The organism is Kitasatospora sp. NPDC059462 (assembly GCF_042749955.1).
Lineage (GTDB): Bacteria > Actinomycetota > Actinomycetes > Streptomycetales > Streptomycetaceae > Kitasatospora.
This window is the reverse complement of the sequence record NZ_JBHYUU010000041.1, coordinates 1-49324: the sequence shown is the minus strand read 5'-3', so window position 1 is coordinate 49324 and position 49324 is coordinate 1. Positions and strand designations below refer to the sequence as shown.

Sequence of the window (49324 nt, the reverse complement as noted above, 5' to 3'; positions counted from 1 at the left end):
GGGGGGGGGGGGGGGGCGGGGGGGGGGGCGGGGGGGGCGGGGGCCGGGGGGGGGGGCCGGGGGGGGGGTGTGATCACCGGATCACACCCGCCCGGGGCCCCGTCGCTCATGCCGTCCGCACCCGCGCCGGCGTCAGATCCGCTCCAGGACCTTCGCCAGCAGCGCGCCCATGCGCTCGGCGGAGGCCTTGCCGGCCTCCAGCACCTCGGCGTGGTTGAGCGGCTCGCCGGTCATGCCGGCGGCCAGGTTGGTGACCAGGGAGATGCCCAGCACCTCGGCGCCGGCCTCGCGGGCCGCGATGGCCTCCAGGGTGGTGGACATGCCGACCAGCTCGCCGCCGATCACCCGGGCCATGTTGACCTCGGCCGGGGTCTCGTAGTGCGGGCCGCGGAACTGGACGTAGACGGCCTCGTCCAGGCTCGGGTCGACCTCGCGGCACAGCTCGCGCAGCCGCTTGGAGTAGAGGTCGGTGAGGTCCACGAAGTTGGCGCCGACGATCGGGGAGTCGGCGGTCAGGTTGATGTGGTCGCTGATCAGGACCGGCTGGCCGGGCACCCAGCTGGGGCGCAGACCGCCGCAGCCGTTGGTCAGCACGATGATCCCGCAGCCGGCCGCGGCGGCGGTGCGCACGCCGTGGACGACGGTGGCGACGCCGTGGCCCTCGTAGTAGTGGTTGCGGCCGAGGAAGATCAGGGCGCGCTTCTCGCCGATCTTCACCGAACGGATCGTGCCGGCGTGGCCGGCCACGGCGGGGGCGGGGAAGCCCGGCAGGTCGGTGACCGGGAACTCCGCCACGGTCTCGCCCAGGGCGTCGGCGGCCGGCACCCAGCCGGAGCCCATCACCAGGGCGACGTCGTGGCGCTCGGCACCGGTCAGCTCGCGCAGGCGCTCGGCGGCGGCCTGGGCGGCGGCGTAGGGGTCGGCGGAGACGACCGACTGAGGAGATGCGTTCACGTGTCCGAGGATAGACGGGAAACGGCTACGCGCGTAGAAATTCCTGGTACGACGTGCCGGATCGTTACCCGGACGGGCCCGGACGCACCGCTCGGCGCCGTGCTGCGGTCACCGCGCGCGGCCGGGCCGGTCAGAGCCGCTTGGCGCTGCGCAGCCCCTTGGCGTACAGCCCGTTGTCGTCCAGCCGGGCGGTGCCGCCCTTGTCGCCGAAGGTCGGCCCGTCCGCCTCCTCGCGGCTGGAGACGTACCGGGGGTGGCCGTCGGTGTCCAGGCCCAGGTAGATGCCGGTGTGGTCGAGCCGGGCGCCGGTGCGGGCGTCGATCTCGAAGAAGACCAGGTCGCCGGGGAGCAGCGGGTCGGTCGAGGCGGGCCGCACGGTGGTGTCCGAGCCGGGCACGGTGGTCAGCGGCAGCACCGGCACGCCCGGTCCGGTCCGGGCCAGGCCGTTGGCGGTGCGGGGCAGGCCGGGGCCGGGCGCGTCCTTGGACAGCAGCGGGTAGCCGGAGCGGTAGCCGTACACCATCCGGACGAAGCCGGAGCAGTCGAAGGCGCCGTAGCGGGTCCGGTCCGGGCGCCGGGTCACCTTGTCGGCGAAGGTGTACGGCACGCCGAGGTAGTCGAGGAAGTCGGTCTGCTCCAGGCGCAGGTCGTTGCCGGACGATCCGTCGGGGTTGAGCGGGCCGAACGAGGCGTCGCCCTTGAAGCGGACGCCCTTGCCGTCCCTGCCCTCCGGCGCGCCCGCCAGGTACTGGGTGGCGACGGCGAGCACGTCGTCCTCGGTGGAGCCGAGGTACCGGGTGAACCAGGTGCGGAACCAGGCCTCGTCCTGGGCGCCGGCCTTCCACGGCTGCGGCATCAGCCGCACCCAGCTGTCGCCGGTCAGCACGGCGCTGGTGGTGCCCGGTTCGGCGAAGGTGCGGCTGGGGCCGGTCAGCACGGCGGTGCGGGCGCCGTCCGTCAGCGTGGCGAGGATGCCGCCGCGCGCGTCGCGCACCACGGTCCGGTCGGGGCCGGCCAGCCGCTCGTAGCGCGGTCCGGCCGCCGCTGCGGCGGCGGTGCCGGCGGGGGCCGGGGCGGGGGCGGTGAGCAGCGGTGCGGTGGCGCCGGCCGGGACGGGGTGCGGGTCGCGCTCGCGCAGCTGGACGGTGAGGTAGCCGCTGGTGGCCAGCAGGGTGGTGGCGAGGGCGCCGCTGAGCAGGGACTTCCGGGTGACGGGCATGGCGGTTCGGGCTCCGGGGGTGGGGTGCCGGGTTCGGGTGCCGGGGGATCAGGCGCCGGGCAGGGCGCCGAGCAGCAGGCCGGCGGTGAGCACCACGTAGTTGGCGAGGGTGACGGTCGTGGTCGCCGTCAGGGTGGCCGCCCGGGGCTGGCGGACCAGCTGGTAGGCGATCAGGCCGGGGACGATGAAGCCCAGGGTCTGGTTGGCGTACAGGGTGGGCAGCTCGCGCTGCAGGACCAGCATCACGGTGGCCTGGAGCAGGACGCCGATCAGCACCACGGTGGCGAACAGCCGCTTGCCGTAGAGGATCACCAGCTTCTGCACGACCCGGGTGGCGAGGTAGGTGAGCACGGTGACGCCGACCACGATGGCGACCCGCTGGAGGTCCTCGACCAGGGTCAGCGCCAGCCAGCCGGGGGTGATCATGCCGCCGGGGGAGAGGTTGGTGGTCAGGTAGCAGACCAGCGAGAAGACCAGCCCGAGCGCGATGCCGATGGCGGCGATCTCGGGGGTGAGCTCGGTGGGGATCACGGCTGGTCTCCGTCGTGGCGGGGGTGGGGGCGGTCGTACGGTGCGTACGCGCCGTACGGGTCGTACGAGCCGTACGGGTGGTGGGGGTCGTACGGCTGGTACGGGGCGTCGGGGGCGGCAGGCTCGAACCAGGCCTCGGGCAGCGGCTCGGGGACGTGGACCGGTCCGTGCACCGGCTCGTACGCCGGCTCGTACGCCGCCGCGTCCGCGGGCTCGTCGTCCGGGGCGAGCCGGGCCAGCTCCTCCAGGAGCAGCTCGCCCTGGCCGTGGATGTTGCCGATCGCGACCAGCGAGGAGTCGGGGCCGAGCGCGTCCAGCAGCTCGGCGGTGAGCCGCGCCGGGTCCCGCCGGTCGCCGCCGAGGTCGACGACCCGCCCGCCCCAGCCGGCCGGGACGGCGTCCCGGGCGCTCCTGGTGGGGTGGCCGATCAGGAAGAGCGTGTCCGGGTCGAGGTCCGGCACGATCTGGCCCATCTGGCCGTTGCGCTCGACGCGGTCCGGGCGGCAGTTGACCACCACGTGCAGCGGCCGGTGGATCGCGCCCAGGTCCTCCAGCCGGCGGACGTTCATCAGCGTCGACCCGGGGTCGTTGGCGGCGAAGACGTTGGCGAACCGCAGCCGCTTGCCGTCGGCCGTCCGGTACCGCTCGACCGAGAGCACGCCCGGGTCCGGCGGCGCCGCCCACATGCCGCGCAGCGCCGTCTGCCGGTCCACGCCGAGCAGTGCGGCGACGGCCAGCGCGACGGCCACGTTCTCCTTGAAGGTGAACCAGCTGAAGCCGCGCAGCTCCTCGTCGCTGACCGACTCCGGGTCGACCTCGATCAGCTCGCAGTTCCGCCGGGCGGCCTCCTCGCGCAGGATGTGCGCGCGCTCCCGCTCGGCGGTGACGCAGACGCCGCCGACCGGCATCGAGCGCGACAGCGAGCGGGCGACGTCGTCCAGCGTCGGGCCCATCTCGGCGAGGTGGTCCTCGCGGACGTTGCACAGCACGCCGATGGTGGAGCGGATCAGCTTGGTCTGGTTGACCTCCTGGAGCGCCGGCATGACGGCCATGCACTCGATCACCAGCGCGTGCGGGCGGTAGGTGGCGGCGCGGCGGACGATGCCGATCTGCTCGACCACGTTGGCGATGCCGAACTTCCGGTGGACCGGCTCCTCGGTGGCGTCCGGGTGGATGAACCGGGCGGCGGTGCCGGTGGTCTTGGCGACGGTCACCAGGCCGCCGCCGCGCAGCGCGCCCGCGCACAGCCGGGTGATCGAGCTCTTGCCGCGGATGCCGTTGACCAGGACCCGGGTGGGGATCTGGTCCAGGGCGGCGAAGTGCCGGCGCTGTTCGACGATGCCGGCCACCAGCAGGACGGCGCAGCACGCCAGCAGGACGAAGTAGAGGAAGAGCACGGGTCCCTCTCAGAAGGCGGTGGCGGCGGGGGCGCGGTGCCCGGCGCGTTCGCGGTCGGCCCGTTCGCGCTCGGCGCGCTCCAGGTCCTGGCGGATCAGCTCCAGGCTGCGGGCGACGGCGCCGACCTCGTCGTGGTGGACGGGGTGGAGCACGGTGCGGCGGTCCCCGGCGGCGAGCGCCTCGGCGCTCGCGGTGAGCCGGCGCAGCGGCAGGCCGACGGCGACGTACAGCCAGCCCAGGCAGAGCGCGGCGGCGGCCAGGCCGAGCATGCCGGCCAGGACGGCGCGCCGGTCGGCCCGGTTCTGGTCGAGGTGCAGCCAGGACACCGGGTGCGCGGTGACGACGGACCAGCCGAGCCGGGCGACGGCGCCGCGGCCGCCGAGCGGTGCGGCGGCGAGCAGCACCGGGTCGCCGCCGGTGCGCACGACCTCGGCGGCGTGCTTCGCCCCGTCGCCGCTCACGGTGGACAGGACGCCGCGGGCGCGGCCCTCGGGGAGCTCGCCGAAGGAGGCGTAGGCCCCGTTGGCGGCGAGCACCCGGTGGCGGTCGTCGAGCAGCCAGACCCGGCCGAGGCCGGGCCGGTCGAGCAGGGAGCCGAGGAAGTCGGTGCGGAACTCGCCGACCAGCACCGGACCGGCGGGCGGCGCGTCGTCCGCGGGGGCGTCCACGGGCACGTCCGCGGGGGCGGCGTCGTCGGCGGCGGGGACGGCGAGCGGGGTCCGGGCGGCGATCCGGGGCTCCCTGCCGGAGGTGTTGAGCAGCAGCACGCCGCCCGGGCCGAGCGCCCCGGGGCCGGTGCGGTGCGGCTCCTCGCCGGCCCGGGCGAGCACCTCGCCGCCGGGACCGAGCACGTACAGCGCGCGGTAGCGCTCGTGCCGGGCGAGGGCGGTGCGCAGCAGCGTCCGGGCGTCGCCGACGGAGGCGGTGGCGAGTTCGGGGGCGAGGGCCCGCAGGTCGGCGTAGCCCTCGTTGAGCGCCTGGCGCAGCCGGTCGGCGGCGTTGTCGGTGCGGTCCCGCTGGCCGGCCACCACCTGGGTGGGGACGCGGACCTCGCCGTCGTTGCCGCCGAGCAGCAGCAGCGGGCCGGACCAGCCGAGCACGACGGCCGCGGCCAGGCCGAGCGGCAGCGCGGCGCCGGGCCGGCGGCGCCGGGGCGCGGGTGCCGGGGCGGCCGGCGGGCGGGCGGGGTCGAGCAGCTGGCGCCGCAGCTCCTCCAGGGCGCGGCCGATCCGTCCGGCCTCGCCGCGCCGCGGGCCGCGCACCGGCCGGTCCAGCTCGCCCCGGGTGAGCCGGCGGGCCTCCAGGAAGAGCCGCAGCAGCGGGCGCTGGAGGGTGCGGCGCAGGAACCACGCCAGCAGCAGGGCGACGGCCACCAGGGCGCCGGCGGCGGCCAGGCCGAGGGCCGGGTGGCGCAGTCCGGCGGCCCTGCCGTCGACGGTGCCGGTGGAGACGACGGTGAGCCCGAGCGCGGTGGCCGGGTCGTGCGGGTCGGCGGCGGCGCCGGCGACGGCGGCGTAGCCGGCCACCCGGCGCACGCCCCGGGGGTCGGCGCCGCCGGCCAGGCTGCCGGAGACGACCGCGCCCGGAGTGGCGGCGGGGGCGGCGGGGCGTGCGGTGACCCGGTCCAGGGCGGTGGTGACCAGCTGCCGGGCGTCCTCGTCGGGGAGTCCGGCGCCGGTGGTGTCGAGGACGGTGCCGGCGGTGTCGAGGACCTGGATGGTCTGGCCGTCGCGGGTGGCGAGCTCCGGCAGCCGCAGGTTGTCGGAGGCGACCAGCAGCGCCCGGCCGTCGTGGACGGTGCTGACCATCGCGAAGGTCAGCAGCCGGGTGCCGGCGGCGGAGGGGACGAGCAGCGGTGCGGGCGCGGTGTCGGTGACCCGGCCGAGGTCGAGGCCGGCCAGCGGGACGGTCTCGCCGCGGGCGGCGAGCAGCCGGCCGGTGTCCGGGCGGACGATCACGGTGCCGCGCCACTTGCGGTAGGCCCGGCCGAGCGCGGTGAGCACCTCGGCGGGCTCGGCGGGCGCCCGGTCGTAGCGGGCCGCGGAGCGCAGCAGGTCGGCGGTGTTCTCCCGCAGGCCCGCCCGCAGCGACAGGGCGGTGTCCTCGGCGGCGTACTGGTGGGACTCGCGGACCGCCTGCGGGGTGTCGTCCACCCGCAGGCCGCCGACGGTCAGCGCGGTGATCGCGGAGACGGCCAGCAGCAGGACGAGCAGCAGCGCGATCGGCGGGCGGATGCCCCCGAGCAGCGGCATGTCGGCCCGGCGGCGATAGCGGTGCTGTCGCGGCGGGGTGGGGGCCGTGCTCACGGGGGTGCCTCGTCGGGGGAGTCGGGTCGGGTCCGGTGCGTCGGGCGGCAGTGCGCCACCCACCCCTGGAGCCCCACCGCGACCGGGGCTGGGCCCGGCCGAAACCTCAAAAGCGTACGAACGGGTTCCGCTTATCGTGTCTCGTAATGATGTCGGATGAAGGAAGCTTCGATCACGATCTTTTCGATCATGGGGCTCGGGTCTTGCGCGGTAGGTTCTTCCCCGTGGAGAAACGGGATGCGCGACGCGCGGCGCGACGGCCGGTCACGGTGCTGCTCGTCCTGGCGGCCCTCGCCGGCGGACTGACCCTCGCCGCCCGCGGCTGGGCACGGGACCCGGCGGCCCCCCGTCCCGCCACCGCGTCCGGCCCGCTCGCGGTGGACCTCGTCGAACGGGTCGACGCCTACACCGCCGCCTTCGCCCACGGCGCCTACACCGCCCCGGACGCCGCCCAGCGCGGCGCCGTCGCCGACGGGGTCCTGGCGGCCCTCGACGGCCGCCCCGACCGGGCGGGCCCGCTGCTGGCCGCCGTCGGCTACCGGCTCACCGAGTTCACCGAGGCCGTCAGCGGCCGCCGCACCGCCGAGATCGCCGACGCCTCCGGCGCCGACCCGCGCGGCTGGGGCCGGATCTACCTGGACCTCTCCGCCCGGACCCGCTGGTCCGCGCAGATCCCGCACCCGGTCTCCGACAGCCGCACCGAGATCCTCGGCGCCGAACTGTTCCGGGCGGCGCCCGGCGGCGTCCTCGTCCTCGCCGGTGCCCACCGGCGGGCCGGGACCGACGGATCGGCGGACGTCGCCCACCGCGACGACACCGTCTTCGCCGCCGTCGTCGAGGCCCTCACCGGGCGTGGACTGCCCGGCCTCCAGCTGCACGGCTTCGACGAGGACAGCCTGCCCGGCACGGACGCGGTGGTCTCCAGCGGCGCCGGGGCGCCCGGCGAGGCCGCCGAGAGCACCGCGGCGGCCCTGGAGGCGGCCGGACTGGTGGTGTGCCGGCCCTGGCGGCAGACCTGCGGACGGCTCGCGGGCGCCACCAACGTCGGGGGGCGCCACGCCGCCGGCCTCGGCGTCACCTGGCTGCACGTCGAACTCGCCAACCCGCTGCGCACCGAACCGGCCCGCCGCGCGGAGGTCGTCGCGGCCCTGGCCGGTACGGCCGGGGCCTGGTAGGTCACGAGGCCCGGCAGGTCAGCAGGGGCGGCGGCGCAGGTCCAGGACGTAGTCGTCGGGGGCGCCGGCGCTCTCCGCCGCGTCCGCGATCAGGCCCAGGTAGCGGGCCGCCGGCAGGCCGCCCTCGTAGTCGTTCAGCACGTACGTCCAGACCGGCACGTCGCCGTCCAGGGTCTGCGCCCGCAGCTTGATCTTCCGGTAGATGCCGAGCTGGACGCCCTCCCAGCGGTCAAGTCCCTCCTCGTCCATCGGCGCCACGTCGTAGAGCGAGACGAAGACCTGGTCCTTCTCGTCCTCCACCACCGTGGCCAGCGAGCCCTCCCAGCCGAGGTGCTCGCCGCCGAAGGTGAGCCGCCAGCCGGACAGCCACCCGGTGCCGCGCAGCGGCGAGTGCGGAGCGCGGCGGGTCATCTGCCGGGCATCGAGGTTCGTGGCATACGCGGCGTAAAGGGGCATGGGCGAAGCCTACGTTCACCGGCCGATCCGACAGAAGCCCCGACCCCGGCGTGGCAGTGCTCCCGGCGTGCGGGACAATGGTTGACGTGACTCGGATCGTGATCATCGGTGGCGGACCCGGCGGCTACGAGGCGGCGCTCGTCGCCGCCCAGCTCGGCGCGGAGGTGACCGTCGTCGACCGCGACGGCCTGGGCGGATCGGCGGTGCTCACGGACTGCGTTCCGTCGAAGACGCTGATCGCGACGGCGGAGGTGATGACGACCTTCGACAGCTCGTACGAGGAACTCGGCATCATCGTCGCCGACGACACCCCCCACATCGACACCCCGGCCCGCGTGGTCGGCGTCGACCTCGGCAAGGTCAACCGGCGTGTGAAGCGCCTGGCCATCGCGCAGTCCCACGACATCACCCAGTCCGTCACCCGGGCCGGCGTCACCGTGCTGCGCGGCCGCGGCCGGCTCGGCACCGGCGGCCAGGCCGTGGACGGCTCCCGCGAGGTGCTGGTGGACGCGCCCGACGGCAGCGTGCAGTCGCTGCGCGCCGACGCCGTGCTGATCGCCACCGGCGCCCACCCGCGCGAGCTGCCCGACGCCCAGCCCGACGGCGAGCGGATCCTGACCTGGACCCAGGTCTACGACCTGGAGGAGCTGCCGCGCGAGCTGATCGTGGTCGGCTCCGGCGTCACCGGTGCCGAGTTCGCCGGCGCCTACCAGGCGCTGGGCTCCAGGGTCACCCTGGTCTCCTCGCGCGACCGGGTGCTGCCGGGCGAGGACCCGGACGCCGCCGAGGTGCTGGAGGAGGTCTTCCGCCGCCGCGGCATGAACGTGATGAGCCGCTCGCGGGCCGAGAGCGTCAAGCGGATCGGCGACACGGTCGAGGTCATCCTCTCCGACGGCACGGTGATCGAGGGCACCCACTGCCTGATGGCGGTCGGCTCCATCCCGAACACCGCCGAGATGGGCCTGGAGGAGGCCGGGGTCAAGCTCAACGACTGGGGCCAGGTCCAGGTCGACCGGGTCTCCCGCACCAGCGCCCCCGGCGTCTACGCGGCCGGCGACTGCACCGGCGTCTTCATGCTCGCCTCGGTGGCGGCCATGCAGGGCCGGATCGCCATGTACCACGCGCTCGGCGACGCGGTGCAGCCGCTGAACCTCAAGACGGTGGCCTCCAACGTCTTCACCGACCCCGAGATCGCGACCGTCGGCTACACCGCCGCCGACGTGGAGTGCGGCAAGATGGACGCGGTCGAGGTCAAGCTCCCGCTGCGGGGCAACCCGCGGGCCAAGATGCAGGGCATCCGCGACGGCTTCGTGAAGCTGTTCTGCCGCCCCGGCACCGGCATCGTGGTCGGCGGCGTGGTCGTCGCCCCGCGCGCCAGCGAGCTCATCCACTCGATCTCGCTCGCGGTGGACGCCAATCTGACCGTCGAACAGGTGGCCAGCGCCTTCACCGTCTACCCGTCGGTCTCCGGCTCCACCGCCGAGGCCGCCCGCCAGCTCCACATCCGCAAGCGCGACGAGGGCGAAAACTGAGCCCAGCGCGCTCAGTTGGGGGCGGTCGCGGCCGGGCGGCCGCCCGCCGCCCACCCCCGCCCGTCACCCGGACGGCGGGCGCAGTCCCGGACCGCCGACGGCGCGCATTGTACGGTCACGCGCCGCTCCGCTGTGAGCAATTCCCGCTACTAGCAGCAAACGCCTGAAAGCAGACGGTCACGCAGGTTACCGTCGGTTCTGTGTTTGCAGCAGAACGTCGCCAGTTGATCCTCGAAATGGTGCGCGCCAACGGAGCGGTCTCGCTCCGCGAGTTGGCCCGCGTCGTCCAGACCTCCGAAGTGACCGTGCGCCGCGACGTACGGGCCCTGGAGGCAGAAGGGCTCCTCGACCGCCGGCACGGCGGCGCGGTGCTCCCCGGCGGCTTCAGCCGCGAACCCGGCTACCCGCAGAAGACCCACCTGTCCGCCGCCGAGAAGAGCGCCATCGCCGATCTCGCCGCCGGCCTGGTGGAGGAGGGCGACGCCGTGGTGGTCGGCGCCGGCACCACCACCCAGGAACTCGCCCGCCGCCTCGCCCGGGTGCCCGGGCTGACCGTGGTGACCAACTCGCTGCTGGTCGCCCAGGCGCTCGCGCACGCCAACCGGGTGGAGGTGGTGATGACCGGCGGCACCCTGCGGGGCTCCAACTACGCCCTCGTCGGCAGCGGCGCCGAGCAGTCCCTGCACGGGCTGCGGGTCACCAAGGCCTTCGTCTCGGGCAGCGGACTGACCGCCGAGCGCGGTCTGTCGACCACCAACATGCTCTCCGCGAGCGTGGACCGGGCCCTGGTGCAGTCGGCCGCCGAGGTGATCATCCTCGCCGACCACACCAAGCTCGGCGCGGACAGCATGTTCCAGACCGTCCCCACCGAGACCATCACCCGCCTCGTCACCGACGAGCACGCCACCGCCGACGACACCACCGCCCGGGAGCTCGACGCGCTCGCCGACTGCGGGGTGCAGATCGACCTCGCGCCGCTCGGCGCCCCGCCGTCCGGTGACGCCCCGGTGCACGGCACCGGCAGCGGTCCCGTCCACCAGACCCAGCCGGGTCCGATGGCCCGCCGCCCCGTCCCGCCGCCCCCCGGCGGCGCCCCGCTGCCCGGCCAGCGCCGCCCCGGCGTCCACGGCCACGGACCCGGCCACGGCGGGCCGGCGGGCCCGGGCGGACCGCTGCCCGCCAGGCTCGCCGAACTCGGCCTCCAGCGCGGACGCTGACCTCCGGTCACGCCCGTCCGGCCCCGCACCCGCGCAGGGCCCGCGCCGCACCCTCACAGGACCCGCGCCGCACCTGATCCACCGCCGGAAACACGACCGGTCCGCACACCCGAAGGTGTACGGACCGGCGGCGGAGGACGCGGGACGCGTCAGTCCTTGATCTCGCAGAGCGCCGCACCGCTGGAGACGCTCGCCCCCACCTCGGCCTTGAGGCCGACGACGGTGCCCGCCTTGTGCGCGTTCAGCGGCTGCTCCATCTTCATCGCCTCCAGGACGACGATCAGCTCGCCCTCCGCGACGACCTGGCCCTCCTCGACCGCGACCTTCACGATGGTGCCCTGCATCGGCGACGCCAGCGTGTCACCGCTGACCGCCGAACCGGCCTTCTTCGCCCCCACCCGGCGCTTGGCCTTCGCGGCCCCGGCACCGGCGGCCGGAGCGGCCGCGACGCCCAGCGAGGACGGCAGCGAGACCTCGATCCGCTTGCCGCCGACCTCGACGACCACGGTCTCCCGGCCCTCCGCCTCCTCGCCCTCGCCGGCCGTACCGGCGAACGCGGGGATGGTGTTCTCGAACTCGGTCTCGATCCACCGGGTGAAGACCTTGAACGGCCCGTCACCGCCGTGCACCTCCGGCGCGAACGCCGGGTCCGTGACGACCGCCCGGTGGAACGGGATGGCCGTCGCCATGCCCTCGACCCTGAACTCCGCCAGCGCGCGCCGCGCCCGCTCCAGCGCCTGCTTGCGGTCCCGGCCGGACACGACCAGCTTCGCCAGCAGCGAGTCCCAGGCCGGGCCGATCACCGAACCGGTCTCCACGCCCGAGTCCAGCCGCACACCCGGGCCGGACGGCGGCGCGAACAGCGTCACCGTGCCCGGGGCGGGCAGGAAGTTGCGGCCCGGGTCCTCACCGTTGATGCGGAACTCGAACGAGTGACCGCGCACCTCCGGGTCGCCGTAGCCGAGCTCCTCGCCGTCCGCGATCCGGAACATCTCGCGGACCAGGTCGATCCCGGTGACCTCCTCGGTGACCGGGTGCTCCACCTGCAGACGGGTGTTGACCTCCAGGAAGGAGATCGTGCCGTCCAGCGCCACCAGGAACTCGCAGGTCCCGGCGCCCTCGTAGCCGGCCTCCTTCAGGATGGCCTTCGACGCCCGGTACAGCTCGGCGTTCTGCTCCGGGGTCAGGAACGGCGCGGGGGCCTCCTCGACCAGCTTCTGGTGGCGGCGCTGCAGCGAGCAGTCACGGGTCGAGACGACCACCACGTTGCCGTGCTTGTCGGCCAGGCACTGGGTCTCCACGTGCCGCGGGTTGTCCAGGTAGCGCTCGACGAAGCACTCGCCGCGGCCGAAGGCGGCGACCGCCTCGCGCACCGCGGAGTCGTACAGCTCCGGGATCTCCTCCAGCGTGCGGGCGACCTTCAGGCCGCGGCCGCCGCCGCCGAACGCCGCCTTGATGGCGACCGGCAGGCCGTGCTCCCGGGCGAACGCGACGACCTCGTCGGCACCCGCGACCGGGTCCGGCGTACCGGCCACCAGCGGGGCACCGGCGCGCTGCGCCACGTGCCGGGCGGTCACCTTGTCGCCGAGGTCGCGGATGGCCTGCGGCGGCGGGCCGATCCAGGTGAGGCCCGCGTCGATCACGGCCTGGGCGAAGTCGGCGTTCTCCGACAGGAAGCCGTAGCCGGGGTGGACGGCGTCCGCACCCGAGTCGGCGGCGGCCTGGAGGACCTTGGCGATGTCCAGGTAGCTGGTGCCGGGGGTGTCGCCGCCCAGCGCGTAAGCCTCGTCGGCCGCGCGGACGTGCAGCGCATCCCGGTCCGGCTCGGCGTAGACGGCGACGCTGGCGATACCGGCGTCCGAGCAGGCCCGGGCGACGCGGACGGCGATTTCCCCGCGGTTGGCGATGAGCACCTTGCGCACTGTGGCTCCCTTCTTGAACCTCGTCGAGTTTATGGATTCCTGGGCAGTACCGGCGAGTAGCCCCAGGTTGTGAACTATCCCACACGGAGGGTGATGCGCTCGGACGGGTGCCGGGCGGCCCGGCGGGAGTCCTCGCAGGTCGTGGCAGGTACGTCGACGGCGGCCCGGCGCTCGCGCTCGGTGACGGGGCGGCGTGGCGCGGCGGTGGTGTTGGCCACATCCGGTCGGGAGCGCTCCGAGCGCCGGGCTCAGGCGCCGGCGGCGGGTGCGGCGGCCCGGGGCGGCGGCCCGGCGGGCTCCGGCGGGGCCGGCGCGCGCTCCAGGGCCGGGGCGGTGACGTCGGCGACCCGCTCGACGACGTCGGGGCCGTAGGCGGCCGGGTTGACCACCTTGAGCAGCAGCGCGAAGGTGCCGTCCGTGCCGTACCGGCGGGCCAGCCGCCGGTGGTGGGTCACCAGGTGGCGGACCCCGGCGTGGTTGGCGATGCCGGTCTGGCCGGAGATCAGGAAGACCGGGCGGCCGTCCCCGGGGGTGGCCAGCCGGGCCAGCAGCACGTACTCGCCGGCCTGCGGATCGGCGGCGTAGGAGCGGCCGCCGACAGTGATGGTGTTGTCCGGGCGGGCGTGGTCGCTGGAGATCGTCACCCCGGGCAGGCCCCAGGCCAGGTGGGCGGCCATCCGCTCGTTGGAGACCGGGCCGCCGAAGCAGAGTTCGGTGCGGGTGCCGAGCCCGCGCGGCGCGGCGTCGTGGGCGACCAGGTCGGCGTGCGCGCCGCACTCCTTCACCAGGGCGGCCAGTTCCATCAGCGCGTAGGCGTCGCGCCGGGTGACCGTCCGGGGGTGCGCCCCGGCGCCGATGCTGCGGTTGACCACGATCAGGCACTCGCTGCCGGCCGGCAGGCCGAGGAAGGCCCGGGCCCGTTCCAGCCGGTGCCTGCGGCGCAGGCTCTGGCCGAGCCAGCCGAGCGCGGCACTGATCGCGCCGGCCAGCAGGCCCAGCAGCACGTTGAGCAGACCGTCGGTCATCCCGCCCGCCACCTCCCCCGTCGCGCCGGGGCGGTGGTGTCGCCCCGGATGCTCCTCCAGGGTGCCTCACCGCCGGCCCGTGGGCGGGGTGGTCGGCGACAATCGTGCCGTTCGTCCCGGCGGGCTCCGGCGGGGCCGGCGCCCGCTCCAGGGCCAGGGCGGTCAGGCCCAGAGATCGGTGATCCGCAGGTCCAGCTCGGCGAGCAGGGTGCGCAGCAGCGGCAGCGAGAGGCCGATGACGTTGCCCGGGTCGCCGTCGATGCCCTCGACGAACGGCGCCGAGCGGCCGTCCAGGGTGAACGCGCCCGCCACGTGCAGCGGTTCGCCGGTGGCGATGTAGGCGGCGACCTCGGCGTCGTCCGGGGTGCCGAAGCGCACGGTGGTGGAGGCGGTGGCGGAGGCCTGCCGGCCGCCGGCGGTGTCGATCACGCAGTGGCCGGTGCGCAGCACGCCGGCCCGGCCGCGCATCGACTGCCAGCGGGCCAGTGCCTCGGCCTCGTCGGCGGGCTTGCCGAGGGCCAGGCCGTCCAGCTCCAGCACGGAGTCGCAGCCGATGACCAGCTCCCCGTCGGTGAGGCCGGCGGCGACGGCCTCGGCCTTGGCCTCGGCGAGGACGAGCGCGAGGGCGCCGGGGGTGGGGGCGGTGAGCGCGTCCTCGTCGACGCCGCTGACCACCACGCGCGGGTCGAGGCCCGCCTGGCGCAGCAGCCCGAGGCGGGCGGGGGAGGCGGAGGCGAGGACGAGGGTGCGGCGGTCGGTCATGCCCACCAGGGTAGAGGGGCGCCCGGGGCGGCCCGTCCAGCGATCGTCAGATCATCAGCAGAACGGCGATCAACAGGGCGAGGACGGCGAGCACATGGCCGGCCCGGTGCAGCTTGCGCTGCATCCGCCGGGCTTCCGGGGAGGGCTCGTCGCGTGGGTCTGACCAGAGCATCGTTCCAGGGTGCTCCGGCGGGCGGCCGGAGCGCCTGAGTATCCGTACTCAGCTTTCGGGGCAATCCGGGCCTTGCCGGGCGCTCGCCGCGAACCCCGCGGAGCGGCGGCACCGCGAAGTCGCCCGGTGCCGCCGCCCGGTCTCGACGCCCGGTGCCGCCGCCCGGGGCCGCCGTGGGGAGCCGCTCCGCCCTCGTGCGGAGCGGCTCGGGGGGACGTGCACCCTGCGAGGTCGCCCGTGGCACCGCGCACGTCCGTCCGGCGGGCGGCGGCCGGCGCTACCCGGCCCAGCCGGAGGTGCGCCAGGCGTTGACGCCCGGGCGCGGGGTGGCGCGCATCCGGCGCGCGCGGTCGTTCCAGGCGGAGTCCGGGCCGGCGCCGGCCCGGCGGGCGGCCTCGGCGGCGGCCTGCGCGGCGGCGGCCCGGGCCTGGACCACCGCCAGGACGGCGGCCAGCTCCTCGGGGGTCGGCTGCCCGTGCAGCACGTGGATCGGGGCCATGGTCAATCCTCTCGCGGTCCTCCGGGGCCGGCCACTACAGCGGAATGTTGCCGTGCTTCTTCGGCGGCAGCACCTCGCGCTTGCCGCGCAGCGCGCGCAGCCCGCGGACGATGTGCCGGCGGGTCTCGCTCGGCGCGATGACGGCGTCCACGTAGCCGCGCTCGGCGGCCAGGTACGGGTTGAGCAGGGTGTCCTCGTAGGAGGCGATCAGCTCGGCCCGCTTCTCGTCGGCGCTCCCGGCCGCCTCCGCCTCGGCGATCTCCCGCCGGTGCAGGATGTTGACCGCGCCCTGCGCGCCCATCACGGCGATCTGCGCCGTCGGCCAGGCCAGGTTGAGGTCGGCGCCCAGGTGCTTGGAGCCCATGACGTCGTACGCGCCGCCGAAGGCCTTGCGGGTGATCACGGTGATCAGCGGCACGGTCGCCTCGGCGTAGGCGTAGATCAGCTTGGCGCCGCGCCGGATGATGCCGTCCCACTCCTGCTCGGTGCCGGGCAGGAAGCCGGGCACGTCGACGAAGGTGATCACCGGGATGTTGAACGAGTCGCAGGTGCGGATGAAGCGCGCGGCCTTCTCGCTGGCGGCGATGTCCAGGCAGCCCGCCAGGTCCATCGGCTGGTTGCCGACGACGCCGACCGGGTGGCCCTCGACCCGGCCGAAGCCGGTGACGATGTTGCCCGCGTACAGCGGCTGGGTCTCCAGGAACTCGCCGTCGTCGAGGACGTGCTCGATCACCCGGTGGATGTCGTACGGCTGGTTCGCCGAGTCCGGTACCAGGGTGTCGAGTTCGAGGTCCTCGTCGGTGACGGAGAGGTCCGCCTCCTCCGGGAACGACGGCGGGTCGGAGAGGTTGTTGGAGGGCAGGTACGACAGCAGGCTCTTGACGTACTCGATCGCCTCCTTCTCGTCCGTGGCCAGGTAGTGCGCGTTGCCGGACTTGGTGTTGTGGGTGCGCGCGCCGCCCAGCTCCTCCATCGCGACGTCCTCGCCGGTGACGGTCTTGATCACGTCGGGGCCGGTGATGAACATGTGGGAGGTCCGGTCGGCCATCACCACGAAGTCGGTGATGGCGGGGGAGTAGACCGCGCCGCCCGCGCAGGGGCCCATGATCAGCGAGATCTGCGGGATCACCCCGGAGGCGTGCACGTTGCGGCGGAAGATCTCGCCGTACAGGCCGAGCGAGACCACGCCCTCCTGGATCCGGGCGCCGCCCGAGTCGTTGATGCCGATGACCGGGCAGCCGGTCTTCAGCGCGAAGTCCATGACCTTGACGATCTTCTCGCCGAACACCTCGCCGAGCGAGCCGCCGAAGACCGTGAAGTCCTGGGCGAACACGGCGACCTGACGGCCGTCGACGGTGCCGTAGCCGGTGACCACGCCGTCGCCGTAGGGCCGGTTCTTCTCCTGGCCGAAGTTGGTGGAGCGGTGCCGGGCGAACTCGTCGAACTCGACGAAGGAGTCCTCGTCCAGCAGCTCCGCGACCCGCTCGCGGGCCGTCAGCTTGCCCTTGGCGTGCTGCTTCTCCACCGACGTGGCGGAGCCGGAGTGCACCGCCTCGTCGATCCTGCGCCGGAGGTCGGCGAGCTTGCCGGCGGTGGTGTGCGGGTCGTACGGCGCGTCGGTCATTCCGGTGGCTCTCCCTGCATCCTGGGCCGCGACCTGTTTTCGGGGGCGCGCGGGCCGGGTGGGGGCCGGCGCGGACGAGGGGTGCAGGGCGGCACAACGAACTACCGTCGAGTAGCGTAGCCAGGGCGGACGGCCCGCGTAATGTCCGGGCGTTATGGCCAGCGACACAGTGTGGTCGACGCCGGGGTGGGGGACGATGGGACGGCCTACGGCCTCCCGCGCCCGTCGCCGTTCTAGGGTGAGCCGCATGACCTCCGACACCCCCCGCCGCAGCGGACTGCGCGGCCTCGGCCATGCCGGGCCGTCGCCGTGGACCGACCTGGACCGCCCGCCGCTGGACGCCGCCGCGCTCCGCCGGGACCTGCTGAAGCCCGGCGGGCTCTGGACCTCGATCGACGTCGTCGAGGAGACCGGATCCACCAACACCGACCTCGCCGCCCGTGCCCGCGAGGGCGCCCCGCAGGGCGCGGTGCTGGTCGCCGAGGCCCAGAACTCCGGGCGCGGCCGGCTCGAACGCCGGTGGAGCGCCCCCGCCCGCTCCGGTCTCTTCCTCTCCGTCCTGCTTCGCCCGGACGAGGTACCCGTCGAACGGTACGGCTGGTTGCCGATCCTGGTCGGCGTCGCCGCCGCGAGCACGCTGCGCCGGGTCGCCGAGGTCGAGGTCGGCCTGAAGTGGCCCAACGACCTCCAGGTGGAGATCGACGGCGCGGAGCGCAAGCTCGGCGGCATCCTCACCGAGCTGGGCGGCGGCGCGGTGGTCGCCGGCCTCGGCCTCAACGTCTCGCTGCGCGCCGCCGAACTGCCCGTCCCCACCGCCGCCTCGCTCGCGCTGGCCGGCGCCGCCGTCACCGACCGGTCCACCCTGCTGCGCGCCCTGCTGCGGGAGTTCGCCGAGCTGTACGGGGAGTGGACGGCCGCCGCCGGCGACCCGCACACCAGCGGTCTGCTGCGCGCGTACGCGGACCGCTGCACCACGCTGGGGCGGCCGGTGAAGGTGCTGCTGCCCGGCGACCGCGAACTGCGCGGCGAGGCGGTCGCGGTCGACGGTGACGGCCGATTGGTGATCCGCACCCCGGACGGCACCCGGCGGGCGGTCGGCGCGGGGGACGTCGTCCACGTGCGCCCGGAGCCGCGCGCGGGGGAGTAGCCGGCGCCGCGCGCCGGGTGGGAGCCGGTGCCGTGCGCCGGGCGGGCGCCCCGTGCGTCCCCTTACCTCCCCTTGACCCGGGCGGATGCCCCGGATCGCGCGATTCCGTGCGAACATTCCACCTGGCAGCAGTGTGAGGCGCGCCACTGCCCGCCGGGTGGCGGGCGCGCCGGGCACGCAGGACACGAGGCGAGTGCGGCGACCGCACGGGGACGGACCGGTGGCAGAGGACGGCAGCAACGGCGGCGGCACCGGCGCCGGAGGCAACGGCGGCCCGGCGGGCTCCGACGACCAGACCGTCGCCCTCGACCTCGAACGCCTGATCCTGGACGCACCGCGCCGCTACACCCCGTACCAGGCCGCCCGGGCCGCCGACGTCCCGATGGAACTGGCCACCCGTTTCTGGCGGGCGATGGGCTTCCCGGACATCGGGCAGTCCCGGGCGCTGACCGACGGCGACGTGATCGCCCTGCGCCGGCTGGCCGGCCTGGTGGAGTCCGGGCTGCTGAGCGAGTCGATGGCGATCCAGGTGGCCCGGTCCACCGGCCAGACCACGGCCCGGCTGGCGGGCTGGCAGATGGACACCTTCCTGGAGAACCTCACCCAGTCCGTCGAACCCGGCCTGACCCGCGCCGACGTCGCCTACCCGCTGGTCGAGCTGCTGCTGCCGGAGCTGGAGCAGTTCCTGGTGTACGTCTGGCGGCGGCAGCTGGCCGCCGTCACCGGCCGGGTGGTGCAGGCCGCCGAGGACAACGAGATCACCAGCGGCCGGCTCGCCGTCGGCTTCGCCGACCTGGTCGGCTTCACCCGGCTGTCGCGGCGGCTGGAGGAGGAGGAGCTCGGCGAACTCGTCGAGACCTTCGAGAACACCTGCTCCGACCTCATCGTCGGCCAGGGCGGCCGGGTGATCAAGACGCTCGGCGACGAGATCCTCTTCGTCTCCGAGGACCCGGTGACCGCCGCCGGGATCGCGCTCGGCCTCGTCGAGGCGCTGGCCGAGGACGACACCATCCCCGCGCTGCGGGTCGGCATGGCCTTCGGCACGGTCACCTCGCGGATGGGCGACGTGTTCGGCACCACGGTCAACCTGGCCAGCCGGCTCACCTCCATCGCGCCCAAGGACGCGGTGCTGATCGACGGGGAGTTCGCGGCCGCGCTGGACCAGAACGGCAGCGTCGCGCCGCCCGACGCGGACGGCCCCGGGCTGGCCGAGGCGCTGTCGGCGGCGGCCGGGCTGCCGCCGGCCGGCCCGCCGGGCCCGGGGGCGGACCCCGCCCACCGGTTCAACCTGCAGCCGATGTGGCGCCGGCCGGTGCGCGGGCTCGGCCTGGTCGAACCCTGGCTGCTCTCCCGGCGGACCCCCTGACCGACCCGGGCCGTGGTGCCCGGGGGCCGGTGCGCCCGGCCGGGGGCGGTGCGACACGCCGAGGGGCGGACGACGGTGCGGCCTCGGCGGGTGCGAAGCCGCAAACGGGGCGAAACCGAACGAAACCGCCATAGTCTTGGTGCAGGCGCCCGGTGCGGCCGGCCGCAGGGGCGGCGCTGCCGGACGGGCGGGAGCGGGCACGGGTGTCCGGGCGGACCACGGTCCGGGCGGACCACGGGCAGCACCGGGCACAGGGAGCGAGGCGAGCCGGTGAGCAGTGAGGCGATCATGACGGACCGCGGCCGGACCCAGCAGCCGCCCACCGTCCCCGAGCCCGGGGCGGCCCCCGAGGACGGTCCCGCCACCGACGCACGGCTGCGCGCCGTGGTCGAGCTCGCCCAGGACATGGCCGGCGCCCTCACCCCGCTGGAGGCCGTCCGGGCCGCCGCCGCCCGGGCCACCGGGGCGCTCGGTGCGACGATGGCCGCCGTCTCGGTCTGGGACCGCGAGTCCGGCCGGCTGCGGGTGCTGGTCAACCACGGCGAGCTCGCCCCCGGGGAGGAGGAGCTGCCCGAGGACGAGTCCTACCCGGTGGCCGACTTCCCGGAGATCGTCACGTACCTGGAGGAGCGCTGGACCACCGGCCGGCTGCCCCGCGCCTGGGTGCAGACCGCCGACAACAGCCAGCCGCACGCCGGGCACGCGCACCCGACCGCGGGCGCGTACTGCCAGGAGCGCGCCGCCGCGCTGCGCCGGCGCGGCCGGGCCTGCTGCGTGGTCGCGCCGATCGTGCTGCACGGGCAGGCCTGGGGCGAGCTCTACCTCGCCCGCTCCGCCGGGATGCCCGCCTTCACCGAGGCCGACGCCGACTACGCGACCCTGCTGGCCGCCCAGATCTCGGCCGGTCTCGCCCAGACCGAACGCCTCGCCGATCTGCGCAAGCTCGCCTTCTCCGACCCGCTCACCGGCCTCGCCAACCGGCGCGCGGTGGACGCCCGGCTGGAGGCCGCGCTGGCCGCGCACAACCGGGACAACACCGTCGTCTCCCTGGTGGTCTGCGACGTCAACGGCCTCAAGCGGGTCAACGACCAGCTCGGCCACGAGGTCGGCGACCGGCTGCTGGAGCGCTTCGCCCACCAGTTGTCGCTGGCCGCCGCCAAGCTCCCCGGCAGCCTCGCCGCCCGGCTCGGCGGCGACGAGTTCTGCCTGCTCGTCGAGGGACAGAAGGCGGACGAGGTGGTGGCCGTCGCCGAGGAGCTGTGCGCGCGGGCGCTGGCCCTGTCCGAGGGCGAGGGCGTGGCCTGCGGCGTCGCCTCCACCGGTGACTCGATCGGCCCCGTCACCACCGCCGACCGGCTGTTCCGGCTCGCCGACGCCGCCCAGTACCGGGCCAAGGCCGCCCGGGCCGCCCACCCGGTGGTGGCCGGGCGCAGCCACGGTCCCGGGTTCGCCCCCGACCCGACGGTCCTGCTCGCCGACGCCGCCGACCCGCAGCACCGCGGCGACGGCCGCTTCCGCCCCGGCGGCCGGGCCGGGGCCGGGGACCGGCGGCGGTTCCGCGGCGCCGCGCACAGCGCCGACCCGGGGCAGCTGCTCACGGCGGTGCTCGCCGCGCTCGACCGGCAGGGCGCGGTGCGGGCCGTGCACCCGGCCGACACCATCGGCAAGCTCGCGATCGTCGCCGAGACCTCGGCCCGGCTGCTGGACGCGGTCGGCTGGTGGATCTCCTACGTGCCGCCCGGCTCGCAGCTGATGCGCACCGCCCGGCACGCCGTCTACCGGATGACCAGCGGGCCGAGCAGCAGCCGGGCGGAGACCCAGCGGGCCCAGATCGAGGCCCCGGACGCGGTGTTCGACCTGCGCCACTACCCGATGACGCGGCGGGCGGTGCGCGGCGGTGCCTTCGCGCTGCGTGCGGGCGCGGCGGGCAACGATCCGGCGGAGGAGGCGATGCTGGTGGTCTCCGGCTACCGGGGGATGGTCGCGGCCGGCGGCCGGAACGCGGCGGGCGGCTGGCTGCTGGAGCTGTTCGCCGACGACGCCACGCTGCCGCTCGGCCAGGTGGCGGCCGCGCTGCGCGCCCTGGTCGCGGTGGCCCTGGCGGGCCCCGCCTCGCCGCCGGAGGGCTGAGCGGGCCCGGCCGCCGGGGGCCGGGAGTGTGGCGCTTCGGTGACCGGTGTGTTCCGAGCCGGTCGCGGTCCGGTCGTGGGGGTGGGCGCGGCGGGGTGCGCGGTGGGAGGGTGTCGGCGGTCGGCGGGCCGTCGGGGCGCCGCCGGATCGGATGTCGGGGGTTGATTCCTGTGCGCGCTCGGTTGACGGGTCTGGTTCTCTCGGGGGTGCTCGCGTTCGGCGGCACCGCGCTGGCCGCGGCTCCGGCGGCCTCGGCGGCCGGCGCCGCGCCGCGGACGGCGGCGGTGAGCACGGTCGGCGCGGCGGGCACGGCGGCTGCGGAGGCGGCGGGCGCGCAGGCGGCGGGCGCGGTGGCGGGCGGCGCGGTCCACGCGGCGCAGGCCGGCCGGCCCGGGGCGGCGGCGGACCGGCACGACACCACCCGGCTGGCCAAGGACAAGTCCAAGAAGAAGAAAAAGAAGAAGGGCATCGGCAAGTTCATCGGCCTGATCATCGGCGTCGTCGTGGTGCTGGTGGTGATCGCCGTGATCATCGCCGTGGTGCTGGTGCTGCGGCGCCGCAGCCGGTCCTGAGCCGGGGCGCGGCTCAGCCGCCGGTGGGGCCGAGCGCGCCGAGCAGGGCCGTCACCACCCGGTCCGCGTAGCCGGCGTCCAGCGGTCCGAGGCCGTGCAGCCAGCGGTAGTACAGCGGGCCGTAGAGGAGTTCGACGGCGAGGTCGAGGTCCGCGTCCGCCCGCAGCTGCCCGGCCTCCCGGGCGGCCCGCAGGCGGTCGCGGGTGACCTCCAGCAGCGGGTCGAGGAGCCGCTCGCGGTACTCGCGCAGCAGATCGGGGTCGGTGAGGACCTCGGCGGTCAGGGCGCGGCCGGTGCGGTTGAAGGCGGGGTCGGCGAGTTCGAGGGCGGTGAGCCGCAGGACGGTCCGCAGGTCCTCGCCGAGGTCGCCGGTGTCGGGGAGGGCGAGGCTGCCGGAGGCGTTCTCGTTGGCGGCGAGGAAGGCGTCGAAGACGACGGCGCCCTTCGACGGCCACCAGCGGTAGATGGTCTGCTTGCCGACGCCGGCGCGGGCGGCGATCTTCTCGATGGTGAGCTTGCCGAAGCCGATCTCGGCGACGAGCCCGGCGGCGGCGGTGAGGATCGCCGTGCGGCTCTGCTCGCTGCGGCGGCTGGGGTCGGGGGCGTTCTGCTGTCTGGCCATGGCGGCCATCCTACAAATGTGGCGAGACGATCCGTATCGTCTTGACAGCGACTCCCGGGCGGAGCATGCTGAGGGAACTTCAGCGAGACGAACCGTCTCGTCTCGCACCATCGAGAGGAATCACGCGATGACCCGCCGCTCCGCCCACATCGTCATGGCCTCCATCCCGGCCCACGGCCACGTCAACCCGAGCCTCGCCCTGATCACCGAACTCGTCGCCCGGGGCCACCGGGTCAGCTACGTCAACGACCCGTCCTTCGCCGGGACCGTCGCCGCCACGGGCGCCACGCTCGTCCCCTACCCGACGGCGCTGCCGCTCGGCGACGACCCCTCGGGGTGGCCGGAGGACCCGGTCGCCGTCCAGGACGTCTTCCTCGACGACGCCCTGGCCATGACCCCGGTGCTCCGCGAGCTCTTCGCCGAGGACCGTCCCGACCTCGTGCTCCACGACATCGGCGCCTTCGCCGCCCGGGCGGTGGCCGAGGGCCACGGCGTGCCGGTGGTCCAGCTCTCGCCCACCATGGTCGGCTGGGAGGGCATCGAGCAGGACCTCGCCGGGGTGTTCGAGGCGCTGCGCAACGGCCCCGGCGGCCCCGAACACTACCGGCGGTTCGCCGACTGGCTGGCCGAAACCGGCGCCGCCGTCCGGGACGTCGAGCGGTTCAAGAACCGCCCCGAGCGCGCGCTCGCGCTGATCCCGCGGGCGCTGCAGCCCCACGCGGACCGGGTCGACCCCGCCCGGATCACCTTCGTCGGCCAGTGCTTCGGCGACCGCGCGCACCAGGGCCGCTGGCAGCGGCCCGAGGGCGCCGGGAAGGTGCTGCTGGTCTCGCTCGGCTCGGCCTTCACCGACCGGCCGGCCTTCTACCGGGAGTGCCTGGCGGCCTTCGGCGATCTGCCCGGCTGGCACGTCGTGCTGCAGATCGGCCGGCACACCGACCTCGCCGCGCTGGGCGAGGTGCCGGCCAACGTCGAGGTGCACCGCTGGGTGCCGCAGTTCGACGTGCTGGCGCAGGCCGACGCCTTCGTCACCCACGCCGGCACCGGCGGCGCGAGCGAGGGCCTGTACCACGGCGTGCCGATGATCGCGGTGCCGCAGGCCGTCGACCAGTTCGCCAACGCGGACTCGCTGGTGGCGCTCGGCGTCGCCCGGCGGCTGGACACCGACGACGCGACGGGCGCCGCGCTGCGCGCCGCGCTGCTGGAGCTGACCGGCGATCCGGCGGTGGCCGCCCGCCTCGCCGAGGTGCGCGCCGAGGCCCGGGCCGAGGGCGGCACGGCGCGCGCGGCGGACCTCGTCGAGGCGGAGCTGCGGTGAGCCCCGCCCGGGCGGCCGCTCAGGCGATCCGGTCGGGGCGGGTGTAGACGTTGGCGCCCTCGCCGCGCAGGAAGCCGACCAGGGTCAGGCCCAGTTCCTTGGCGAGGTCCACGGCGAGCGAGGACGGCGCCGAGACCGCGGCCAGCAGCGGGACGCCGGCCAGTGCCGCCTTCTGGGTCAGCTCGAACGAGGCCCGGCCGCTGACCAGCAGCACGTGCCCGGTCAGCGGCAGCCGGCCCTCGCGCAGCGCCCAGCCGACCACCTTGTCCACCGCGTTGTGCCGCCCGACGTCCTCGCGGGCGCAGAGCAGCTCGCCGCTGCGGCCGTCGAACAGGCCGGCGGCGTGCAGGCCGCCGGTCGAGTCGAAGGTCCGCTGGGCGGCGCGCAGCCGGTCCGGCAGCCCGTACAGCAGCGCGGGCGGGACGGTCAGCGGGTCGTCGCCGACCGGGTGGTGCACCTGGGTGCGCACCGCGTCCACGGTGTCGCGCCCGCACAGGCCGCAGGCGCTGGTGGTGAGCAGGTTGCGGTGCGCGGAGAGCGGCAGGGGCCGGGCGCCGCGCGGCGTCGCGTCGACCACGTTGTAGGTGTTGGCGCCGTTCTCGTCGGTGCCGGCGCAGTAGCGCAGCGCCGCGAGGTCCTCGCCGGTGCGGACGATCCCCTCGCCGACCAGGAACCCGGCCACCAGGTCGAAGTCCTGGCCGGGGGTGCGCATGGTGACGGTGAGCGGTTCGCCGCCGAGCCGGATCTCCAGCGGCTCCTCGGCGGCCAGCGCGTCCGGCCGGGTGGTGCGCCCGTCCCCGCGCAGCCGGAGCACCCGCCGCCGTGCCGTCGCCCGCGTCATCGCCTGGTCCGCCTCTCCGCCCGCCGCGCCCGGCCCCGCGCCGTCCGCCTCTCCCCACAGCGTGCGTCACCGGGCGGGATATTCGAAAATCCTGCTGACCGGCCGGTGCGGTGGTCGACTGTCAACCGCACCAAGATGGTTGTCATATCTTCATTCACCTGCTGAGATGATGCATATGGATATGCACAGTGCTGCGGCCCCCCACGCGCCGCTCGTCCAGGTCGGCAAGGCCGACGTCAGCGCCGAGGACGTGCTGGCCGTCGCCCGGGGGAACGCCCGGGTCGAGATCGGGCCCGACGCGCTCGCCGAGATGGCGGCCTCACGGGCCCGGATCGACGCCCTGGCCGCCGAACCGCGCCCCGTCTACGGCGTCTCCACCGGCTTCGGCGCCCTCGCCGTGCGGCACATCAGCCCCGAGCTGCGCGCCCAGCTGCAGCGCTCGCTGGTGCGCTCGCACGCCGCCGGGATGGGCCCGGTGGTCGAACGCGAGGTCGTCCGCGCGCTGATGTTCCTGCGCATGAAGACCCTCGCCAGCGGCCGCACCGGCGTGCGCCCGCTGGTCGCCGGGACGATGGCCGCGATCCTCAACGCCGGCATCACCCCGGTGGTCCGCGAGTTCGGCTCGCTCGGCTGCTCCGGCGACCTCGCGCCGCTCTCGCACTGCGCGCTCGTCCTCATGGGCGAGGGCGTGGCGACCGGCCCCGACGGCGTCGAGAAGCCCGCCGGCGAACTGCTCGCCGCCGCCGGCATCGAGCCCGTCGAACTGCTGGAGAAGGAGGGCCTCGCCCTCATCAACGGCACCGACGGCATGCTCGGCATGCTCGTCATGGCCATCGCCGACCTGCGGCGCCTGTTCACCACCGCCGACATCACCGCCGCGATGACCCTGGAGGCGCTGCTCGGCACCGACAAGGTGCTCGCGCCCGAGCTGCATGCCCCGATCCGCCCGCACCCCGGCCAGGCGCTGTCCGCCGCCAACATGCTGGCCGTGCTCCGGGGCTCCGGCCTCACCGGCCACCACCAGGACGACGCCCCGCGCGTCCAGGACGCCTACTCGGTCCGCTGCGCCCCGCAGGTGGCCGGCGCGGGCCGCGACACCCTCGCGCACGCCGAGCTGGTCGCCTCCCGCGAGCTGGCCGCCTCGGTCGACAACCCGGTGGTGCTGCCGGACGGCCGGGTCGAGTCCAACGGCAACTTCCACGGCGCCCCGGTCGCCTACGTGCTGGACTTCCTCGCCATCGCCGCCGCCGACCTCGGCTCGATCTCCGAGCGCCGCACCGACCGGCTGCTCGACAAGGCCCGCTCGCACGGCCTGCCGGCCTTCCTGGCCGACGACCCGGGCGTGGACTCCGGTCTGATGATCGCCCAGTACACCCAGGCGGCCCTGGTCAGCGAGAACAAGCGGCTCGCCGTGCCGGCCTCGGTCGACTCCATCCCCTCCTCGGCCATGCAGGAGGACCACGTCTCGATGGGCTGGTCGGCGGCCCGCAAGCTGCGCCAGGCGGTGGACAACCTCGGGCGCATCCTCGCCGTCGAACTCACCGCCGCCGCGCGGGCCCTGGAGATCCGCCGGCAGGCCGGCGCCAGTGGCGAACCGGCCCCGGCCACCGCCGCCGCGATGGCCGCCGCCCGCGCCGCCGGGGTGGGCGGCGCCGGGCGCGACCGCTTCCTGTCGCCGGACCTGGAGGCCGCCGCCGCGCTGGTCGCCTCCGGCGAGCTGGTGCGGGCGGTCGAGCAGGTCACCGGGCCGCTGGCCTGACGACCGGACGGACCGCGCGCAGCGGGTGGGACGGGTGACGAGGGATCAGCGCCTAGTCCCACTCGCTCTTCGGGGCGTCCGCGTGGCGCCGCTGCTCGACGCGCTCGGCCAGTGCGGCGGAGACGTTGACGCCGACGATGCCGCCCCAGCAGACCAGCAGGCCCCAGAACCCGCCGGAACCACCGGCGATGCCGGACAGCGGGATGCCCAGCGCCAGGGAGACGATCGGCAGCCGGATCGCCGAACGGCCGGAACGGTGCGGACCGTGCCCGTACCCCGACCGGCCGTAGGGCCGGCCGGCCCCGGTCGGGTGGCCGTACCCGTCGGCCGGACCGAGCCGCTCGGCGACCCGGCGCTCCACCCGGGCGTCGAGCCTGGCGTCGAGCCGGGAGAGGAAGGAGTCGACGAGCTCCGACTCGTACTCCTTGCCGAGCTCCTTGCGGGCCTGCAGCGTGGCGTCCAGATCGCGCCGCAGGTCGTCCTGACGAGTGTCCATGGACACCAGCCTGCGCCCGCCGGGCCGGGCCGGTCCACCCGTTCGCCGGGATTCAGGGCGGACTCAGGGGGATTTCAGGGTCACCCCGAGACCGGCCGCGGCCCGTGCTGGTCCGCATTCCGGGCGTCTCGCCCGGCGTTCCGTCGTACGAGACGTCTTTGCCAGCGGCCGCCCGCTGCTGCACAGTCATCCGAACAGCTCGCATCCGGAGGTACCGCCATGACCGCCACCGACGAAGCCGGCCCGGTCGGTCCCTCCGCCCGGCTGCTCCAGCTCTTCGAGGGCCACCGGCTCACCCCCACCCAGCGGCGGATCGCCCACTCGCTGGTGCGGCACGCCACCGAGGCGCCGTTCCTCTCCAGCGTCGAGGTCGCCGAACTCGCGGGCGTCAGCCAGCCCTCGGTGACCCGTTTCGCGGTGGCCCTCGGCTACGACGGCTATCCGGCGCTGCGCAAGCAGCTGCGCGAACTCGGCGCCGGCGAGGCCGCCGCCCCGGAGACGCCGGCCGACGCCGTCCGCAACGAGCACCAGCAGGCCGTGCTCGCCGAGATCGAGCACCTGCGCCACCTCGCCGAACTGCTCGCCGACCCCGAGCCCATCACCCGCGCCGCCCGGCTGCTCGCCGCCTCCCGCCCGCTGCCCGTCCTCGGCCTGCGGGCCGCCTCCGCGCAGGCGCGCGGCTTCGCGTACTTCGCCGCCAAGGTGCATCCGGACATCCGGCTGCTCGACGAGGGCGGCAGCATGCTCGCCGACCGCCTCGAACAGGCCGCCGCGGCGGGCGCGGGCGTACTGCTCTGCTTCGCGCTGCCGCGCTACCCGCGTGAGCTGATGGACGCCCTGGCGGTGGCCCGCGAGTGCGGACTGACCGTCATCACGGTGGCCGACAGCGTCTTCGCGCCGGTCGCCAAGCTCTCCGACCTGATGCTGCCGGCCGCCGTCGGCACCGGACTGGTCTTCGACACGGCCTGCGCGCCGATGATGCTCGGCCGGGTGCTGCTGCAGACCATGTGCGACGAACTCCCCGGTGCCGAGGCGCGGTTGGAGGCCATCGAGCACTCGGCGGCGTCCCGCGGGCTGTTCCTCGACTAGGGAGCGTCCCGGGCCGGCCGTCAGGCGGTGAGCGACTGCCGGATCCGCGCCAGGGTCGCCCGCATGCCGGCCCGGTTGGCCGCCGCCCGGCGCTGCGCGGGGACCCCGGTGAACACCTTGCCGAGCAGTTCGGCGAACGGCGCCCCCCGCCCGGTGCGCAGGTCCTGCCAGTACTCGGTGAGGGTGGTGCCGCCGTCCCCGTCGGGTTCGAACCGGTAGCCCCAGCGGGCGACCGGCAGCCCGAGCGCGTCCACCCGGAAGGCGAACTCGCGCCCGGGCTCGGCCGTCGTCACCCGGCACGTGGTGAACCAGACGAACGGGCCGCGGCGGTTGAAGCCGACGAACCGGTCGCCGGCCCGCAGCGGGCCCCGGCGGGCCCACACCGCCCGGCACTCCGGACTCCACTCGCCCATCCGCCGCACCTCGCTGACGGCGCGGTAGACCACCGCCGGATCCGCCGCCACGGCGACGCTCTCCTCGACACCCCACTCGCGGTCCATGCCGTTCCTCCCCTCGAACGGCGCCCCGTGCGCCGCCCCGGCGACCGTACCCGCAGGTTGGCGATCCGCCCAGGGCGGGCACAACTCCAGTCAGGGGGTGCCGCCATGCGCGTGATCCACGAGATGAAGTTCGTCGGCCGGCTCGCCTCCGGAGCCGACGAATGGTCCTGCCCGACCTGCGGACGCCGCGTCACCCTGCGCCGTCTGCCCGATCCCGAACTCACCGTCCTCGACCCGGGCGACGAGACCGTCGTCCACGTCGGCGTGATCGAACCCGACGCCCGCGCCGCCGCGGCCGCCGACCAGTACGGCCTCGGCCCCGTCCAGGAGATCCCCCGAACGTCCCGGGCGTCCCGGCCGTCCCGCGGCTCCGGCACTCCGGCCGGCGCCGTCCCCGACGCCGCCGACCGCCGCTGGCTCGCCGAGATCGGCATCGACTGGGACGACGACGCCGCCGCGTGAGGAAGCGCACGCGGCAGGGCCCCGCCGCGGACTGCGGCGGGGCCCTGCCGGTTGCGGCCCGGACGGCGGCTCAGACGAGGGCGCCGTCGCCGGACGGGATGGCGAAGCGCTGGTTGGCGCCGCCGTTGCAGTCCCACAGGACGAACCGGTTGCCGTTGGTGGTGTCGCCCCAGGGCAGGTCCAGGCAGCGGCCGGACTGCGGGTTGAACAGCGAGCCGTCGGCCCGCGGCAGCCAGACCTGGTTGCCGCCGCCGTTGCAGCTCCAGAACGTGGTCGCGGTGCCGTTGGCGGTGCCGCTCCCGTAGGCGTCGAGGCAGAGGTTGCCCCACCGGACGGTCCCGTCGGCGCGGTGGCTGCTGAGCCCCTGGCCGGCGGACTGCCAGCAGGTCTCGACCTGGGCCGGGGTGCCGTCCTGGCGGCCGCCGCCCGCGGCGGTCAGGCACTTGTACCGGTCGAGCCCGAGCGAGTACGTGCCGCTCACCCCCTCGGGGATCGCGGCGGCCCGGCGGAGCAGGGCGACGTCACTGAGCTCGCCCTTGAAGAGGCTCCTCGGCTCGCCCTGGTACTGGTACTGCCCGAGCTGGAAGGCGCCGGTGGCCCGGAAGGAGTCGCCGGGGAGGTGGTGGCCGGTGGCGATCACCTGGTTGTCGACCTGCAGCGAGAGCAGCCCGGTGCGGGCGTTGTAGGCGACCGCCAGCTGGCTCCAGGCGCCCGGGGTGTAGGCGCCCCGCCCGGGCCGGTAGACCGAGGCCTCGTCGTAGGACCAGGTCTCGTCGTCCTGCCGGCCGAGCGCGGCGTGCCAGCGCCCGTCGCCCGGGTCGGCCCAGAGCATGAAGGCGCTCGACCGGGCGCCCTCCTGGCTCACCACGACGCCGCCCTCGGCGGTGGGCCTGGCCCAGGCGGTGACGGTGAAGCTCTCGCGGGTGTCGATCAGCGGCCGGTCGGAGGAGAGCGATCCGGTGCCGTCCAGCGTGGCGACCGTCGCGGGGCCGGTGACGGTCTGCCCCCACGGGGCGGGCAGCGTGGTGTGGCTCTCCGCCCAGCCGACGCCGGGGCCGGCCGTCAGCGGGGCGGTGCCGGCGGTGTCGGGGCCGAGGTCGTCACGGCCGAGCTGCCACTGGTGCTCCGGCAGCGCGAGGTCGCCGACCACCCCCGGGCCGGGGTAGACGAAGGTCGGGATGGTCGCCTCGGCCGAGTAGTTGCCCGCCTGGTCCACGGCGCGCAGCCGCAGGGTGGCCGGGCCGGGCCTGGGGGTGGAGAGGTTCTCGCGCAGGCCGGGGCCGCCGCAGCCGGTCCTGGTCCACGGGTCCGTCTCGGCGGTGCGGTAGTCGAGGCAGGCGAAGCCGGAGACCGGGAAGCGGTCCCTGGGGTTGTTGTCGACGACCTGGTAGCTGAACTGGTTCGTGCCGAAGGCGTGCGGCACGACGTCCAGCGTCGGGCCCGCGATCCACGGGTTGGCGCGGTCCACGCGGAAGTGGCAGTCGGGGGTGGCGGCGGAGCGGTTGCCCAGGGAGTCCGTGCCGACCACGTTCCAGGCGTAGCTGTGGCCCTCCTCCAGCTTGCTGCGGTCCAGGGCGAACCCGGCCTGCGCGCCGGGGGCGAGCCCGTCCACCCGGCCGGTGAGCACCTCGGTGTACGGCGCCGCGGTGTCGCGGACGTGGAACTCGGCGCCGAGCGCGGGGGAGGAGCCGCCCAGCGTGGCGGTGAGGTCGGTGGCGCCGCCGGGCAGCCAGCCCCAGAGCCGGACGTCGTCGGTGCCGCAGCCCTCGCTGCGGACGTCGGGGTACACGGTTCCCGGCGAGACCGGACCGACGCGGGTGCCGGTGGGCGTCTCCACCGGGGCGGGTTCGGCGGCCCGGGCGAGCGGTGCCCCGGCGAGCAGGCCCGCGGCCAGGGCGAGGACGCTGCCGCGGGCGGCCGTCCGGCGGATCCGCTGGCTTCGCGGCGCTCTGGCCGGGCGCGGCGGAATCGAGGTCATGACGTTCCCCCCAAGGATCGACCGTACGGGAGGATCCCGTTGGTTCGTACACAGCATGACGGTGCGTCGTGGGGCCGTCAACCACTTTCCGGCCGATGCGGCGCGACCCCTGGCCGGGGGCTGGATGTTTGGATATATTCAGCCGAGTCGAGCCTGAATGATTTCATCCGCAAGGAGGCCGGGACATGGTGCAGCAGGTGAGCGGGCCGCGTGAGGTGCGGGCGGCGCGGGGGACGGGGCTGACGGCGCAGGGGTGGCAGCAGGAGGCGGCCCTGCGGATGCTGATGAACAACCTCGACCCCGAGGTGGCCGAGCACCCGTCGAAGCTGGTCGTCTACGGCGGCACCGGCAAGGCGGCGCGCGACTGGCGCTCCTTCGACGCCATGGTGCGCACGCTGCGGGGGCTGAAGCAGGACGAGACCATGCTGGTGCAGTCCGGCCGCCCGGTCGGCGTCATGCAGACCCACGAGTGGGCGCCGCGCGTGCTGATCGCCAACTCCAACCTGGTCGGCGACTGGGCCAACTGGGAGGAGTTCCGCAGGCTGGAGCACCTCGGGCTCACCATGTACGGGCAGATGACCGCCGGCTCCTGGATCTACATCGGCACCCAGGGCATCCTCCAGGGCACCTACGAGACCTTCGCCGCCGTCGCCAACAAGCGCTTCGGCGGCAGCCTGGAGGGCACCGTCACCCTCACCGCCGGCCTCGGCGGCATGGGCGGCGCCCAGCCGCTGGCCGTCACCATGAACGGCGGCGTGGCGATCTGCGTCGACTGCGACCCGTCGCGCATCGCCCGCCGGATCGAGCACCGCTACCTGGACGTCGAGGCCAAGGACCTCTCCCACGCGCTGGAGCTCGCCGCCGCCGCCCGCGACAAGCGGCAGCCGCTCTCCATCGGCCTGCTGGGCAACGCCGCCGAGGTGTTCCCGCAGCTGCTCGCGATGGACGCGCCGATCGACATCGTGACCGACCAGACCAGCGCCCACGACCCGCTGAGCTACCTGCCGCTCGGCGTCGACTTCGACGACATGGCCGCCTACGCCGCCGAGAAGCCGGCCGAGTTCACCCAGCGCTCGCGCGAGTCGATGGCCCGGCACGTCGAGGCGATGGTCGGCTTCCAGGACCGCGGCGCCGAGGTGTTCGACTACGGCAACTCGATCCGCGGCGAGGCCCGGCTGGCCGGCTACGACCGCGCCTTCGCCTTCCCCGGCTTCGTCCCGGCCTACATCCGCCCGCTGTTCTGCGAGGGCAAGGGCCCGTTCCGCTGGGCCGCCCTGTCCGGCGACCCGAAGGACATCCACCGGACCGACAAGGCCGTGCTCGACCTCTTCCCGGAGAACGAGTCGCTGCATCGCTGGATCACCATGGCCCAGGAGAAGGTGCACTTCCAGGGCCTGCCCGCACGCATCTGCTGGCTCGGCTACGGCGAGCGCGACAAGGCCGGCGAGCGGTTCAACGACATGGTGGCGAGCGGCGAGCTGTCCGCGCCGGTCGTCATCGGCCGCGACCACCTGGACTGCGGCTCGGTCGCCTCCCCCTACCGGGAGACCGAGGCGATGCTGGACGGCTCCGACGCGATCGCCGACTGGCCGCTGCTGAACGCCATGGTCAACGTCGCCTCCGGCGCCTCCTGGGTCTCCATCCACCACGGCGGCGGCGTCGGCATCGGCCGCTCGATCCACGCCGGGCAGGTCACCGTCGCCGACGGCACCGCGCTGGCCGGCGAGAAGATCCGCCGGGTGCTCACCAACGACCCCGGCATGGGCGTCATCCGGCACGTCGACGCCGGCTACGACCGGGCCGCCGAGGTGGCGGACGAGCGCGGCGTGCGCGTCCCGATGGCCGAGCAGAGCCCGACGGGTGAGCTGTGACGTCGTCCTTCGAGGAGATGTGGGCGGAGCTGCTCCCCGTGGGCCGCTCCGCCGCGTCCGGCGGCTACCGCCGGTTCGCCTGGAACACCGCCGACGCCGAGTGCCGCGCCTGGTTCGAGCAGCAGGCCCGCGACCGCGGCCTCGGCTACGAGCTGGACCGCAACGGCAACCAGTGGGCGTGGCTGGGTGATCCGGCCGCCGGCGACGCCGTCGTCACCGGCTCGCACCTCGACTCCGTCCCCGACGGCGGCGCCTTCGACGGCCCGCTCGGAGTGGTGTCCTCCTTCGCGGCGCTCGACGAACTGCGCGCCCGCGGCGCGCGGTTCACCCGGCCGCTGGCGATCGTCAACTTCGGCGACGAGGAGGGCGCCCGGTTCGGCGTGGCCTGCATCGGCTCCCGGCTCACCACCGGGGTGCTGAGCCGGGAGGCCGCCCACGAGCTGCGCGACGCCGACGGCGTGCGGCTGCCCGACGCGATGGAGCGGGCCGGCCAGGACCCGACGGCGATCGGCGCCGACGGCGAACGGCTGGCCCGGATCGGCGCCTTCGTCGAACTCCACGTCGAGCAGGGCCGCCACCTCGCCGAGCACCAGCCGGTCGGCGTCGCCTCGGCGATCTGGCCGCACGGCCGCTGGCGGTTCGACTTCCACGGCGAGGCCAACCACGCCGGCACCACCCGCGTGGAGGACCGCCGCGACCCGATGCTGACCTACGCCACCACCGTGCTCGCCGCCCGCAAGAAGGCGCGGCTCGCGGGCGCGCTGGCCACCTTCGGCAAGGTCGCGGTCGAGCCCAACGGCACCAACGCGATCGCCTCCCTGGTCCGCGGCTGGCTGGACTCCCGGGCGGCCGACGAGGCCACCCTCACCGCGCTGGTCGGGGAGATCGAACGGGCCGCGGCCGAGCGCGGCGAGCGCGACGGCGTGCGGGTCGCGCTGACCCGCGAGTCGTACACCCCGGTGGTGGACTTCGACGGCCCGCTGCGCGACCGGCTGGCCGCCGTGCTGGGCGGCGCCCCCGTGCTGCCCACCGGCGCGGGACACGACGCCGGGATCCTGGCATCCGCCGTGCCGACCGCCATGCTGTTCGTACGGAACCCGAGCGGTGTCTCGCACTCCCCGGCGGAACACGCCGAGACGGCCGACTGCCTGGCCGGCGTCACCGCCCTCGCCGACGTTCTGGAGGACCTGGCGTGTCAGTAGGCCGTGCCGGAGGCGCGCACACGACCACCTTCTGGGCGCAGTACGCCTGGCTGCCGCACGTCAACGGGCCGGTGGTCGAGCAGGACGTCCTGATCAGCACCGGCCCCGGCGGCAAGATCGCCAGGGTGCAGCCGGACAGCGGGCCCTGCCCGCCCGGCGCCGTCCGGCTGGAGGGCCTGCTGCTGCCGGGCCAGGCCAACGCGCATTCGCACGCCTTCCACCGGGCGCTGCGCGGTCACGTCCAGGTCGGCTCCGGCACCTTCTGGACCTGGCGCGACACCATGTACCGGTTCGCCGGCGCGCTCGACCCGGACCGCTACCTGGCGCTCGCCACCGCCGTCTACGCGGAGATGGCGCTCGCCGGGATCACCGCCGTCGGCGAGTTCCACTACCTGCACCACGCGCCCGGCGGCGTCCGCTACGACGACCCCAACGCGATGGGCGAGGCGCTGATCGAGGCCGCCGCCCGGGCCGGCATCCGGATCACCCTGCTCGACACCTGCTACCTGTCCTCCGGCTTCGGCGCCGAGCCGACCAGGCCGCAGCTCCGGTTCGGTGACGGCGACGCCGACGCCTGGGCCGAGCGGGCCGGGGCGCTGCGCGCACGCGAACACGCCCGGATCGGCGCGGCCGTCCACTCGGTGCGCGCCGTGCCCGCCGAGCAGCTGGGCACCGTCGCCCACTGGGCGGCGGTGCGCCGGGCGCCGCTGCACGTCCACCTGTCCGAGCAGACCGCCGAGAACGACGCCTGCCTCGCCGCGCACGGCGTCACCCCGACCCGGCTGCTCGCCGACCGCGGCGTGCTCGGCCCGCGCACCTCGGCCGTGCACGCCACCCACCTCACCGAGGAGGACGTCAAGCTGCTCACCGACTCCTCCACCACCGTCTGCATGTGCCCCACCACCGAGCGGGACCTCGCCGACGGCATCGGCCCGGCCCGGCAGCTGGCCTCCGGCGGCTGCCCGGTCACCCTCGGCAGTGACAGCCACGCCGTCATCGACCCGTTCGAGGAGGCCCGGGCGCTGGAGCTGGACGAGCGGCTGCGCACCCGCACCCGCGGCCACTGGACGGCGAACGCGCTGCTGCGGGCCGGCACCGAGGACGGGCACGCCTCGCTCGGCTGGCCCGAGGCCGGGCGGATCGAGGCCGGCGCGCTGGCCGACTTCACCGTGATCGCGCTGGACTCGGTGCGCACCGCCGGCCCGCCGCCGCGGCTCGGCGCGGAGACCGCGGTGTTCGCGGCCTCGGCGGCGGACGTGCGGCACGTGGTGGTCGGCGGGCGGCAGGTCGTGCGCGACGGCGTGCACCAGCTGCTGCCGGACGTCCCGGGTGCGCTGCAGTCCTCGATCGACGCCCTGAGCTGCTGAGCCGTCGTACTCCCGAAAGGCATGACGTGACCTCCCCGAGCATTCCGAGCACACTGATCACCGGCATCGGCACGCTGGTCACCAACGACCCCTCGCACGGGACCGGGCCGCTCGGCCTGCTCACCGACGCGGCGGTGGTGATCGACGGCGACACCGTCGCCTGGGTCGGCCCGGCCGCCGGGGCGCCGGCCGCCGACGAGCGCTTCGACGCGGCGGGCCGCGCCCTGCTGCCCGGCTTCGTCGACTCGCACGCCCACCTGGTGTTCGCGGGCGACCGCACCGCCGAGTTCAACGCCCGGATGTCCGGGCAGTCCTACTCGGCGGGCGGCATCCGCACCACCGTGGCCGCCACCCGGGCCGCCGCCGACGCCGAGCTGGACGCCAACCTGGCCCGGCTGGTGCGCGAGGCGCTGCGCCAGGGCACCACCCTGGTCGAGTGCAAGTCCGGCTACGGGCTCACCGTCGAGGACGAGGCCCGGGCACTGCGGATCGCCTCCTCGTACACGCCGGAGACCACCTACCTGGGCGCGCACGTGGTGGCCCCCGAGTTCGCGGACGACCCGGCCGGCTACGTCGGGCTGGTCACCGGCCCGATGCTGGACGCCTGCGCACCGTACGCCCGCTGGGTGGACGTGTTCTGCGAGAAGGGCGCCTTCGACGGTGACCAGGCGCGGGCGATCCTCACCGCCGGGATCGAGCGCGGGCTGACGCCCCGGGTGCACGCCAACCAGCTGACCCACGGCCCGGGCGTGCAACTGGCCGTCGAGCTGGGAGCGGCGTCGGCCGACCACTGCACCCATCTGACCGACGAGGACGTGGCCGCGCTGGCCGGCTCCTCGACGGTGGCGACGCTGCTGCCGGGCGCCGAGTTCTCCACCCGGGCGGTCTACCCGGACGCCCGCCGGCTGCTGGACGCGGGGGCGGTGGTGGCGCTGTCCACCGACTGCAACCCGGGCTCCAGCTTCACGAGTTCGATGGCGTTCTGCATCGCGGTGGCGGTGCGCGAGATGGGCATGACGCCCGACGAGGCGCTCTGGGCGGCGACGGCGGGCGGCGCGCGGGCCCTCCGGCGCACGGACGTCGGCACCGTGACGGCGGGCGCCCGGGCGGACCTGCACCTGCTGGACGCGCCCTCGCACGTGCACCTGGCGTACCGGCCGGGCGTGCCGCTGACGGCGGCGGTCTGGCGGGCGGGCGTGCGCGAGGTCTGAGCGGGTGCGGCGGCGGGGCCGGGGCGGCTGCTCCCCGGCCCCGCCGTCGTGCTCAGCCGAGGTCCAGCGAGCGCCGCAGGAAGTCGAGCTGGTGGTGGAGCAGGTGCTCGGCCACCGCCTCGTCGCTCGGCGAGTGGCCGGCGGCGAGCGGCAGGAACTCGTGCGGGCGCCCGGCGGCGAGCAGCGCGGCGGACAGCCGCAGGCTGTGGGCGGGCAGCACGTTGTCGTCGGCGAGGCCCTGGATCAGCAGCAGCGGCCGCCGCAGGCCGGGGGCGTCGGGCAGCAGCGAGGCGGCGTCGTAGCGCTCGGGGTGCTCGTCCGGGTGGCCGAGGAACCGCTCCTTCCAGTGGGTGTCGTAGAGCCGGTGGTCGGTCGGGGCGGCCCCGGCGACGGCGGCGTGGAAGACGTCGGGGCGGCGCAGCACGGCGAGGGCGGCGAGGAAGCCGCCGTAGGACCAGCCGCGGATGGCGACCCTGTCGAGGTCGAGCAGCCCGGGGCGCAGCGCGGCGGTCGTGTGCAGCGCCTCGATCTGGTCCTCCAGGGCGGGGCCGGCGACATCCGCGTGGACGCTCTTGTCCCAGCGCGGGCCGCGGCCGGGGGTGCCGCGGCCGTCGACGGCGAGCACGGCGAAGCCCTGCTCGGCGAACCACCGGGAGGTGAGGTCCCACCAGTGCGGGGCGGCGGTGACCTTCTGCAGGGCGGGCCCGCCGTAGGGGTCGAGCAGGACGGGCAGCGGGCCGTCCCCCTCACGGCGGGCGGTGGGCAGGAAGAGCGTGGCGCGCAGGTCGCGGGGCCCGAGCCGGAGCAGTTCGGGGCGGGCGGCGAGGACGGGCGTCTCGGCGTGGGAGACCAGGGTGCGGGCGGCGGGCAGGCCGTCGCGGTGCACGGTGGTGCGGCCGGTGGGCGCGCCGGGCGTGCGTGCGGTGTGGACGAGCGTGCCGCCGCGCCGCACGCCGGTGTGCACGCCGGGCTCCTCGCTCAGCCGCACGGCGCCCGTGGCCTGGTCCCACGACCACAGATGGGTCTCGGTCGGCTCGTCGGAGGCGGTGAAGAGCACCCGTTCGCCGTCGGTCCCGAGCACGGAGCGCACCTGGAGGCCGGCCGGGGTGACGGGCCTGCCGTCGACGGTGAGGTGGCGGGTGTCGCCCTCGTCGGCGGTGTCGACGAGGGCGCCGGCGGCGGTGCGGGCGGGCAGGCCGGGGACCAGTTCGACCCAGTGCTCGTCGCGGCGCTCGGCGAGGACGCGGGTGGCGCCGTCGGCGGGGTCCACGGCGAGGGTGAGCAGGGTGCGCTGGTCGCGGCTCTGGACGGCGGCGTACGGGCCGTGTGCGTCCCAGCCGGCGGCGGTGAGGTACTCGTACCCGGCCCGGTCCCAGCGGACCTCGGTGCGCCGGCCGTCGAGGCCGAGCAGCCAGAGGGTGACCTCGGCGTTGGCGGTGCCCGCCAGGGGGTAGCGGACGACCCGGGGCGGCCGGGCGGGGTCGGCCGGGTCGGCCAGCCGGAGGCGGGCGACCGGGCGCTCGTCGACGCGGGCGACGAGCAGGGCGGCGCCGTCGGGGGACCACCAGTGGGCGCGGGTGCGGCCCATCTCCTCGGCGGCGACGTGCTCGGCGACGCCGTAGCCGACGTCCTCGGCCTCGGGTTCGGCGAGCGCGCGGTCCCCGCCGCCGTCGGCGCCGACGACGCGCAGGGCGCCGCCGCCGACGTAGGCGATCCACCGGCCGGCGGGGTCGGGGCGCGGGTCGTGGACCTCGGTGGCGGTGGGGACGCGGCGGACCTCGCCGGTGGCGGTGCCGGCGAGCCAGAGGTCCCCGCCGAGGGCGAAGGCGGCGAGCCGGCCGGCGGCGTCGGTGGCGTACGCGGTGATGCCCCGGGCGTGGACGCGGGCGCGTTCGCGGCGGATCCGTTCGGCCTCGGGCAGGTCCGTGTCGGGGACGTCCGCGCCGAGGGCGGCCGGGTCGGCGAGCAGCCGCTCCTCGCCGCTGCCGGTGTCGAGGACCCAGAGGCAGGTGACGGGGTCGTCGCCCGCCCGGCTGCGCAGGAAGAGCACGGTGCGCCCGTCGGCGCCGACGGTGGGCAGGGCGGGGGCGCCGAGGGTGAGGCGCCGGGTGCGGGCGAGCTGACGGGGGAGCGAGTCGGTCGGCATGGGGCACCATAGGCACAGCCCACGGCCCCGGGTCGAGGGGGCGGAACGCGACCGGGGCCGCCGCGGATCTCAGGAATCCGCGACGGCCCCGGGGCCGGTCCGGGCGGGTGTCAGTGCACGTCGCCCATCAGCCGCACGACCTTGCGGCGGTACAGGTAGAGGGCCACGCCGGCGATGATCGCCATGCTGCCCTGGACCGCGAAGTACCAGGTGGAGCCGACCACGTCGTCGCCGAGGACCAGCTGGAAGATGGCCGCGACGCAGTCGCCCGCGGTGACGGCGAGGAACCAGACGCCCATCATCTGGCTGGCGTACTTGGTCGGGGCCAGCTTGGTGGTGACGGACAGGCCGACGGGGGAGAGGGTCAGCTCGCCGACGGTCTGGATCAGGTAGACCATGGCCAGCCAGAGCGGCGTGACCTTGGTGCCGCCGGAGGCGGCGGCCATGGCCAGCATCATGACCATGAACGAGGCGCCGATCATCAGCAGGCCGAAGGAGAACTTCGCCGTGGTGCTGGGGTTCTTGGAGCGGCGGGAGAGCGCCACCCAGATCCAGGCGAAGACCGGGGCCAGGGCCATGATGTACAGCGGGTTGAGCGACTGGAACCAGCTGGACGGGAAGTCGATGCCGAACAGCGTGGACGCGGTGTTGTCCTGGGCGAAGATGTTCAGCGTCGAGCCGGACTGGTCGTAGATCATCCAGAACACGGCGGCGGCGACGAAGAACCAGATGTAGCCGCTCATCCGGGACTGCTCGGTCTCGTCGAGCTCCTTGTCGCGCTTCACCTTGGTGAAGACGAAGACCGGGATGGCCAGACCGGCGATGGACAGCGGCCAGATCGCCCAGTTGATGGTGAAGTGGCCGGTCAGCGCGACGATCGCGTAGAAGACCACGGCGGCGGCGAGCCAGAGGCCGGCCTTCTTGAGGATGGCGCTCTTCTCGGCGGCCGGGATCGGCGAGGTGACCACGTCGCTCTTGGCGCTCAGGTGGCGGCTGCCGAGCAGGAACTGGGTGAGGCCCAGGGCCATGCCGACGCCGGCGAGGGCGAAGCCCAGGTGCCAGTCGACGTTCTGGCCGATGGTGCCGATGACCAGCGGGGCGGCGAAGGCACCGAGGTTGATGCCCATGTAGAAGATCGTGAAGCCGCCGTCCCGGCGCGGGTCGTTGGGCCCGTCGTAGAGGTGGCCGACCATCGTGGAGATGTTCGCCTTGAGCAGGCCGGAGCCGATCGCGATGAACGCGAGGCCGCCGAAGAACGACACGCCGACCGGCAGGGCCAGCAGGAAGTGGCCGATCATGATGATCGAGCCGCCGAGGGCGACGGTCTTCCGGGCGCCGAGGAAGCGGTCGGCGATCCAGCCGCCCGGGAGTGCCAGCAGGTAGACCATCGCGGTGTACACGCTGTACACCGCGGAGGCGGTGGCGAGCTTCATGCCGAGGCCGCCGTCGGTGACGGAGGCGGTCATGTAGAGCACCAGCAGGGCACGCATGCCGTAGTAGCTGAAGCGCTCCCACATCTCGCTCATGAAGAGCGTGGCGAGTCCCCGGGGGTGCCCGAGGAAGGTCTTGCCGCCGGGAGAGGCCGACTGTACGTCGGCCTCCATGGTCGTAGACGCCATGAGTAGTGGTTCCTTGCCTGACAGCGTCCGTCAAAGGGGGTGGCGACGGACGTGGACAGAACCACTCTACGTGGCGACATTTGGCGGTATCGGCTGACAAAAGAGGCCAATTAGGTATGGCGATGGTAAAGACAGCCACAGATTCAGTTCGTTGATCCATGGTAGGGCAGGCCAAATTCCTTCAGATGCAAGATCAAAACGAAAGATCTTCACCGAACGGGCGACCCGGGCGTGTCGGTTGGGGCGCGATTGCACTCCGTATAACGATCACGCAGTGTGAACTACCTCACGGCACCAATGGGCATACCCGGGCCGACTACCATCACCACATGACCTGTGTGCTGCTCGCCGAGGACGACCCGGCGATCTCCGAACCGCTCGCCCGGGCACTGCGCCGCGAGGGATACGAGGTGCTCGTCCGCGAGGACGGGCCGTCCGCACTGGCCGCCGGGCTCGGCGAGGAGGTCGACCTCGTCGTCCTCGACCTGGGCCTGCCCGAGATGGACGGGCTGGAGGTCTGCCGCCGGCTGCGCGCGGACGGCCGCAGCTGCCCCGTCCTGGTCCTCACCGCCCGCGCCGACGAGGTCGACACGGTCGTCGGCCTGGACGCCGGCGCCGACGACTACGTCACCAAGCCCTTCCGCCTCGCCGAACTGCTCGCCCGGGTCCGGGCCCTGCTGCGGCGCGGCAACGTCGACCAGCTCACCACCGGCGCGCACGGCGTCAAGATCGACATCGAGTCGCACCGCGCCTGGCTCGGCGAGGAGGAGCTCACCCTCTCCGCCAAGGAGTTCGAGCTGCTGCGGGTGCTGGTCCGCGACGCCGGCCGGGTGGTCACCCGCGAGGAGATCATGCGGCAGGTCTGGGACACCACCTGGTGGACCTCCACCAAGACCCTGGACATGCACATCTCCTGGCTGCGCAAGAAGCTCGGCGACGACGCCGCCAACCCCCGCTACATCGCCACCGTCCGCGGGGTCGGCTTCCGGTTCGAGAAGAATTAGGCCCCTCCGGGGGCAGGTACCACCACGGGGAGCGGCAGCGTGAAACGCCGGATGATCAACTCGCTGCTGTGCGTCGTCCTCGTGGTGGTCGTGGTGTTCTGCGTCCCGCTCGCGCTGGTCGAGAAGCGCACCATCGTCAACAGCGCCCAGGACCGGGTGGACGCCGCCGCCGTCCGGGTGCTCGCCCTGGTCGAGAACCGGCTCGCCGCCAAGGAGCCGGTCACCGGCGACAAGTTCGTCAACCAGGTCTCCGAGGGCCAGTACGTCGAGGTCGACATCCCCGGCCAGGGCATCGTCTCCAGCGGTCACCGGCCCGACAGCAACCACCTGCTCAGGGCCGTCGAGCGCGGCGCCAGCGGTGAGACGGTCACCGTCGAGCAGTCCCGCGAGGCGGTCGACCACGAGATCGCCAACATGCTCCTGCTGCTCGGCGTCGTCGCGCTGCTCGCCGTGCAGGCCGCCGTCGCCCTCGCCGTCTGGCAGGCCAAACGGCTCGCCCGCCCGCTCACCGACCTCGCCGAGACCGCCGAGCGGCTCGGCTCCGGCGACCCGCGCCCGCGCGACCGCCGCTACGGCGTGCCCGAGCTCGACCGGGTCGCCGAGGTGCTCGACACCAGCGCCGAGCGGATCGCCCGGATGCTCACCGCCGAACGCCGGCTCGCCGCCGACGCCTCGCACCAGCTGCGCACCCCGCTCACCGCGCTCTCCATGCGGCTGGAGGAGATCACCGCGCTCGCCGAGGATCCGGAGACCGTCAAGGAGGAGGCGACCATCGCCCTCCAGCAGGTCGAACGGCTCACCGACGTCGTCCAGCGGCTGCTCACCACCCAGCGCGACCCGCGCAGCCCCACCGCCGTCGCCTTCGACCTCGACGACGTGGTGAAGCAGCAGGTCGAGGAGTGGGGGCCGTCGCTGCGCGGCACCGGCCGGGTGCTCCAGGTCGAGGGCCTGCGGGGGGTCACCGCCGTCGGCACCCCCGGCACGGTCGCCCAGGTGCTGGCCACCCTGATCGAGAACTCGCTGATGCACGGAGCCGGCACGATCACCCTGCGGGTGCGGCCCTCCGGGACGTCGGTGGTCGTCGAGGTGCAGGACGAGGGCCCCGGCGTGCCGGCCGAGCTGGGCAACCGGGTCTTCGAGCGCGCGGTCAGCGGCCGCAACTCGACCGGCATCGGCCTCGCCGTCGCCCGCGACCTCGCCGAGGCGGACGGCGGACGGCTGGAGCTGCTCTCGCTGCGGCCGGCGGTGTTCGCGCTCTTCCTCGGCCGCAGCCAGCGCGAGGGGTGAGCCCGCGGGGCGGCGTCAGAGCTCGGTGTCCCGGACCACGTCCAGGTCGGTGAAGGTGGGCGGAGCGTCGCAGAGCGCGACCAGCTCGCGGTAGACCCGGTCGGTCTCCGGCAGGCCGGAGTTGCGCATCGCGTCCTCGTAGGACGCGAACTCGACGATCTCCACCACGTGCCGCGGGTCGGAGCGGTCGGTGGCGACCATCGCGTGGTCGACGGTGCGCCGGCCCTCGGTCTGGTCCGCCCAGCGGTCCAGCAGGCCGTTGAGCTCTTCGAGGTGGTCGGTCCGGCATTCGATGATCTGGACGAAGGTCATGGCGAGCCTCCTGGGTTCCCCCGCGGCCTCGATCGTTCGCCGGCCGTGCTCGCCCTCCGTCACCACTGTCCTCCCGGGACGGCCGCGGCGGCAACCGGGGCGGACGGGGGACGGGCGGGGCGCCGGGTGCTACTCGGCCTTGGCGAGCCGGATCTGCTCGGCGGCCAGCATCAGCTCGGCCTGCGCAACCACCCCGGTGTCCGGGGCGGCCTGGGCGGCGCGCGCCTCGGCGAGCTGCTCCTCGGTCGGCTCGGGGACGGCCGTGAACACCCAGGTCCGGTACGAGATGAAGCGGAACACCGTGCCGAGCCCCAGCCCGAGGACCTTCGCGGCCAGCTGCTGGAAGTGCGAGGAGAGCCCCAGCACGTACACCGAGAAGCCCAGCACACCGGTCTCGATCAGCATGCCGGCGCCGCTGAACACCAGGAACAGCGTGATCTCCCGCTTGCGCGAGGCGGCGTCGCGGTCCCGGTACAGCCAGTAGCGGTAGCCCAGGTAGTTGGTGGCGATCGCGACCAGGGTGGCGGCGATGTTGGAGCGCAGCGAGGCCAGGTGCAGCCCGTTGAGGCAGACCCAGAAGACGGCGAAGTTCACCACGACACCGCTGAGGCCGACCAGGCCGAACTTCACCGCCTCGCCCGACAGGCCGCGCAGCTTCTGCGCCAGCGAGGGTTCCGACGCCGTGGTCGTCGCCATACCGGGCTGCCTCCGTGTGCCTGTGTGCCTGCGGACGGAAGGGTGTCGACGGCCTGGGCGCTGTCAACCCCTTGAGCCCTGCGTGCACGCACATGATCGGATCGCGCATATCAGGACCTGGCCGACCAGGCTACCCGGTTCCACCGATCGGCTCAGCCCCTCCTGCACGTCCGGCCGGGCCCGTCCCCTGGGACGCGGCTGGGCGGGGAGCGGTTCCACGGCCTCCGACCGGCCCGGATATCCTGGCGGGGTGACTTCCCCGGGCAACGCGAATTTTCCAGTGGTGGGCATGATCGGCGGCGGGCAGCTTGCCCGCATGGCACACCAGGCGGGCATCCCGCTCGGGATCCGGTTCAAGCTCCTCGCCGACACTCCCCAGGACTCGGCGGCGCAGGTCGTCTCCGACGTCGTCCTCGGCGACTACCGCGACCTCGACACCCTGCGGCGCTTCGCCGAGGGCTGTGACGTGATCACCTTCGACCACGAGCACGTGCCGACCGAGCACCTGCGGGCCCTGCAGGCCGACGGCATCGCCGTCCGGCCCGGCCCGGAGGCGCTGGTCAACGCCCAGGACAAGGGCGTGATGCGGGCCAGGCTCGACTCCATCGGCGTCCCCTGCCCCCGGCACCGGCTGGTCGCCGACCCGGCGGACGTGACCGCCTTCGCCGGCGAGGGCGTCGGCTACCCGGTGGTGCTGAAGACCGTCCGCGGCGGCTACGACGGCAAGGGCGTCTGGGTGGTCGGCGACGAGACGGAGGCCGCGGCCCCGTTCCTGGCCGGCGTCCCGGTGCTCGCCGAGGAGAAGGTCGACTTCGTCCGCGAGCTGGCCGCCAACGTGGTGCGCTCGCCCAGCGGCCAGGCCGTCGCCTACCCGGTGGTGGAGAGCGTCCAGGAGAACGGCGTCTGCGCCGAGGTGACCGCCCCCGCCCCGGACCTCGACCCGGCGCTGTCCGACGAGGCCCAGCAGCTGGCCCTGCGGATCGCCGGCGAGCTGGACATCACCGGCCACCTCGCCGTCGAGCTGTTCCAGACCCGGGACGGCCGGATCCTGGTCAACGAGCTGGCCATGCGGCCGCACAACTCGGGGCACTGGAGCCAGGACGGCGCCGTCACCTCGCAGTTCGAGAACCACCTGCGGGCCGTCCTCGACCTGCCGCTCGGCGACCCCCGGCCGCGCGCCAGGTGGACCGTCATGGTCAACGTCCTGGGCGGCGACTACCCGGACATGTACCGCGCCTTCCTGCACTGCATGGCCCGCGACCCCGGTCTGCGGATCCACATGTACGGCAAGGACGTGAAGCCCGGCCGCAAGGTCGGTCACGTCAACGTCTTCGGGGACGACCTCGACGACGTCCGCGAGCGCGCCCGCCACGCGGCCGCCTACCTGCGAGGAACGATCACCGAATGACCTCCCACCCCTCGTCGAGCGCCGAGGCGCGCGGCCCGCTGGTCGGCATCGTCATGGGCTCGGACTCCGACTGGCCCGTGATGGAGGCCGCCGCCCAGGCCCTCGACGAGTTCGAGATCCCCTACGAGGTCGACGTCGTCTCCGCGCACCGGATGCCGCGCGAGATGGTCGCCTACGGCGAGAACGCCCACGGGCGCGGCCTGAAGGCGATCATCGCCGGCGCCGGCGGCGCCGCCCACCTGCCGGGCATGCTCGCCTCGGTCACCCCGCTGCCGGTGATCGGCGTCCCGGTGCCGCTGCGCTACCTGGACGGCATGGACAGCCTGCTGTCGATCGTGCAGATGCCGGCCGGCGTGCCGGTGGCCACCGTCTCGGTGGCGGGCGCGCGCAACGCGGGCCTGCTGGCGGTCCGGATGCTGGCCGCCTTCGACCCGGAGCTGACCGAGCGGATGACCGACTTCCAGGCCGAGCTGAACGGCCAGGCCACCGAGAAGGGCAAGAAGCTTCGGGCCAAGGTGGCGGGTTCCTCCTCCTTCGGCTTTGGAAAGTAGTCATATCGGATAGAACAGCTCGTATGACCTCTGAGCTGTTGGACTCCACCCCCGCTCTGCTGGAGCGCGCCAAGGCCGTCCTCCGCGCCACCCCCGTGGTGGACGGCCACAACGACCTCCCCTGGGCGATGCGCGAGCAGGCCGGCTACGACCTCGACGCGCTCGACCTGTCCGCCGACCAGAGCGACCGCCTGCACACCGACCTCGCCCGCCTCGCCGCGGGCGGGGTCGGCGCGCAGTTCTGGTCCGTCTACGTGCCCAGCCGGCTCGCCGGGGACCACGCCGTCAGCGCCACCCTCGAACAGATCGACTTCGTCCACGCCCTGGTCGACCGCTTCCCCGACCGGCTGCGCCTCGCGCTCACCGCCGACGACCTGGAGGCCGCCCGCGCCGAGGGCCGGGTCGCCTCCCTGATCGGCGCCGAGGGCGGCCACTCCATCGACTGCTCGCTCGCCACCCTGCGCGCCCTGTACGCGCTCGGCGTCCGGTACCTGACGCTCACCCACAACGACAACACCCCCTGGGCCGACTCCGCCACCGACGAGCCGGTCGCGAACGGCCTCACCGCCTTCGGCGAGGAGGTCGTCCGGGAGATGAACCGGCTCGGCATGCTGGTCGACCTCTCGCACGTCTCCGCCGACACCATGCGCGACGCCCTGCGGGTCAGCGAGGCGCCCGTGCTCTTCTCGCACTCCTCCTCGCGCGCCGTCTGTCCCCACCCGCGCAACATCCCGGACGACGTCCTCGCCCAGCTCCCCGGCAACGGCGGCGTGGCGATGGCCACCTTCGTGCCCAAGTTCATCCTGCCCGCCGCCATCGAGTGGACCGCCGCCGCGGACGAGAACATGCGCGCCCACGGCTTCGACCCGCTCGCCACCACCCCCGCCGGGATGGCCTGCCAGCGCGCCTTCGAGCGGACCAGGCCCCGCCCGGTCGCCACCGTGGCCACCGTCGCCGACCACCTCGACCACATGCGGGAGGTCGCCGGCATCGACCACATCGGCATCGGCGGCGACTACGACGGCACCGCCTTCCTCCCGGACGGCCTCGACGACGTCGCCGGCTACCCCAACCTGATCGCCGAACTGCTGGGCCGCGGCTGGTCCGAGACCGACCTCGGGAAGCTCACCTGGCACAACGCCGTCCGGGTGCTGCGCGACGCCGAGGCCGCCGCCGCCCGGCTGCGCGCCGAGGGCCGCGCCCCGTCCCTCGCCACCCTCGGTCTGCACGGCCTGGACGGCTGAGCGGCGGGAATGACCGGACCCGCGGCCGCGCTGGGGCCGGAGGGAAGGCGCCGGCGGCCGCGGGTGCCCCGGACACGAGGAGGCAGTGCATGGAAGGCGACCAGGACACGGTCCGCAGGATCCTGACCGAGCTGGGCGACACCTGGGCCGTCGTGGGCCTGTCGTCCAACCGGCGGCGCGCGGCCTACGGCGTGGCCGAGGTGCTGCAGCGCTTCGGCAAGCGGATCGTGCCCGTGCACCCCAAGGCGGAGACGGTCCACGGCGAGCAGGGGTACGCCTCCCTGGCGGACATCCCCTTCGAGGTCGACGTGGTCGACGTCTTCGTCCGCTCCGACCTGGCCGGCGAGGTCGCCGACGAGGCGGCCGCGATCGGCGCCGAGGCGGTCTGGTTCCAGCTCGGCGTGATCGACGAGGCCGCCTACGAGCGGACCAGGGCCGCCGGTCTGGAGATGGTGATGGACCGCTGCCCCGCCATCGAGATCCCCCGTCTCGGCCCGGTCCGGGGCTGAGACGGGCCGTACGGCACCCCGGCCGGGTCCTGCCCCGGCCGGGTCCTGCCCGGTCCCCGGACGGCGGACGGCTCAGCTCGGGCGGCCGAGGGCGCGGTAGGTCCAGCCGGCGGCGCGCCAGGCGTCGGCGTTGAGGACGTTGCGGCCGTCGAGGAGGCGGCGCTCGGCGACCACGGCGCCCAGGACGGCCGGGTCGAGCTCGCGGAACTCCTGCCACTCGGTGAGGTGCAGGACCACATGGGCGCCCTCGACGGCCTCCAGGGCGGAGGAGGCGTAGGCGAGGCTCGGGAACATCTTGCGCGCGTTGTCCACCGCCTTGGGGTCGTAGACGGTGACCTGCGCGCCCTGGAGCTGGATCTGGGCGGCGACGTTGAGCGCGGGGGAGTCCCGGATGTCGTCCGAGTTGGGCTTGAACGCGGCGCCGAGGACGGCGACCCGCCGGCCCAGGAAGCCGCCGTCGCACTGCTCGCGGGCCAGCTCGACCATCCGCGAGCGGCGGCGCATGTTGATCGAGTCGACCTCGCGCAGGAAGGTCAGCGCCTGGTCGGCGCCCAGCTCGCCGGCCCGGGCCATGAACGCCCGGATGTCCTTGGGCAGGCAACCGCCGCCGAAGCCCAGGCCGGAGTTGAGGAACTTGCCGCCGATCCGCTCGTCCAGCGCGAGCGCCGCGCTCAGCTGGGTGACGTCGGCGCCGGCCGCCTCGCAGACCTCCGCCATCGCGTTGATGAAGGAGATCTTGGTGGCCAGGAAGGAGTTGGCGGCGGTCTTCACCAGCTCGGCGGTCGCGTAGTCGGTGACCAGGAACGGCACCCCGGCGGCGATCGGCTCGGCGTACACCTCGCGCAGCAGCCGCTCGGCGCGCTCGCTGCGGGCGCCGACCACGATCCGGTCCGGGCGCAGGGTGTCCTGGACGGCGAAGCCCTCGCGCAGGAACTCCGGGTTCCAGGCGAGCTCCGCCCCCTCGCCGACCGGGGCCAGCGCGGCCAGCCGCTCCGCCAGCCGGCCCGCCGAGCCGACCGGCACGGTGGACTTGCCGACGACCAGGACCGGGCGGGTCAGGTGCGGGGCCAGCGCGTCGATCGCGGCGTCCACGTACGACATGTCCGCGGCGAACTCACCCTTGCGCTGCGGGGTGTTGACGCAGACGAAGTGCACGTCGCCGAACTCGGCGGCCTCCTGGGCGGAGGTGGTGAACCGCAGCCGTCCGGTCGAACCCTCGTGCCCCGCCACGTGCTTGAGCAGCAGCTCGGACAGGCCCGGCTCGTACATCGGGACCTGGCCGGCGGTCAGGGTGGCGATCTTCTCCGGGTCGATGTCCAGCCCCAGCACCTCGAAGCCGAACTCCGCCATGGCGGCGGCGTGGGTGGCGCCGAGATAGCCGGTGCCGATCACGGAGATGCGGAGGGTCACGGTTTCCCCTTCGGGCGGGCGACGAGCAGCACGGCTCCGGTCGGCAGCCGCGCCCACCGATGCTATCCGGCCGCCGGGGGAGACCCGGACCCTCCTGCACGCCCCGGCCCCGGCCGCTGATCACGGAGCCCCGCGCGGACCCGCGGACGCCCCGGGGAACGGCGGTGACACTCCCGGCGCGGACGTCGACCGACCTAGGCAGCCGCAGGTCGGAGGCCTAGGATCTACTGAACGGTCATTAACCGGTTCCACGGCGGAACGACTCTCCGAAAACGACTCTCCGAAGAGGCGGGCATCATGGCGGGCAGCGCAGGGGCGGCGGACTTCGATCTCTTCCGGGTCTCCGAGGAGCACGGGATGCTCCGGGAGGCGGTGCGGTCGCTGGCGGAGGCGAAGATCGCTCCGTTCGCGGCGG

The 49324-nt window shown here is 74.6% G+C and carries 41 protein-coding genes and 3 pseudogenes; 22 read left to right on the top strand and 22 right to left on the bottom strand.

The genetic code is table 11. The features are described from left to right. Positions 1-132 precede the first annotated feature (132 nt). From ACFXAM_RS13810 to ACFXAM_RS13790, 5 genes are all read right to left on the bottom strand, one after another. Positions 133-954, bottom strand: a complete 822-nt coding sequence (locus ACFXAM_RS13810) for a purine-nucleoside phosphorylase (RefSeq protein WP_380290701.1) — start codon at positions 952-954, stop codon at positions 133-135. Between the two features lie 130 nt (positions 955-1084). Beyond that, positions 1085-2173, bottom strand: coding sequence for an NlpC/P60 family protein (locus ACFXAM_RS13805; RefSeq protein WP_380290699.1), 1089 nt, complete (start codon positions 2171-2173; stop codon positions 1085-1087). A 48-nt stretch (positions 2174-2221) separates the two neighbouring features. After that, on the bottom strand, positions 2222-2704 hold the full coding sequence (locus ACFXAM_RS13800; RefSeq protein ID WP_380290697.1) for a poly-gamma-glutamate biosynthesis protein PgsC/CapC: 483 nt from the start codon (positions 2702-2704) through the stop codon (positions 2222-2224). Beyond that, positions 2701-4101 (bottom strand): poly-gamma-glutamate synthase PgsB, encoded by a 1401-nt coding sequence (gene pgsB, locus ACFXAM_RS13795; RefSeq protein WP_380290695.1) that lies wholly within the window; start codon positions 4099-4101, stop codon positions 2701-2703. The genes ACFXAM_RS13800 and pgsB overlap by 4 nt, the downstream gene beginning before the upstream one ends. Positions 4102-4110: 9 nt before the next feature. Continuing rightward, positions 4111-6408, bottom strand: coding sequence for a HAMP domain-containing protein (locus ACFXAM_RS13790; RefSeq protein ID WP_380290693.1), 2298 nt, complete (start codon positions 6406-6408; stop codon positions 4111-4113). A 224-nt stretch (positions 6409-6632) separates the two neighbouring features. Between ACFXAM_RS13790 and ACFXAM_RS13785 the strand changes: the two genes are divergently transcribed. Then, entirely contained in the window at positions 6633-7583 is a 951-nt protein-coding gene (locus ACFXAM_RS13785) for a hypothetical protein (RefSeq protein ID WP_380290691.1), read from the top strand. A gap of 18 nt (positions 7584-7601) precedes the next feature. Here ACFXAM_RS13785 and ACFXAM_RS13780 read toward each other — a convergent pair whose 3' ends face one another. Then, positions 7602-8039, bottom strand: a complete 438-nt coding sequence (locus ACFXAM_RS13780) for a gamma-glutamylcyclotransferase (RefSeq protein ID WP_344331090.1) — start codon at positions 8037-8039, stop codon at positions 7602-7604. A gap of 77 nt (positions 8040-8116) precedes the next feature. Between ACFXAM_RS13780 and ACFXAM_RS13775 the strand changes: the two genes are divergently transcribed. Then, positions 8117-9571, top strand: coding sequence for an NAD(P)H-quinone dehydrogenase (locus ACFXAM_RS13775; protein ID WP_380290689.1), 1455 nt, complete (start codon positions 8117-8119; stop codon positions 9569-9571). Positions 9572-9807: 236 nt separating this feature from the next. Next, entirely contained in the window at positions 9808-10788 is a 981-nt protein-coding gene (locus ACFXAM_RS13770; protein WP_380290711.1) for a DeoR/GlpR family DNA-binding transcription regulator, read from the top strand. Positions 10789-10937: 149 nt separating this feature from the next. Here the strand turns inward: ACFXAM_RS13770 and ACFXAM_RS13765 are convergent, their stop codons facing one another. The 6 genes from ACFXAM_RS13765 to ACFXAM_RS13740 all read right to left on the bottom strand — a co-directional run bounded on the left by ACFXAM_RS13765 (position 10938) and on the right by ACFXAM_RS13740 (position 16792). Continuing rightward, positions 10938-12710 (bottom strand): acetyl/propionyl/methylcrotonyl-CoA carboxylase subunit alpha, encoded by a 1773-nt coding sequence (locus ACFXAM_RS13765; RefSeq protein WP_380290687.1) that lies wholly within the window; start codon positions 12708-12710, stop codon positions 10938-10940. A 248-nt stretch (positions 12711-12958) separates the two neighbouring features. Continuing rightward, a complete protein-coding gene (locus ACFXAM_RS13760; RefSeq protein WP_380290685.1) occupies positions 12959-13735 on the bottom strand; it encodes a hypothetical protein in 777 nt (258 codons plus the stop codon). Between the two features lie 162 nt (positions 13736-13897). After that, positions 13898-14497 carry a nucleoside triphosphate pyrophosphatase gene (locus tag ACFXAM_RS13755; protein WP_380290683.1) on the bottom strand — a complete coding sequence of 200 codons (600 nt, stop codon included), beginning with the start codon at positions 14495-14497 and terminating at the stop codon, positions 13898-13900. A 46-nt stretch (positions 14498-14543) separates the two neighbouring features. Continuing rightward, positions 14544-14669, bottom strand: coding sequence for a morphogenic membrane protein MmpB (mmpB, locus tag ACFXAM_RS13750; RefSeq protein ID WP_380290681.1), 126 nt, complete (start codon positions 14667-14669; stop codon positions 14544-14546). Between the two features lie 277 nt (positions 14670-14946). Then, entirely contained in the window at positions 14947-15168 is a 222-nt protein-coding gene (locus tag ACFXAM_RS13745; RefSeq protein WP_380290679.1) for an acyl-CoA carboxylase epsilon subunit, read from the bottom strand. Positions 15169-15202: 34 nt separating this feature from the next. After that, positions 15203-16792, bottom strand: coding sequence for an acyl-CoA carboxylase subunit beta (locus ACFXAM_RS13740; RefSeq protein ID WP_380290677.1), 1590 nt, complete (start codon positions 16790-16792; stop codon positions 15203-15205). Positions 16793-17039: 247 nt separating this feature from the next. Between ACFXAM_RS13740 and ACFXAM_RS13735 the strand changes: the two genes are divergently transcribed. The 4 genes and pseudogenes from ACFXAM_RS13735 (at position 17040) to ACFXAM_RS13720 (ending at position 22007) form a co-directional block, all read left to right on the top strand. Further along, complete coding sequence (locus ACFXAM_RS13735) at positions 17040-17939, top strand: biotin--[acetyl-CoA-carboxylase] ligase (protein ID WP_380290675.1); 900 nt, start codon at positions 17040-17042, stop codon at positions 17937-17939. Between the two features lie 85 nt (positions 17940-18024). Beyond that, positions 18025-19305 (top strand): adenylate/guanylate cyclase domain-containing protein, encoded by a 1281-nt coding sequence (locus tag ACFXAM_RS13730; protein ID WP_380290673.1) that lies wholly within the window; start codon positions 18025-18027, stop codon positions 19303-19305. Between the two features lie 405 nt (positions 19306-19710). Then, a pseudogene (locus ACFXAM_RS13725) lies at positions 19711-20853 on the top strand (diguanylate cyclase domain-containing protein); the annotation flags it as partial. 764 nt (positions 20854-21617) lie between these two features. Next, complete coding sequence (locus ACFXAM_RS13720) at positions 21618-22007, top strand: hypothetical protein (protein ID WP_380290671.1); 390 nt, start codon at positions 21618-21620, stop codon at positions 22005-22007. Between the two features lie 13 nt (positions 22008-22020). On the opposite strand, the gene ACFXAM_RS13715 is transcribed toward ACFXAM_RS13720, so the two are convergent. Continuing rightward, positions 22021-22629, bottom strand: a complete 609-nt coding sequence (locus ACFXAM_RS13715) for a TetR/AcrR family transcriptional regulator (protein ID WP_380290669.1) — start codon at positions 22627-22629, stop codon at positions 22021-22023. A gap of 127 nt (positions 22630-22756) precedes the next feature. On the opposite strand from ACFXAM_RS13715, the gene ACFXAM_RS13710 reads away from it, so the two are divergent. Continuing rightward, entirely contained in the window at positions 22757-23947 is a 1191-nt protein-coding gene (locus ACFXAM_RS13710) for a macrolide family glycosyltransferase (RefSeq protein ID WP_380290667.1), read from the top strand. Between the two features lie 19 nt (positions 23948-23966). Here ACFXAM_RS13710 and fdhD read toward each other — a convergent pair whose 3' ends face one another. After that, positions 23967-24788 carry a formate dehydrogenase accessory sulfurtransferase FdhD gene (fdhD, locus tag ACFXAM_RS13705; RefSeq protein ID WP_380290665.1) on the bottom strand — a complete coding sequence of 274 codons (822 nt, stop codon included), beginning with the start codon at positions 24786-24788 and terminating at the stop codon, positions 23967-23969. 181 nt (positions 24789-24969) lie between these two features. Here fdhD and hutH point away from each other — a divergent pair, with 181 nt between their 5' ends. Then, positions 24970-26547: a histidine ammonia-lyase gene (gene hutH / locus ACFXAM_RS13700; protein WP_380290709.1), complete on the top strand. Its 1578-nt coding sequence runs from the start codon at positions 24970-24972 to the stop codon at positions 26545-26547. A gap of 52 nt (positions 26548-26599) precedes the next feature. On the opposite strand, the gene ACFXAM_RS13695 is transcribed toward hutH, so the two are convergent. Further along, positions 26600-27043 carry a hypothetical protein gene (locus ACFXAM_RS13695; RefSeq protein ID WP_380290663.1) on the bottom strand — a complete coding sequence of 148 codons (444 nt, stop codon included), beginning with the start codon at positions 27041-27043 and terminating at the stop codon, positions 26600-26602. A gap of 219 nt (positions 27044-27262) precedes the next feature. Between ACFXAM_RS13695 and ACFXAM_RS13690 the strand changes: the two genes are divergently transcribed. Further along, on the top strand, positions 27263-28132 hold the full coding sequence (locus tag ACFXAM_RS13690) for a MurR/RpiR family transcriptional regulator (protein ID WP_380290661.1): 870 nt from the start codon (positions 27263-27265) through the stop codon (positions 28130-28132). Between the two features lie 20 nt (positions 28133-28152). On the opposite strand, the gene ACFXAM_RS13685 is transcribed toward ACFXAM_RS13690, so the two are convergent. After that, positions 28153-28632, bottom strand: a complete 480-nt coding sequence (locus ACFXAM_RS13685; protein WP_380290659.1) for an SRPBCC family protein — start codon at positions 28630-28632, stop codon at positions 28153-28155. Between the two features lie 105 nt (positions 28633-28737). On the opposite strand from ACFXAM_RS13685, the gene ACFXAM_RS13680 reads away from it, so the two are divergent. After that, on the top strand, positions 28738-29094 hold the full coding sequence (locus ACFXAM_RS13680) for a hypothetical protein (RefSeq protein WP_380290657.1): 357 nt from the start codon (positions 28738-28740) through the stop codon (positions 29092-29094). A 70-nt stretch (positions 29095-29164) separates the two neighbouring features. Here the strand turns inward: ACFXAM_RS13680 and ACFXAM_RS13675 are convergent, their stop codons facing one another. After that, positions 29165-31072, bottom strand: a complete 1908-nt coding sequence (locus ACFXAM_RS13675; RefSeq protein WP_380290655.1) for a ricin-type beta-trefoil lectin domain protein — start codon at positions 31070-31072, stop codon at positions 29165-29167. A gap of 197 nt (positions 31073-31269) precedes the next feature. Here ACFXAM_RS13675 and hutU point away from each other — a divergent pair, with 197 nt between their 5' ends. Genes hutU through hutI form a run of 4 tightly spaced genes read left to right on the top strand, consistent with a single transcriptional unit; the run spans position 31270 to position 36723 of the window. Beyond that, positions 31270-32943, top strand: a complete 1674-nt coding sequence (gene hutU, locus ACFXAM_RS13670; RefSeq protein WP_380290707.1) for a urocanate hydratase — start codon at positions 31270-31272, stop codon at positions 32941-32943. A gap of 17 nt (positions 32944-32960) precedes the next feature. Beyond that, positions 32961-34145 carry an allantoate amidohydrolase gene (locus tag ACFXAM_RS13665; RefSeq protein WP_380290705.1) on the top strand — a complete coding sequence of 395 codons (1185 nt, stop codon included), beginning with the start codon at positions 32961-32963 and terminating at the stop codon, positions 34143-34145. Further along, positions 34136-35512 carry a formimidoylglutamate deiminase gene (locus tag ACFXAM_RS13660; protein WP_380290653.1) on the top strand — a complete coding sequence of 459 codons (1377 nt, stop codon included), beginning with the start codon at positions 34136-34138 and terminating at the stop codon, positions 35510-35512. The genes ACFXAM_RS13665 and ACFXAM_RS13660 overlap by 10 nt, the downstream gene beginning before the upstream one ends. A 41-nt stretch (positions 35513-35553) precedes the next feature. After that, positions 35554-36723 carry an imidazolonepropionase gene (gene hutI / locus ACFXAM_RS13655; protein ID WP_380290703.1) on the top strand — a complete coding sequence of 390 codons (1170 nt, stop codon included), beginning with the start codon at positions 35554-35556 and terminating at the stop codon, positions 36721-36723. 52 nt (positions 36724-36775) lie between these two features. On the opposite strand, the gene ACFXAM_RS13650 is transcribed toward hutI, so the two are convergent. Together ACFXAM_RS13650 and ACFXAM_RS13645 are read right to left on the bottom strand one after the other, a co-directional pair. Next, entirely contained in the window at positions 36776-38869 is a 2094-nt protein-coding gene (locus ACFXAM_RS13650) for a prolyl oligopeptidase family serine peptidase (protein WP_380290652.1), read from the bottom strand. Between the two features lie 110 nt (positions 38870-38979). Then, complete coding sequence (locus ACFXAM_RS13645) at positions 38980-40488, bottom strand: peptide MFS transporter (protein ID WP_380290650.1); 1509 nt, start codon at positions 40486-40488, stop codon at positions 38980-38982. A gap of 329 nt (positions 40489-40817) precedes the next feature. On the opposite strand from ACFXAM_RS13645, the gene ACFXAM_RS13640 reads away from it, so the two are divergent. Further along, positions 40818-41492, top strand: a complete 675-nt coding sequence (locus tag ACFXAM_RS13640) for a response regulator transcription factor (protein WP_030300686.1) — start codon at positions 40818-40820, stop codon at positions 41490-41492. Positions 41493-41531: 39 nt separating this feature from the next. Beyond that, positions 41532-42779 (top strand): ATP-binding protein, encoded by a 1248-nt coding sequence (locus ACFXAM_RS13635; protein WP_380290648.1) that lies wholly within the window; start codon positions 41532-41534, stop codon positions 42777-42779. Positions 42780-42797: 18 nt separating this feature from the next. On the opposite strand, the pseudogene ACFXAM_RS13630 reads toward ACFXAM_RS13635, so the two are convergent. Together ACFXAM_RS13630 and ACFXAM_RS13625 are read right to left on the bottom strand one after the other, a co-directional pair. Continuing rightward, a pseudogene (locus ACFXAM_RS13630) lies at positions 42798-43091 on the bottom strand (ester cyclase); the annotation flags it as partial. A gap of 129 nt (positions 43092-43220) precedes the next feature. Then, positions 43221-43787, bottom strand: coding sequence for a GtrA family protein (locus ACFXAM_RS13625; RefSeq protein WP_380290646.1), 567 nt, complete (start codon positions 43785-43787; stop codon positions 43221-43223). A gap of 316 nt (positions 43788-44103) precedes the next feature. Here ACFXAM_RS13625 and ACFXAM_RS13620 point away from each other — a divergent pair, with 316 nt between their 5' ends. The 4 genes from ACFXAM_RS13620 to ACFXAM_RS13605 all read left to right on the top strand — a co-directional run bounded on the left by ACFXAM_RS13620 (position 44104) and on the right by ACFXAM_RS13605 (position 47499). Continuing rightward, positions 44104-45195, top strand: coding sequence for a 5-(carboxyamino)imidazole ribonucleotide synthase (locus ACFXAM_RS13620; protein WP_380290644.1), 1092 nt, complete (start codon positions 44104-44106; stop codon positions 45193-45195). Beyond that, a complete protein-coding gene (gene purE, locus ACFXAM_RS13615; RefSeq protein ID WP_380290643.1) occupies positions 45192-45746 on the top strand; it encodes a 5-(carboxyamino)imidazole ribonucleotide mutase in 555 nt (184 codons plus the stop codon). The genes ACFXAM_RS13620 and purE overlap by 4 nt, the downstream gene beginning before the upstream one ends. 23 nt (positions 45747-45769) lie before the next feature. After that, positions 45770-46990 carry a dipeptidase gene (locus ACFXAM_RS13610; protein ID WP_380290642.1) on the top strand — a complete coding sequence of 407 codons (1221 nt, stop codon included), beginning with the start codon at positions 45770-45772 and terminating at the stop codon, positions 46988-46990. A gap of 89 nt (positions 46991-47079) precedes the next feature. Further along, a complete protein-coding gene (locus ACFXAM_RS13605) occupies positions 47080-47499 on the top strand; it encodes a CoA-binding protein (protein ID WP_380290641.1) in 420 nt (139 codons plus the stop codon). A 72-nt stretch (positions 47500-47571) separates the two neighbouring features. Here the strand turns inward: ACFXAM_RS13605 and ACFXAM_RS13600 are convergent, their stop codons facing one another. Continuing rightward, complete coding sequence (locus tag ACFXAM_RS13600) at positions 47572-48909, bottom strand: UDP-glucose dehydrogenase family protein (RefSeq protein WP_380290639.1); 1338 nt, start codon at positions 48907-48909, stop codon at positions 47572-47574. Between the two features lie 297 nt (positions 48910-49206). Here ACFXAM_RS13600 and ACFXAM_RS13595 point away from each other — a divergent pair. Continuing rightward, a pseudogene (locus ACFXAM_RS13595) lies at positions 49207-49324 on the top strand (acyl-CoA dehydrogenase); the annotation flags it as partial.

What these genes read in the sequence shown, in the direction of transcription:
- ACFXAM_RS13805 (WP_380290699.1), bottom strand. Translation starts at nt 2,173, where the DNA reads ATGCCCGTCACCCGGAAGTCCCTGCTCAGCGGCGCCCTCGCCACCACC.
- ACFXAM_RS13780 (WP_344331090.1), bottom strand. Translation starts at nt 8,039, where the DNA reads ATGCCCCTTTACGCCGCGTATGCCACGAACCTCGATGCCCGGCAGATG.
- ACFXAM_RS13775 (WP_380290689.1), top strand. Translation starts at nt 8,117, where the DNA reads ATGGTTGACGTGACTCGGATCGTGATCATCGGTGGCGGACCCGGCGGC.
- ACFXAM_RS13770 (WP_380290711.1), top strand. Translation starts at nt 9,808, where the DNA reads ATGGTGCGCGCCAACGGAGCGGTCTCGCTCCGCGAGTTGGCCCGCGTC.
- ACFXAM_RS13760 (WP_380290685.1), bottom strand. Translation starts at nt 13,735, where the DNA reads ATGACCGACGGTCTGCTCAACGTGCTGCTGGGCCTGCTGGCCGGCGCG.
- ACFXAM_RS13755 (WP_380290683.1), bottom strand. Translation starts at nt 14,497, where the DNA reads ATGACCGACCGCCGCACCCTCGTCCTCGCCTCCGCCTCCCCCGCCCGC.
- mmpB (WP_380290681.1), bottom strand. Translation starts at nt 14,669, where the DNA reads ATGCTCTGGTCAGACCCACGCGACGAGCCCTCCCCGGAAGCCCGGCGG.
- ACFXAM_RS13745 (WP_380290679.1), bottom strand. Translation starts at nt 15,168, where the DNA reads ATGGCCCCGATCCACGTGCTGCACGGGCAGCCGACCCCCGAGGAGCTG.
- ACFXAM_RS13740 (WP_380290677.1), bottom strand. Translation starts at nt 16,792, where the DNA reads ATGACCGACGCGCCGTACGACCCGCACACCACCGCCGGCAAGCTCGCC.
- ACFXAM_RS13735 (WP_380290675.1), top strand. Translation starts at nt 17,040, where the DNA reads ATGACCTCCGACACCCCCCGCCGCAGCGGACTGCGCGGCCTCGGCCAT.
- ACFXAM_RS13730 (WP_380290673.1), top strand. Translation starts at nt 18,025, where the DNA reads ATGCCCCGGATCGCGCGATTCCGTGCGAACATTCCACCTGGCAGCAGT.
- ACFXAM_RS13715 (WP_380290669.1), bottom strand. Translation starts at nt 22,629, where the DNA reads ATGGCCAGACAGCAGAACGCCCCCGACCCCAGCCGCCGCAGCGAGCAG.
- ACFXAM_RS13710 (WP_380290667.1), top strand. Translation starts at nt 22,757, where the DNA reads ATGACCCGCCGCTCCGCCCACATCGTCATGGCCTCCATCCCGGCCCAC.
- fdhD (WP_380290665.1), bottom strand. Translation starts at nt 24,788, where the DNA reads ATGACGCGGGCGACGGCACGGCGGCGGGTGCTCCGGCTGCGCGGGGAC.
- hutH (WP_380290709.1), top strand. Translation starts at nt 24,970, where the DNA reads ATGCACAGTGCTGCGGCCCCCCACGCGCCGCTCGTCCAGGTCGGCAAG.
- ACFXAM_RS13695 (WP_380290663.1), bottom strand. Translation starts at nt 27,043, where the DNA reads ATGGACACTCGTCAGGACGACCTGCGGCGCGATCTGGACGCCACGCTG.
- ACFXAM_RS13690 (WP_380290661.1), top strand. Translation starts at nt 27,263, where the DNA reads ATGACCGCCACCGACGAAGCCGGCCCGGTCGGTCCCTCCGCCCGGCTG.
- ACFXAM_RS13685 (WP_380290659.1), bottom strand. Translation starts at nt 28,632, where the DNA reads ATGGACCGCGAGTGGGGTGTCGAGGAGAGCGTCGCCGTGGCGGCGGAT.
- ACFXAM_RS13680 (WP_380290657.1), top strand. Translation starts at nt 28,738, where the DNA reads ATGCGCGTGATCCACGAGATGAAGTTCGTCGGCCGGCTCGCCTCCGGA.
- ACFXAM_RS13675 (WP_380290655.1), bottom strand. Translation starts at nt 31,072, where the DNA reads ATGACCTCGATTCCGCCGCGCCCGGCCAGAGCGCCGCGAAGCCAGCGG.
- ACFXAM_RS13665 (WP_380290705.1), top strand. Translation starts at nt 32,961, where the DNA reads ATGTGGGCGGAGCTGCTCCCCGTGGGCCGCTCCGCCGCGTCCGGCGGC.
- ACFXAM_RS13650 (WP_380290652.1), bottom strand. Translation starts at nt 38,869, where the DNA reads ATGCCGACCGACTCGCTCCCCCGTCAGCTCGCCCGCACCCGGCGCCTC.
- ACFXAM_RS13645 (WP_380290650.1), bottom strand. Translation starts at nt 40,488, where the DNA reads ATGGCGTCTACGACCATGGAGGCCGACGTACAGTCGGCCTCTCCCGGC.
- ACFXAM_RS13640 (WP_030300686.1), top strand. Translation starts at nt 40,818, where the DNA reads ATGACCTGTGTGCTGCTCGCCGAGGACGACCCGGCGATCTCCGAACCG.
- ACFXAM_RS13625 (WP_380290646.1), bottom strand. Translation starts at nt 43,787, where the DNA reads ATGGCGACGACCACGGCGTCGGAACCCTCGCTGGCGCAGAAGCTGCGC.
- ACFXAM_RS13620 (WP_380290644.1), top strand. Translation starts at nt 44,104, where the DNA reads ATGGCACACCAGGCGGGCATCCCGCTCGGGATCCGGTTCAAGCTCCTC.
- purE (WP_380290643.1), top strand. Translation starts at nt 45,192, where the DNA reads ATGACCTCCCACCCCTCGTCGAGCGCCGAGGCGCGCGGCCCGCTGGTC.
- ACFXAM_RS13610 (WP_380290642.1), top strand. Translation starts at nt 45,770, where the DNA reads ATGACCTCTGAGCTGTTGGACTCCACCCCCGCTCTGCTGGAGCGCGCC.
- ACFXAM_RS13605 (WP_380290641.1), top strand. Translation starts at nt 47,080, where the DNA reads ATGGAAGGCGACCAGGACACGGTCCGCAGGATCCTGACCGAGCTGGGC.